48 protein-coding genes and 4 tRNA genes (1 of these 52 running past the window's edge) are annotated in these 57,671 nt (G+C 32.8%); 38 read left to right on the top strand and 14 right to left on the bottom strand.

The features are described from left to right. The 7 genes from NZD85_RS07665 to NZD85_RS07635 all read left to right on the top strand — a co-directional run. A protein-coding gene (locus NZD85_RS07665) for an alpha-ketoacid dehydrogenase subunit alpha/beta (protein ID WP_260541209.1) crosses the window boundary here: on the top strand, positions 1-2,310 show its 3' portion. Its footprint begins 105 nt before the window's first position; only the last 2,310 of its 2,415 coding nucleotides appear in the window; its start codon lies off the left edge, out of view; it ends in the stop codon at positions 2,308-2,310. 82 nt (positions 2,311-2,392) lie between these two features. Beyond that, entirely contained in the window at positions 2,393-3,649 is a 1,257-nt protein-coding gene (locus NZD85_RS07660; RefSeq protein WP_171622832.1) for a type IX secretion system plug protein, read from the top strand. A gap of 214 nt (positions 3,650-3,863) precedes the next feature. Beyond that, positions 3,864-4,730, top strand: a complete 867-nt coding sequence (locus tag NZD85_RS07655; protein WP_260541208.1) for a hypothetical protein — start codon at positions 3,864-3,866, stop codon at positions 4,728-4,730. Beyond that, a complete protein-coding gene (locus tag NZD85_RS07650) occupies positions 4,727-7,291 on the top strand; it encodes a hypothetical protein (RefSeq protein WP_260541207.1) in 2,565 nt (854 codons plus the stop codon). The genes NZD85_RS07655 and NZD85_RS07650 overlap by 4 nt, the downstream gene beginning before the upstream one ends. Positions 7,292-7,357: 66 nt before the next feature. Continuing rightward, positions 7,358-8,077 (top strand): DUF1003 domain-containing protein, encoded by a 720-nt coding sequence (locus tag NZD85_RS07645; protein WP_260541206.1) that lies wholly within the window; start codon positions 7,358-7,360, stop codon positions 8,075-8,077. A gap of 98 nt (positions 8,078-8,175) precedes the next feature. Further along, complete coding sequence (pruA, locus tag NZD85_RS07640; RefSeq protein ID WP_260541205.1) at positions 8,176-9,804, top strand: L-glutamate gamma-semialdehyde dehydrogenase; 1,629 nt, start codon at positions 8,176-8,178, stop codon at positions 9,802-9,804. Positions 9,805-9,862: 58 nt separating this feature from the next. After that, a complete protein-coding gene (locus NZD85_RS07635; RefSeq protein ID WP_260541204.1) occupies positions 9,863-10,792 on the top strand; it encodes a cation diffusion facilitator family transporter in 930 nt (309 codons plus the stop codon). Between the two features lie 85 nt (positions 10,793-10,877). On the opposite strand, the gene NZD85_RS07630 is transcribed toward NZD85_RS07635, so the two are convergent. Then, positions 10,878-11,522, bottom strand: coding sequence for an OmpW/AlkL family protein (locus NZD85_RS07630; RefSeq protein WP_260541202.1), 645 nt, complete (start codon positions 11,520-11,522; stop codon positions 10,878-10,880). A 241-nt stretch (positions 11,523-11,763) separates the two neighbouring features. Between NZD85_RS07630 and NZD85_RS07625 the strand changes: the two genes are divergently transcribed. The 22 genes from NZD85_RS07625 (at position 11,764) to NZD85_RS07520 (ending at position 34,046) form a co-directional block, all read left to right on the top strand. Then, positions 11,764-12,906 (top strand): acyl-CoA dehydrogenase family protein, encoded by a 1,143-nt coding sequence (locus NZD85_RS07625; protein WP_171622826.1) that lies wholly within the window; start codon positions 11,764-11,766, stop codon positions 12,904-12,906. A 68-nt stretch (positions 12,907-12,974) separates the two neighbouring features. Further along, positions 12,975-13,169 (top strand): 30S ribosomal protein S21, encoded by a 195-nt coding sequence (rpsU, locus tag NZD85_RS07620; protein WP_171622825.1) that lies wholly within the window; start codon positions 12,975-12,977, stop codon positions 13,167-13,169. Between the two features lie 81 nt (positions 13,170-13,250). Then, positions 13,251-14,150, top strand: coding sequence for a tyrosine-type recombinase/integrase (locus tag NZD85_RS07615; RefSeq protein WP_260541199.1), 900 nt, complete (start codon positions 13,251-13,253; stop codon positions 14,148-14,150). 2 nt (positions 14,151-14,152) lie between these two features. Beyond that, the gene (gene hpf / locus NZD85_RS07610) at positions 14,153-14,452 is read left to right on the top strand and encodes a ribosome hibernation-promoting factor, HPF/YfiA family (RefSeq protein ID WP_171622823.1); all 300 of its coding nucleotides are present in this window, start codon (positions 14,153-14,155) and stop codon (positions 14,450-14,452) included. A gap of 132 nt (positions 14,453-14,584) precedes the next feature. After that, positions 14,585-14,658, top strand: a tRNA-Thr gene (locus tag NZD85_RS07605). A 32-nt stretch (positions 14,659-14,690) separates the two neighbouring features. After that, positions 14,691-14,772 (top strand) — tRNA-Tyr (locus NZD85_RS07600). Between the two features lie 72 nt (positions 14,773-14,844). Next, positions 14,845-14,917 (top strand) — tRNA-Gly (locus tag NZD85_RS07595). Positions 14,918-15,101: 184 nt separating this feature from the next. Continuing rightward, a complete protein-coding gene (gene tuf, locus NZD85_RS07590; protein WP_171622822.1) occupies positions 15,102-16,289 on the top strand; it encodes an elongation factor Tu in 1,188 nt (395 codons plus the stop codon). Between the two features lie 63 nt (positions 16,290-16,352). Then, positions 16,353-16,423: transfer RNA gene (locus NZD85_RS07585), tRNA-Trp, on the top strand. A 15-nt stretch (positions 16,424-16,438) separates the two neighbouring features. Next, positions 16,439-16,627 (top strand): preprotein translocase subunit SecE, encoded by a 189-nt coding sequence (secE, locus tag NZD85_RS07580; RefSeq protein ID WP_171622821.1) that lies wholly within the window; start codon positions 16,439-16,441, stop codon positions 16,625-16,627. Positions 16,628-16,659: 32 nt separating this feature from the next. Then, on the top strand, positions 16,660-17,208 hold the full coding sequence (gene nusG, locus NZD85_RS07575) for a transcription termination/antitermination protein NusG (RefSeq protein ID WP_171622820.1): 549 nt from the start codon (positions 16,660-16,662) through the stop codon (positions 17,206-17,208). Positions 17,209-17,278: 70 nt separating this feature from the next. Then, positions 17,279-17,719, top strand: coding sequence for a 50S ribosomal protein L11 (rplK, locus tag NZD85_RS07570; RefSeq protein ID WP_019974310.1), 441 nt, complete (start codon positions 17,279-17,281; stop codon positions 17,717-17,719). Positions 17,720-17,736: 17 nt separating this feature from the next. Then, complete coding sequence (rplA, locus tag NZD85_RS07565) at positions 17,737-18,432, top strand: 50S ribosomal protein L1 (protein WP_171622818.1); 696 nt, start codon at positions 17,737-17,739, stop codon at positions 18,430-18,432. A gap of 18 nt (positions 18,433-18,450) precedes the next feature. Next, a complete protein-coding gene (gene rplJ / locus NZD85_RS07560; RefSeq protein ID WP_171622862.1) occupies positions 18,451-18,963 on the top strand; it encodes a 50S ribosomal protein L10 in 513 nt (170 codons plus the stop codon). Between the two features lie 45 nt (positions 18,964-19,008). Next, on the top strand, positions 19,009-19,374 hold the full coding sequence (gene rplL / locus NZD85_RS07555) for a 50S ribosomal protein L7/L12 (RefSeq protein WP_188319587.1): 366 nt from the start codon (positions 19,009-19,011) through the stop codon (positions 19,372-19,374). 102 nt (positions 19,375-19,476) lie between these two features. Further along, positions 19,477-23,319 carry a DNA-directed RNA polymerase subunit beta gene (rpoB, locus tag NZD85_RS07550; protein WP_171622816.1) on the top strand — a complete coding sequence of 1,281 codons (3,843 nt, stop codon included), beginning with the start codon at positions 19,477-19,479 and terminating at the stop codon, positions 23,317-23,319. 62 nt (positions 23,320-23,381) lie between these two features. Then, entirely contained in the window at positions 23,382-27,659 is a 4,278-nt protein-coding gene (gene rpoC / locus NZD85_RS07545; RefSeq protein WP_260541188.1) for a DNA-directed RNA polymerase subunit beta', read from the top strand. Next, positions 27,659-27,952, top strand: coding sequence for a DUF3467 domain-containing protein (locus NZD85_RS07540; RefSeq protein WP_171622814.1), 294 nt, complete (start codon positions 27,659-27,661; stop codon positions 27,950-27,952). The genes rpoC and NZD85_RS07540 overlap by 1 nt, the downstream gene beginning before the upstream one ends. A gap of 234 nt (positions 27,953-28,186) precedes the next feature. Next, positions 28,187-29,494 carry a dihydrolipoamide acetyltransferase family protein gene (locus NZD85_RS07535; RefSeq protein WP_171622813.1) on the top strand — a complete coding sequence of 436 codons (1,308 nt, stop codon included), beginning with the start codon at positions 28,187-28,189 and terminating at the stop codon, positions 29,492-29,494. A 123-nt stretch (positions 29,495-29,617) separates the two neighbouring features. Then, complete coding sequence (locus NZD85_RS07530) at positions 29,618-30,793, top strand: helix-turn-helix domain-containing protein (RefSeq protein WP_260541183.1); 1,176 nt, start codon at positions 29,618-29,620, stop codon at positions 30,791-30,793. Continuing rightward, positions 30,783-31,862 (top strand): tetratricopeptide repeat protein, encoded by a 1,080-nt coding sequence (locus NZD85_RS07525; protein ID WP_260541181.1) that lies wholly within the window; start codon positions 30,783-30,785, stop codon positions 31,860-31,862. Before NZD85_RS07530 ends, NZD85_RS07525 begins: the two co-directional genes overlap by 11 nt. A gap of 150 nt (positions 31,863-32,012) precedes the next feature. Continuing rightward, on the top strand, positions 32,013-34,046 hold the full coding sequence (locus NZD85_RS07520) for a T9SS type A sorting domain-containing protein (protein WP_260541179.1): 2,034 nt from the start codon (positions 32,013-32,015) through the stop codon (positions 34,044-34,046). Positions 34,047-34,085: 39 nt separating this feature from the next. On the opposite strand, the gene NZD85_RS07515 is transcribed toward NZD85_RS07520, so the two are convergent. Beyond that, complete coding sequence (locus NZD85_RS07515) at positions 34,086-34,463, bottom strand: DUF3575 domain-containing protein (RefSeq protein ID WP_260541177.1); 378 nt, start codon at positions 34,461-34,463, stop codon at positions 34,086-34,088. 298 nt (positions 34,464-34,761) lie between these two features. On the opposite strand from NZD85_RS07515, the gene NZD85_RS07510 reads away from it, so the two are divergent. Further along, complete coding sequence (locus NZD85_RS07510; RefSeq protein WP_188319593.1) at positions 34,762-35,277, top strand: hypothetical protein; 516 nt, start codon at positions 34,762-34,764, stop codon at positions 35,275-35,277. On the opposite strand, the gene NZD85_RS07505 is transcribed toward NZD85_RS07510, so the two are convergent. Then, entirely contained in the window at positions 35,249-35,731 is a 483-nt protein-coding gene (locus NZD85_RS07505; RefSeq protein WP_260541174.1) for a hypothetical protein, read from the bottom strand. The two genes, NZD85_RS07510 and NZD85_RS07505, sit on opposite strands and share 29 nt — an antisense overlap. Positions 35,732-35,857: 126 nt before the next feature. Beyond that, entirely contained in the window at positions 35,858-37,375 is a 1,518-nt protein-coding gene (locus NZD85_RS07500; protein WP_260541171.1) for a Do family serine endopeptidase, read from the bottom strand. Between the two features lie 163 nt (positions 37,376-37,538). On the opposite strand from NZD85_RS07500, the gene dapF reads away from it, so the two are divergent. Both dapF and mltG read left to right on the top strand, forming a co-directional pair. Beyond that, positions 37,539-38,315: a diaminopimelate epimerase gene (gene dapF, locus NZD85_RS07495; protein ID WP_260541168.1), complete on the top strand. Its 777-nt coding sequence runs from the start codon at positions 37,539-37,541 to the stop codon at positions 38,313-38,315. A gap of 9 nt (positions 38,316-38,324) precedes the next feature. Further along, positions 38,325-39,347 carry an endolytic transglycosylase MltG gene (mltG, locus tag NZD85_RS07490; RefSeq protein WP_225538948.1) on the top strand — a complete coding sequence of 341 codons (1,023 nt, stop codon included), beginning with the start codon at positions 38,325-38,327 and terminating at the stop codon, positions 39,345-39,347. A gap of 112 nt (positions 39,348-39,459) precedes the next feature. Here the strand turns inward: mltG and NZD85_RS07485 are convergent, their stop codons facing one another. From NZD85_RS07485 to panB, 10 genes are all read right to left on the bottom strand, one after another. Next, positions 39,460-42,147: a TonB-dependent receptor gene (locus NZD85_RS07485; RefSeq protein WP_260541164.1), complete on the bottom strand. Its 2,688-nt coding sequence runs from the start codon at positions 42,145-42,147 to the stop codon at positions 39,460-39,462. Positions 42,148-42,252: 105 nt separating this feature from the next. After that, complete coding sequence (locus NZD85_RS07480) at positions 42,253-43,029, bottom strand: GLPGLI family protein (protein WP_260541162.1); 777 nt, start codon at positions 43,027-43,029, stop codon at positions 42,253-42,255. Positions 43,030-43,172: 143 nt separating this feature from the next. Next, positions 43,173-43,775 (bottom strand): bifunctional nicotinamidase/pyrazinamidase, encoded by a 603-nt coding sequence (pncA, locus tag NZD85_RS07475; protein ID WP_171623865.1) that lies wholly within the window; start codon positions 43,773-43,775, stop codon positions 43,173-43,175. 78 nt (positions 43,776-43,853) lie between these two features. Beyond that, positions 43,854-44,630, bottom strand: a complete 777-nt coding sequence (locus NZD85_RS07470) for a GLPGLI family protein (protein ID WP_225538951.1) — start codon at positions 44,628-44,630, stop codon at positions 43,854-43,856. A gap of 74 nt (positions 44,631-44,704) precedes the next feature. Then, positions 44,705-45,490 (bottom strand): GLPGLI family protein, encoded by a 786-nt coding sequence (locus NZD85_RS07465; protein WP_260541158.1) that lies wholly within the window; start codon positions 45,488-45,490, stop codon positions 44,705-44,707. 95 nt (positions 45,491-45,585) lie between these two features. Then, on the bottom strand, positions 45,586-46,578 hold the full coding sequence (locus NZD85_RS07460; RefSeq protein ID WP_260541156.1) for a glycosyltransferase family 2 protein: 993 nt from the start codon (positions 46,576-46,578) through the stop codon (positions 45,586-45,588). Positions 46,579-46,590: 12 nt separating this feature from the next. Continuing rightward, positions 46,591-47,451, bottom strand: coding sequence for a lysophospholipid acyltransferase family protein (locus NZD85_RS07455; protein WP_260541152.1), 861 nt, complete (start codon positions 47,449-47,451; stop codon positions 46,591-46,593). Positions 47,452-47,482: 31 nt separating this feature from the next. After that, positions 47,483-48,160 carry an RluA family pseudouridine synthase gene (locus NZD85_RS07450; RefSeq protein ID WP_260541150.1) on the bottom strand — a complete coding sequence of 226 codons (678 nt, stop codon included), beginning with the start codon at positions 48,158-48,160 and terminating at the stop codon, positions 47,483-47,485. A gap of 125 nt (positions 48,161-48,285) precedes the next feature. Continuing rightward, positions 48,286-48,645 carry a four helix bundle protein gene (locus NZD85_RS07445; protein WP_260541149.1) on the bottom strand — a complete coding sequence of 120 codons (360 nt, stop codon included), beginning with the start codon at positions 48,643-48,645 and terminating at the stop codon, positions 48,286-48,288. Positions 48,646-48,740: 95 nt separating this feature from the next. Further along, on the bottom strand, positions 48,741-49,556 hold the full coding sequence (panB, locus tag NZD85_RS07440; RefSeq protein ID WP_260541147.1) for a 3-methyl-2-oxobutanoate hydroxymethyltransferase: 816 nt from the start codon (positions 49,554-49,556) through the stop codon (positions 48,741-48,743). A 1,876-nt stretch (positions 49,557-51,432) separates the two neighbouring features. Between panB and NZD85_RS07435 the strand changes: the two genes are divergently transcribed. From NZD85_RS07435 to NZD85_RS07410, 6 genes are all read left to right on the top strand, one after another. Beyond that, entirely contained in the window at positions 51,433-52,599 is a 1,167-nt protein-coding gene (locus NZD85_RS07435; protein ID WP_260541145.1) for a nucleotide sugar dehydrogenase, read from the top strand. A gap of 17 nt (positions 52,600-52,616) precedes the next feature. Beyond that, complete coding sequence (gene rfbB, locus NZD85_RS07430) at positions 52,617-53,663, top strand: dTDP-glucose 4,6-dehydratase (RefSeq protein WP_260541143.1); 1,047 nt, start codon at positions 52,617-52,619, stop codon at positions 53,661-53,663. A 120-nt stretch (positions 53,664-53,783) separates the two neighbouring features. Further along, positions 53,784-54,557, top strand: a complete 774-nt coding sequence (locus tag NZD85_RS07425; protein WP_260541141.1) for an ABC transporter permease — start codon at positions 53,784-53,786, stop codon at positions 54,555-54,557. 10 nt (positions 54,558-54,567) lie between these two features. Further along, positions 54,568-55,812, top strand: a complete 1,245-nt coding sequence (locus NZD85_RS07420; RefSeq protein WP_260541139.1) for an ABC transporter ATP-binding protein — start codon at positions 54,568-54,570, stop codon at positions 55,810-55,812. A 5-nt stretch (positions 55,813-55,817) separates the two neighbouring features. Further along, complete coding sequence (locus NZD85_RS07415; protein ID WP_260541137.1) at positions 55,818-56,528, top strand: glycosyltransferase family 2 protein; 711 nt, start codon at positions 55,818-55,820, stop codon at positions 56,526-56,528. Continuing rightward, the gene (locus NZD85_RS07410; RefSeq protein WP_260541135.1) at positions 56,518-57,447 is read left to right on the top strand and encodes a glycosyltransferase; all 930 of its coding nucleotides are present in this window, start codon (positions 56,518-56,520) and stop codon (positions 57,445-57,447) included. The genes NZD85_RS07415 and NZD85_RS07410 overlap by 11 nt, the downstream gene beginning before the upstream one ends. The last annotated feature ends 224 nt before the right edge of the window (positions 57,448-57,671 follow it).

Raw genomic sequence — 57,671 nt, 5'->3', positions numbered from 1 at the left:
AGAAGAGAAGTACTTACAGGGAAAGCAAAATTTGGAATTTTTGGTGATGGAAAAGAGTTACCACAAATTGCAATGGCAAAGGTATTCAAAGATGGAGATTTCCGTTCGGGGTATTACCGCGATCAGACATTTATGTTCGCTATTGGTCAACTAACAGTTGAACAATTTTTCGCACAATTATACGCTTTAACTGATTTAGAAAAAGAACCTTCATCTGGAGGTCGTCAAATGACTTCTCACTTCGGAACAAGATCTTTAAACGAAGATGGTTCTTGGAAAAAACTAACAGCGCAAAAAAATTCGAGTGCAGATATTTCTCCTACAGCGGGACAAATGCCACGTTTATTAGGATTAGCACAAGCATCAAAATATTTTAGAAATGTACCACAAGCCGATGAAGAGCAACAATTTTCTGTAAGTGGAAATGAAATTGCATTCGGTACAATTGGTGATGCAAGTACATCTGAAGGACATTTTTGGGAAACGATAAATGCGGGTGGAGTTCTTCAAGTGCCAATGGTGGTTTCTATTTGGGACGATGGCTATGGAATTTCCGTTCCAGCTAAATTTCAACGTACAAAATCGAATCTTTCTGAACTATTATCAGGTTTTGGAAGAACAGAAAACGAAAGAGGTTACGAAATTATTACTGTAAAAGCTTGGGATTATCCAGCGTTGATCGAAGCATATACTCGTGCAGAAAGATTTGCGCGTGAGCATCATATTCCTTGTATTGTACACGTGCAAGAATGTACACAGCCACAAGGTCACTCTACGTCTGGTTCACACGAACGTTACAAATCAGAAGAGCGTTTAGCTTGGGAAAAAGAATACGATGGAATAGCAAAATTCCGCGAATATATTTTAGCATTTGCAGATCATTCGGATGCAATTATTACAGCAGAAGAGTTGGATAAATTAGAAGCAGAAGTAAAAGCAGAAGTAAAAAAATCTCAAAAACAATGTTGGGATGATTATTTGAATCCAATTTTAGAGTTGAAAAATCAAGCATTAGATTTATTAATGAAAGTTGGTTCAGAAAGTGTAAATTCAGCATTTATCAATATTGAAATTAATAATTTAAAATCGAAGAAAAGCCCATTTAAACGTGATGTTTATGGTGCAGTTCGTAAAATAATTCGTTTAACTCGTTCTGAGAATTTAAGTTCAAAAACTGAATTAATTTCTTGGTTGGATACGAAAATGAAACGTGAAGAAGAAATTTATTCGACGAAATTAGTTTCAGGTACAGCAACTCAAGTTCCGCAAGTGAAACCTGAGTTTGGTGATAATCCAGTATTAGAAGATGGTCGTGTAATAGTTCGTGATAACTTTGATAAACTTTTCGAAAAGTATCCAAAAGCATTAGTTTTCGGAGAAGATGCTGGAAATATTGGTGATGTAAACCAAGGTTTAGAAGGTCTTCAAGCGAAATATGGAATCGATCGGATTTCAGATACAGGAATTCGTGAAGCAACAATTCTTGGTCAAGGAATTGGGTTAGCAATGCGTGGTTTACGCCCTATTGCAGAAATTCAATACTTAGATTATATTCTTTATTGTTTACAAGGAATTTCAGATGATTTAGCAACTGTACTTTATCGTACAAATGGTGGTCAGAAAGCACCGGTAATAATCAGAACGCGTGGGCACCGATTAGAAGGTGTTTGGCATTCTGGTTCTCCAATGGGAGGAATATTGAATTTGGTTCGTGGTGTGAATGTTTTAGTTCCTCGCGATCTAACTAAAGCGGCAGGTTTTTACAATACATTAATGCAAGCAGATGAACCAGCAATTGTGGTTGAAAGTCTGAACGGTTACCGTCTGAAAGAACCTGCACCAACAAATATTGGAGAATTTACAACGCCAATTGGTGAAGTTGAAATCACAAAAGAAGGACAAGATGTAACGTTGTTAACTTATGGTTCTACTTGGAGAATTGTAATGGAGGCAGCAAAAGAATTAGAACAATTAGGAATTTCGGTTGAGGTAATTGATGCACAATCATTATTACCATTCGATATTAATGCAGATGTTGCAAAAAGTTTATCAAAAACCAATCGTTTAGTAATTGTTGACGAAGATGTTCCTGGTGGAGCAAGTGCATTTTTGTTACAAGAAATTGTCGAAAAACAAGGTGGATATTTTACATTAGATAGCGCGCCATTGACGATTACAGCGAAAGCTCACCGTCCTGCTTATGCGACAGATGGAGATTATTTTTCAAAACCTTCTGTAGATGATATTACTGAAAAGGTTTATGAATTGATGCGTGAAGCAAAACCAAATGAGTTTCCTGCTTTGTACTAAAAAATAAAATTTAAAGTTATATAAGCGTGTGTCTTTGTAAAAAGACACACGCTTTTTTGTATTTTTATCAATCAAAATAGTAATGAAAATGAAATTCTATTCGATTATCCTGTGTTTATTAACGACAATTGTTTTAGGACAATATCAAGAAGTTAATCCACCAAAAAATATTAAAACTATTCAAGTTTTTAATCCACAAACAAACGACAATACACCAATTATCAAGTTAGGTTCAGAGGAAAGTTTATTTTTTCTTTTTGATGATATTAATGCAGGATATAGACGTTACCAATATTCTATCGAGCATCGAAATGCAGATTGGACAGAATCAAATATTTTTCAATCCGAATTTCTAAATGGTGTAAATGCAGATTATGCACGTACATATAAAAACTCGTTCAATACTTATCAAAAATACACCAATTATCAAATTCAATTTCCGAACGAACAAATGAATATTAAATTACCAGGAAATTACATTTTGAAAGTATATTTGGATACGGATGACAACCCTATTTTTACGAAAAGATTTGCCGTTTATCAACCAATTACAGATGTTGGCGTGATGGTTTCTCGTTTTAATAATCCAACTGTTAAAGAATTGAATCAGCGCTTACAAATTCAGGTTTCAAGTGGAACTCAAAATTTGACGGAAGTTCCAGATGGAGCAAAGTTATTTTTGATGAAAAATAACAATTGGAACGAAGGTTATTTTGTTAATCGACCATCATTTTCTCGTCCAAATCAATTAACATACAACGATACCAATACACTTTTTGAAGGAGGAGCTGAATACAATTGGTTTGATAATAAAAATTTGGAGGTTCCGAGTATGACAACCGAAAAAACATTCAGAAAAGATAGTGTATACCATACTGTTTTACGCGTAGATTTTCCGAAATACAATTTACCATATGATGATTACCCAGATATTGATGGTAATTTTTATATCCGAAATAACCGTTATGGAAATGAATATGCAGCGAATTCTGAAGCGGATTATTCGTGGGTTTATTTTGCGTTAGATGCGTTCGAAGATCAAAACGGATTGTATGAACCTTACGTCGTGGGAGCTTTTAATAATTGGAATATTGATGAAAATTCGAGATTAGAGAAAGATGATTCAGGACTTTGGGTAACCGAATTATTTTTGAAACAAGGCTATTACAATTACCAATACGTTGTAAAAAACACCAAAACAGGAAAAATAGATCCAAGTTATGTGAGTGGAAGTTTTTGGCAAACCGAAAACCAATACCAAGCTTTATTTTACTATAGACCTTGGGGACAACGTTACGATATTTTGATGGGGTACGGATCAGGAAATTCGAGGAGATAAATTACTTCAAATGAATTTTTCTAAATTTTAGATTTAAAAATTTCACTATAATTAACGATAGAATTCACTATAATTCTATTTAAATTTGGACATGAACTTTATATTCAGATTTTTATCACTCACTATATTGTTTTTTTTGGTTGGATGTACTTCCGAAACCAAAAAATCTCCCGTAGATTTTTATTATTGGCGAAGTAATTTTTCGATCAATGAAATGGAGAAAAATACAGTCGATTACCTAAAGGTAGAGAATGTTTACATTCGTTTTTTTGATGTAGATAAAAAAGCAAATAAAATTTCACCAATTGGGATTATTCAGAATTTTGATGCAACAAAACTTAACGTTAATTATATTCCGACCATTTTTATTACCAATCAAACTTTTCTAAATATATCCAAAGATCAAGTAAAAATTTTGGCTAAAGATGTGTTTAATTTTTTGAACGAAACAGCTGAAAGAGGAAGCTTAAAAAGCTTTGATGAAATTCAAATTGATTGCGATTGGACAAAATCGACACGAGAAAATTATTTTACATTTTTGTCTGAATTGAAACATATTTCGGGCAAACAAATTTCTGCCACTTTACGTTTGCATCAAGTGAAATTTAAAGAGCAAGAAGGTGTTCCACCATTGGATAAAATGGTTTTGATGTGTTATGCTACCGAAAATCCGACCGATCAAACTGAAAACAATTCAATTTTAGATTTGAAAATAGCCAAAGATTATTTACAAAATTTAGAAGATTATCCAATCAAATTAGACGTGGCTTTGCCAATTTATTCATGGGCGATTTTAACAAATCATCTTGGAAAAATAAAGTTAATCAATTCTTTTTCGGAGCAAGATTTGATAGGGAAACCTGTGAAAAAAGTTCGTGAAGGTTTTTACGAAGTTGAAGATAATTTCTTCGTTCGAAATTTTTATGTGAGCAAAGGTTTTACTATTAAAGTAGAAACAATATCACCTCAATTATTAGTTGAAACAAAGTCGTTTATCGATACAAAATTAAAAGACAATTACCGTTTGATCTATTATCATTTAGATTCAAAATTTTTAAATACAATTCCTAAAGATCTATGAAAAAAATAGTACTATCATTAAGTTTAATCTTTGGACTAACTCAAGCATTTGCTTGCGCTGATGGAGGAGGAGAAGATTACTATTATTACAATCTTTTTTCTCAAACATTAAGTGAAGCGCCACAATATCAACCTTTTTTGATGACATTGGATAATCCATATTATTCGATTGATGAAAATCAAAAAAATGAGAATATTTTAGATTGGCAAAAAACATTAGGAATCACATATCAACAAGCTTACGAATTGGTTTTTAAAGCATCAAAACAAGAAGTTGATTCGATGATTAAAACTGGAAAATCAACCAATTCAACAACCAATTTTGCGACAACAGATTGGATAAAAAAGAATAAACAACAATTGCTTTATTTATCATATGCCAAATATTTAGAGCCTTACATGGCATTTTATTACATTGATAATGGTGAGTGGTCGTATGTCGATCGTCCAGAAAAAAATGTTAATAATCTAAATTATAAAAAAGTTCTTGAGGTTCTAAAGAAGAGTTGGAATGCGGAAACAGATAAAGAATTGAAAACGCGTTATGGTTATCAATTGGTTCGTTTTGCACATTATTTCCATGAATACAGAGATGCTATTAACTATTTTAACATGTATGTAGCTTCTCAGGGACTAAAAAATTCGATGTATTATTATGCGTTAGATCAAAAAGGTGGTGCCGAACGTGCACTCGGAAATTATGTACAAGCGAATTATGATTTTTTCGAAGTTTTTTCACATTCTAATGACCGTAAATTAAGTGCTTATCAGTCGATGAACGTGACACAAGATTTAAATTATGAGAAGCTTTTGGCAAATGCAAAAACTACACAAGAGAAAAATGATTTGTATCTATTGATTGGTTACAATGACTTTTCTAATCCGTTAGCACCCGCGAAAAAAATTATTGCAAATGATGTGAATGCGCCACAAGCTCGAATTTTATTTGCACGTTCTATCAATTTAATCGAGCGTCAATATTTGCAACAAAATCCTGAAGATTATTATTGGAATTCGACACAAGGACGAAAAAAATACACGGATTTGTATTTGCCTGTAAAATTGAATAATGAATATTATGGAAGTTCGGTTGATAATTCGAAAGAAGAAATTCAAATTAATGAGTTGATTGCCTTAGCAAAATTACAAGCTACAAAAGCCGATAACAAAGAATTTTGGAATTTATCGGTTGCTTATTTGAATTTATTGAATAAAAATTTTACCGAAACGAAGACGTATTTAGCAAAAGTAAATTCGACCTCGAAAGAATTTCAACAACAAAAAAATGTAATTCAAGTTTTATTAGAAATTTTCGAACAAAAGAAAATTACGGATAGTTTTGAGAATCAATTGATGCAAAAATATGCGTCAATCCTTCATTACGAATACCCAAAATTACCAGAAAATGAATACGAATATCCTATTAGTGAGAATCAAAAAATGAATCTAAAAAATGTCATTTTAGACGTTTTGGCAAATCGATATTTTTTGCAAGGCGATAAAGGAAAAGCGTTTTTGATTCATAACGAAATTACACAATTAGGTTCAAATCCGAATTGGGCGATTATCAACGATTTGGATAAATTGGATAAGAAACCAAATAAAACAGCTTTCGAAAAATATTTAATCAATACAAAAGTAAAATCGAGTTCATGGGATTGGAGAACCGAAAAATCAACGGATATTCAATATAAATTAGCTGATTATTTAGCTGATTTCAAAGGGACTATTTATTTGGGCGAAATGAAATTTGATTTAGCAAAGAAGGAATTCGAAAAAATAGATCCAACATTTCATACTTCCGAAAGTTCATATTTTGTGTATGATTACAATTATTCGACAAAAAAAGAAACAAAAACTTGGGTAGAAAACCAATTTGATGGCTTTCATAATATTCCAAGTAAGATTTTTGGGTACAATAAAATTGAATGTTTTAACTGTGATGAAAATCAGGTAATTGAAACGCCTTATTTGAATGAGTTCAAATTTATCAAATCTAAAATGTCAAAATTAGAATTGACGAATGCAATGATTGAATTGAATAAAATCGGGAAAAAAAATTCTGAAGAAGGTGCGAAAGCAAATTATTTATTAGGAAATTTTTATTACAACACAACAACTTTAGGGTATTATCGCTATTTGTTGACATTTGATCGAAACAACGAGAATGGACCAAAATATCATAATTATGATTCGGAATATGAAGCAACAACAAATTTCTTTTATAAAAGTTTTGGTTGGGGTGGATATTATGTTGATAATTTTACACCTTCAGAAAATTATTTGAAAAAAGCGTTTGATGCAACTAAGGATAAAGAGATGAAAGCGCAACTATTGTTTGCATTATCAAAGAATGAACAAGGTCGTTTTTACAATGCAAAAGATCCAGTTTTGAAACGTTTGTATGAAGATCAATATTCGAATGAAAATAAAATATTGGCATATAAAGTGGCAAATTATCGTTCTAATTTCAAGAGTTTAAAACAATATTCAGATACGAAAGCGTATCAAGAAATCAAATCAAATTGTAAATATTTCGATTATTACACGAATAACTTTTAATCCAGTAAACGCTTCTAATTTTAGGAGCGTTTTTTGTTAGAAAATTTTTGACTCAAATAGACTATTATGAAATGTTTTGTAACACAAAAACCAATTCATCGCTATGAAGCTGTGAAAGGTAAAGAGATTCAACAAGAAATTTTTAAATTAATTCAACAAGATTATCCAGATATATCCGAAGAAGAAAATGTTTCAATTAAAGTTCTAAATAAATATCGTCGTTTATTTTTTGCTAATTTGATTTCGCAAGAAAAAGGTGAAATGGAAAAATTGGATCAAGATGTTATAGAAGCAATTCGAAATAATTCGATTCTTTCAGAAAATATCAAAGAAGAAACAGTAAAAACATTAACAATTGGTGAAAAAATAGCTGATAATGTGGCTACTTTTGGAGGAAGTTGGACGTTTATTGTTGCGTTTTTTGTGTTTTTATTAGCGTGGATGTTACTTAACTTCTGGATGTTACATAACAAAGGATTTGACCCTTATCCGTTTATTTTATTGAATTTAATTCTTTCTTGTTTAGTGGCGATTCAAGCACCGATTATCATGATGAGCCAAAATCGACAAGAAGATAAAGACAGGGATAGAGCTGAACACGATTATAAAATCAATTTGAAAGCTGAATTGGAGATAAAATTATTAAGTGAAAAAATAGATCATTTATTGGTTCATCAAAACAAAAAATTATTAGAAATTCAGGAAATGCAAATTCAGTATTTAGAGAATATCGAAAAACAAGTGATTCAATCTAAAGATAAGAATGATAGGGACCTAAAAGATTAATTTATGAGGCAATTTAGTTAATTATTCAAACTGAAAATTTTCATTTATTTTTCATAAATTTGGACTTTGAATAAGTATAAACAAACAAAATAATAAGAATGTCAAAATCATTTGCTCAAATTCCTCAAGCTGTTAACGAAGAGGTGAAATCGTATGCTCCTGGTACGCCAGAGCGCGCGCAATTATTAGACGCATACAAAAAAATGTTTAACGAGGTGACAGAGGTTCCGCAATACATTGGTTCTGAAGAGATTTTTTCAGGAAATAAAAAAGAAATTCGTCCTCCACACGATCACCAAAAAGTGGTTGGTTATTTCCACGAAGGAACTCAAGACGATGTAAGAAAAGCGATAGATACAGCGTTAGCTGCAAAAGAAGCTTGGGTTGCAATGCCTTGGGAAGATAGAGCGGCAATTTTCTTAAAAGCTGCAGATTTAATTGCTGGTCCTTACCGTGCAAAAATAAATGCTGCAACGATGATTGGACAATCTAAAAATGCGATGCAAGCAGAAATTGATTCAGCTTGTGAGTTAATCGACTTTTTACGTTTCAATGTACAGTATATGACAGAAATTTATGCAGATCAACCAGTCTCTTCTCCGGGAGTATGGAATCGCGTAGATTATCGTCCATTAGAAGGATTTACATTCGCTATCACTCCTTTCAACTTTACTGCAATTGCTGGTAACTTACCTTCTTGTATGGCTTTGATGGGGAATGTTGTTGTTTGGAAACCTTCAGATAAACAAACTTTAGCTGCTAAAGTGACTATGGAAGTGTTCAAAAAAGCTGGTTTACCAGATGGTGTAATCAATATGATTTTAACTGATGGAGCAGAAACTGCAAAAACAGTTTTAGAGCACAAAGATTTTGCTGGATTACACTTCACAGGTTCAACAAAAGTTTTCAATACTTTATGGAAACAAATTGGTGATAATATTAATAATTATAGAACTTACCCTCGTATTGTAGGAGAAACAGGAGGAAAAGATTTCGTTATGGTTCACAAATCTGCTTGTGCAACAGAAGTTGCTGTAGCTTTAGTTCGTGGAGCATTCGAATACCAAGGACAAAAATGTTCTGCAGCTTCTCGTGCTTACATCCCTTCTAATTTATGGAACGAGGTAGAAAAACAAATGAAAGAAATGTTAGCAACTGTGACATTAGGTTCTCCTGAAGATTTCTCTAATTTCATGACTGCTGTTATTGATAAAAATTCTTTCGAAAAATCAAAAGCATATATTGATCGTGCACATGCATCTTCTGAAGCTGAAGTTGTAATTGGTGGTACGTATGACGATTCTGTAGGATACTTTGTTCAACCAACAGTAATCAAAGTAACAAATCCTCAATACGAATCAATGGTAGAAGAAATCTTCGGACCTGTATTGTCTGTTTATGTATATGATGAAAATGAATTTGAAGCAACTTTAAAATTAGTAGACGAAACTTCTGCTTATGCTTTAACAGGTTCTATCTTCTCGAAAGATCGTGCTGCTGTGGGAATCGCATCTAATGCATTGAAAAATGCTTGTGGAAACTTCTACATCAACGACAAACCAACAGGAGCTGTAGTTGGGCAACAACCATTTGGTGGAGCACGTGCTTCTGGTACAAATGATAAAGCTGGATCTGCAATGAACTTGTTACGTTGGACTTCTGTTCAAACAATTAAAGAAACATTTGTTCCTGCAAAAGATTACAAATACCCATTCTTAGAAAAATAATATTTTCGAGATATAAAATTAGAATAAGCCTTACATTTGTAGGGCTTATTTTTTTGGTATGAATGATAATTCGGAAAAAGCAATCAAAGCTTCGATTTTTAGTATTGTAGGAAATGCTTCTTTGGCTGGAATTAAGTTTTTGGCTGGTTATTTTGGAAATTCATACGCGCTTATTGCAGATGCTATCGAATCTTCGGCAGATGTTTTTTCATCAATATTTGTATTCTTTGGGCTGAAGTATTCAGCTAAACCAGCAGATGAAAATCATCCGTATGGACACGGAAAAGCTGAAGCGTTAATTACATTCTTAGTGGTTACTTTTCTGATTGTTTCTGCGATTATTATTGCGAAGGAGAGTATTACAAATATTATTACACCACATCATCAACCCAAACCTTTTACGTTATTAGTTCTTGGAGGAATTATACTGTTTAAAGAATTATCGTTTCAATATGTGATGCGAAAAAGTGTCGAGACCAATAGTTCTTCTTTAAAAGCGGATGCTTGGCACCATCGATCAGATGCGATAACTTCGCTAATGGCATTTATCGGAATCTCGATTTCTTTGGTGATGGGACCAGGTTGGGAAGCTGCAGACGATGTAGCAGCACTTTTTGCATCAACGTTCATTTTATATAATGCATATAAAATTCTTCGTCCTGCTTTGGGCGAAATTATGGATGAACAATTGTATGAAGATGAAATTGAACAAATTCGTGAAATAGCCTTAAATGTACCAGGTGTTATGGCGACCGAAAAATGTAATGTTCGTAAGAACGGAATGAATTATTATGTGGATTTACATGCGATTGTAGATGGCTCTATTTCAGTTGTAGAAGGACATAAAATTAGCCATGATCTAAAAGATGCTGTTCAAGCAAAAATGCCTCAAGTAAAAGATGTGTTGGTGCATATAGAACCTACTTTTGTTTCGGTTCGAGAATATTTTCGAATCAATCAAATAGAAGATAAAAGGGTAGAGAGATAATTTAAATAAAAAAAGAGAAGCAATTGCTTCTCTTTTTGATTTTTCTTTATTTTTAAAAAATCATAATATATATAAAAGGTCGATTTTAGAATAATTTGAACCCAATACCAGTACTGATTAACCAAGGATTAAGATCTACATCTGCTGGCACATAAACTTGTTGATCCAAAGCAGCTCCAACTGTTACATCTGTGTTTAAATATAATTTTTTAACATCCACGTTCCAATATAATTTATCATTGATTTTATAATCAAATCCTAATTGAAATCCGAAGCCTACTTTATTTTCATAATCAACACTTGTTACAGCTGCATTTCTACCTTTTCCTGCACCTTCGTCGTAGAAAATTGTATAGTTAATTCCAGCTCCAATATAAGGTTTTAAATTTTTTGTAGGATACATATGGTATTGCACATTTACAGTAGGAGGAAGTAACATTACACGACCTAAATCTAAATTTCCTAATGCCGTATTTACAGCAACAACTTCATGTTTAGACGTTCCTAATATTAATTCGGCTGCAAGATTTTTCGTAATATAATACGTAAAGTCAATTTCAGGAATAACATTATTCGTAACAGCTACATTTCCACCTATAGCTTCAATTTTAGCATTTTCTACAGGAACTACACCTGTTGCTCTAACACGCATATGCAACTCTCCTGCTTCTTGACCAAATGAAATTGCTGAAGTTAAGATTGCTCCCAATAGTATAAGTCCTTTTTTCATAATCATTGTTTTTAATTTCTGACAACAAATCTCGGATTAATCTATCCGAATTAAAATGTTTAAAATCATTTTTTAAAATGACTTTAAACATTTGTAGTTAATTCAGTTTTTTTTAAATTAAAACCGCTGAGAGTCAATTATTTTTAATGAATAAAAATAATCGTAAAAGAAAAACTTTTCACTTAATAGAAATTTATTACTTTTGAAGCTAAGTCATAAAAAAATAATAAAACTCAAAAAAATGGATTTCTTAGAAAATGAAAATTTATCATTAATCGCACAGTCTGCAAGAGATTTTGCAAAACAATACATTCAGCCTAATATTATGGAATGGGATGAAGCTCAAACTTTTCCTGTAGAAGTTTTTAAAGAACTTGGAAAAATGGGATTCATGGGAATTGTTGTTCCAGAAGAATACGGAGGAAGCGGATTGTCTTATGATGAATATGTATCGATTGTAGATGAAATCTCACAAGTCGACCCTTCTATTGGATTGTCTGTAGCTGCGCACAACTCACTTTGTACAAATCATATTTTAGAATTCGGAAACGAAGAACAAAAACAACGATGGTTACCAAAATTAGCAACAGCAGAATGGATTGGAGCTTGGGGATTAACAGAGCACAATACAGGATCTGATGCAGGAGGAATGTCAACAACAGCTGTTAAAGATGGTGATGAATGGGTAATCAATGGTGCAAAAAACTTTATTACACACGCCATTTCTGGAGATGTAGCAGTTGTGATGACACGTACAGGAGAAAAAGGAGCTAAAAATAATGCAACAGCTTTTGTTATCGAAAAAGGAACACCAGGTTTTACTTCAGGTAAAAAAGAAAATAAATTAGGCATGCGTGCTTCTGAAACAGCAGAATTAATCTTTGATAACGTACGTGTTTCTGATGCTAATCGTTTAGGAAATGTAGGAGATGGTTTCAAACAAGCATTGAAAATTTTAGATGGTGGTCGAATTTCTATCGCGGCTTTATCCTTAGGTATTGCAAAAGGAGCGTATAAAGCTGCTTTAAAATATGCACAAGAGCGTCACCAATTTGGAACTGCAATTGCCAATTTCCAAGCAATTAATTTCAAATTAGCTGAAATGGTAACTGAAATTGAAGCTTCTGAATTATTAATTCGCAAAGCTTCTTATCTAAAAAATCATAAAAAACCAATGACAACAGAAGGTGCTATGGCAAAATATTATGCATCGGAAGCTTGTGTTAAAATATCGAACGAAGCGGTACAAATATTTGGAGGATACGGCTATACAAAAGATTTTCCAGTAGAAAAATTTTACCGAGATTCTAAGTTATGTACAATTGGAGAAGGAACAACTGAAATCCAAAAATTAGTTATTGGAAGAAATATTTTGAAAGATTAATGCAAAAGGATTTGTTTAATTACTAAAGAGTTGTATATTTGCCATCTCAAAAAGAAATAGATAAAATTATGTTGATTATACCAGTAAAAGACGGAGAGTCAATCGAAAGAGCTCTAAAAAAATACAAAAGAAAATTTGATAAAACAGGTGTTGTACGTCAGCTAAGAGCACGTCAACAATTTACAAAACCTTCTGTTTCAAACAGAATTAAGATGAGTAGAGCAATCTACAAACAATCTTTATTGGCACAAGAAGAAGCGTAAATAGCTGTTTTAAACAATATAAAGAATTAATTTCTATTGACCTATTTATTAAAGTTGTAACTTTGATGAATAGGTTTTTTTATGGAATTAATTCAACTATTCTTAGATTATTTAGCGCTCGAGAAAAACTATTCTACGCTAACAATTACAAGTTACAAAAGAGATTTAGATGATTTTGTTGAGTTTTATCAACAAGAAGAAGATTCATCTGAAATTCAACACGCAACCAAAAATCATATTCGTGCATTTGTAATGTACTTATCCGAATTACAGAAGTCGGAGAAAACAGTAAATCGAAAATTAAGCGCGCTGCGCACGTTTTATAAATATTTAATCAAGGAAAGTCATTTAACGATTAACCCAATTGAACAAATACATTCTCTCAAGCAAAATAAACAAGTGCTGGTTCCATTTACACAGACAGAATTAAATGATTTGTTGAATAATGATGAATTCTTTCCTGATACGTTTGAAGGAGCAAGAGATCGTTTGATGATTGATGTGATGTATCAAACAGGTATTCGACGTGCCGAATTGATAGGTTTGAAAGAAAATGACATTGATCCAGCTACGCTCTCTATTAAAGTTTTAGGAAAAAGAAACAAAGAACGTATAATTCCGATTTCAACTTTTTTGTTAGAAGATTTAGCAATTTACAATACACGAAAACATAACGAAATTACCCTACAATGTACGAATGTTTTTGTAACAGAAAAAGGAAAACCTTTGTATGATAATCTTGTTTATTCCAAAGTTAAATATTACCTTAGTCTTATAAGTGTAAAACATAAAAAAAGTCCTCATATGTTGAGGCATTCATTTGCGACCCATATGTTAGATTCTGGAGCAGATTTGAATGCAGTGAAAGATATTTTAGGGCATTCAAGTTTGTCATCGACTCAAATTTATACACATGGAAGTATAGAAAATTTAAAAAAAGTGTTTAACAAAGCTCACCCACGTGAGAACAAAAAAGAGTAATTATGACAATTAACTTTCAAGCAGTAAACTTCAATACTAAACCAGGTTTAGAGGAGTATTTAGAAAAAAAATTAGAAAAATTAGAAACTTTGTCAGACAAAATCATTGCAGCAAACGTTTCTTTTAAATTAGAGAATACTGCAGAAAAAAACAACAAGACAGTTGATATCAAATTAGAAGTACCCGGAGATGATATCGTTGTGAGTAAAACTGGACAGTCTTTTGAGGAATGTATTGATTTGTCGGTAGATACATTGAAAAAATTAATTATCAGAAAAAAGGAAAAAATTAGCGATCGATAAAAATTGAAGAATTAGCTAAAAAAAAATCATAAAAATTTGGTTAATTCAAAAAACAGCGTAAATTTGCAGTCCGTTAAACAAACAATTTTAACGGACTGTTCTTTTAAAATAAGTCTTTTATAAATAAATAATGCCGATGTAGCTCAGCTGGCTAGAGCAGCTGATTTGTAATCAGCAGGTCGTGGGTTCGAGTCCCTCTATCGGCTCTAAGTTTTTTTATAAGAACAAAAGGTAAGGCGGGGAGATACTCAAGCGGCCAACGAGGACGGACTGTAAATCCGTTGGTTTCACCTTCGCAGGTTCGAATCCTGCTCTCCCCACAAACTTAATTTTTAAAAGTTTTGTGGTTTAGGATTTAATCTTTAAATTTGCAAAGCTTTTTAGAAGTGAATGCGGGAATAGCTCAATTGGTAGAGCGTCAGCCTTCCAAGCTGAATGTTGCGAGTTCGAGTCTCGTTTCCCGCTCAAATTCTAGTTCGCTAGTGTAGTTAATCTTTGTAAGTAGTTGTTGAAACTTATTTAATCTAAGGTTGGCGAATCAAAAATAAATACCTTTATATAAATTAAAAAGTGTATTTTTGCACTTGAAATAATTAAAAGTTATTTTTTTTAAATTTAAGTATAACAATAGAAATTAATAAAAAGTAAAATGGCAAAGGAAACTTTCAACCGTAATAAGCCGCACTTAAATATTGGTACTATTGGTCACGTTGACCACGGTAAAACCACTACAACTGCAGCAATTACTAAAGTATTAGCTGATGCTGGTTTTTCAGAAGCAAAAGCTTTCGATCAAATCGATAATGCTCCAGAGGAGAAAGAGCGTGGTATTACAATTAATACATCTCACGTAGAGTATGAAACTGCTAACCGTCACTACGCGCACGTTGACTGTCCAGGTCACGCGGATTACGTAAAGAACATGGTTACAGGAGCTGCTCAAATGGATGGTGGTATCTTGGTAGTTGCTGCTACTGATGGGCCAATGCCTCAAACTCGTGAGCACATCTTATTATGTCGCCAAGTAAACGTTCCTCGTATCGTTGTTTTCTTAAACAAAGTAGATATGGTTGACGATGCTGAGTTATTAGAATTAGTAGAGATGGAAGTAAGAGATTTATTGTCTTCTTACGAGTACGATGGAGATAACACTCCAGTTGTTCAAGGATCTGCTTTAGGTGCATTAAACGGAGAACAAAAATGGGTTGATGCTTTATTGCATTTAATGGAAGAAGTTGATAACTGGATTGAAGAACCAGTACGTGACTCTGACAAACCATTCTTAATGCCAGTAGAGGATGTATTCTCTATTACAGGTCGTGGTACTGTTGCAACAGGACGTATCGAGGCTGGTGTTATTAACTCTGGTGATCCAGTTGATATCGTAGGTATGGGAGAAGAAAAATTAACTTCTACTGTAACTGGGGTTGAAATGTTCCGTAAAATCTTAGATAGAGGTGAAGCTGGTGATAATGTAGGTTTATTATTACGTGGTGTTGAGAAAACAGAAATCCGTCGTGGTATGGTTATTTGTAAACAAGGATCTGTTAAACCACACAAAAAATTCAAAGCTGAGGTTTATATCTTAACTAAAGAAGAAGGTGGTCGTCACACTCCATTCCACAACCGTTACCGTCCACAGTTCTACGTACGTACAACTGACGTAACAGGGGAAATCAACTTACCAGAAGGTGTTGAGATGGTTTTACCAGGAGATAACTTAACTATTACAGTTGAATTATTACAACCAATTGCATTAAACGAAGGTTTACGTTTCGCAATCCGTGAAGGTGGACGTACAGTTGGTGCAGGTCAGGTAACTGAAATTTTAGACTAATTATAGTCAATCAATAATATAGAAGATGTGGTAATCTTCAATGATTACCACTCTTTTTATTCTACGGGCATAGTTCAATGGTAGAATAGCGGTCTCCAAAACCGTTGATCAGGGTTCGAATCCTTGTGCCCGTGCTAAATGAAAACGATATGAAAATCGTACAATATGTAAAAGAATCCTTTGTAGAGTTTAAAGAACATGTAACATGGCCATCTTTTTCTGATTTACAAAGAGACACTATTATTGTTGCAATAGCTACAGTTCTGTTAGCTATATTTTTATATGCGGTAGATACATTATTCACACAAGTGCTTAACTTTATCTACGGCGCTTTTTAGTTTATATAATATCCCGTTTAGTAATTAGAATCATGAGTGAAAAGAAATGGTATGTAATCAAGACTGTAGCTGGACAAGAGCTGAAAGTTAAAGATTATATTGAAAGAGAAATTCAGTACCAAAATTTGAATGATTATGTAGGACAAATTGTTGTTCCTATGGAAAAAGTGATTCAAATCCGCAACGGTAAAAAATATCAAAAGGAAAAAGTACATTTTCCTGGCTACATCATGATAGAAGCTGAGCTTGTGGGAGAAATACCTCACATGGTAAAGAATACATCTGGTGTAATTAGCTTTTTGAGTGCAACCAAAGGAGGTGATCCTGTACCAATGAGACAATCGGAAGTTAACCGAATGTTAGGTAAAGTTGACGAATTAGCAGAAAATGTTGATACAAATCTTGGAGTAACTTACATTGTAGGTGAAAATGTAAAAGTAATCGACGGACCATTCAATGGCTTCAACGGAACGGTTGAGAAAATCATTGAAGACAAACGCAAACTTGAAGTGATGGTTTTAATCTTCGGACGTAAAACCCCACTTGAGTTAAGTTTTAACCAAGTTGAAAAGATTGCATGATCAATCAACAAATTAAAAGTAGAAAATTTAGGCTGCTTCCACATAACGCTTAATTTTAAGAATTAAAAAAATGGCAAAAAAAATTGAAAAAGTTGTAAAACTTCAAGTTAAAGGAGGACAAGCAAATCCTTCGCCACCAGTAGGGCCGGCTTTAGGTGCTGCAGGTGTTAACATCATGGAGTTTTGTAAACAATTTAATGGACGTACACAAGAAAAACAAGGTGCAGTGTTACCAGTTGTTATTACGGTGTATCAAGACAAATCATTTGATTTCGTAATTAAAACTCCACCAGCTGCTGTTCAGTTAATGGAAGCTGCGAAATTGAAAAAAGCATCAGGTGTGCCAAACCGTCAAAAAGTTGGTACTGTTACTTGGGATCAAGTGAGAGCTATTGCTGAAGACAAGTTAGCGGACATGAACTGTTTTACTGTTGAATCTGCTATGAAAATGGTTGCTGGAACTGCACGTTCTATGGGTATAACTGTAAAAGGTGGGCAAGCTCCAGAATAATTAAAACATTTTAGGAAATGGCAAAGTTAACAAAAAAACAAAAAGAGGTATTAGCTAAAGTAGAAAAAAACAAACTTTACTCTATTGATGAAGCATCATCATTAGTAAAGGAAGTAAACTACGCAAAGTTTGATGCTTCTGTAGATATAGCAGTTCGTTTAGGTGTAGACCCTAAGAAAGCTAACCAAATGGTTCGTGGTGTAGTTTCATTACCACACGGAACAGGTAAAGATGTAAAAGTATTAGCATTAGTTACTCCAGATAAAGAAGCAGAAGCTAAAGCAGCAGGTGCTGATTATGTAGGATTAGATGAATACTTACAAAAAATTAAAGATGGTTGGACAGATGTAGACGTGATCGTTACTATGCCAGCTGTTATGGGTAAATTAGGACCATTAGGACGTGTTTTAGGACCTCGTGGATTAATGCCTAACCCAAAGTCAGGTACTGTAACTTTAGAAGTTGGTAAAGCCGTTTCTGAAGTAAAAGCAGGTAAAATCGACTTCAAAGTAGACCGTTACGGAATCATCCACGCTGCAGTTGGTAAAGTATCTTTTGATGCTGATAAAATTAAAGACAATGCGAATGAATTAATTCAAACTTTAATTAAATTAAAACCAACAGCTGCTAAAGGAGTATATGTAAGAAGCATCACGCTTTCTACAACTCAATCTGTAGGTGTATCAGTAGATCCAAAAAGTGTAAACGCTTAAAATTAGTAGATTATGGCAATGACAAAACAAGATAAAGCAAATATGATAGATGAATTGCAAGCTGTATTAGCAGAAGCAAAAATCATCTACTTAGCAGATATCGACGGATTAAACGCTGTTAATACTACTGAATTAAGAAGAGCTTGCTTCAAAAGCAATGTATCTTTACGCGTAGTAAAAAACACTTTATTAAAGAAAGCGATGGAGAACATCGAAGACAAAAACTTCGAAGAACTTTACGGATCTTTAAAAGGAAATACAGCATTAATGACTGCTGAAGTTGGTAATGCACCAGCTAAAGTAATTGATGTTTTCAGAAAAAAATCTGAAAAGCCTATTTTAAAAGGAGCTTGGATTGAAGATAATACTTGGGTTGGTGATGACAAATTACCACAATTAGTAGCATTGAAATCTCGCGAAGAATTAATCGCAGATATCGTTATGTTACTTCAATCTCCTATCAAAACTGTTGTTTCTCAATTAGAGAACAAAGAAGCTGCGAAAGCAGAAGAAGGAGCTTCAGAAGAATAAGACACACTCATATTAAATAAAGTTTAAAAAACAAAAAGCATTAAAATGGCAGATTTAAAAAAATTAGCTGAAGAGTTAGTAAACTTAACAGTATTAGAAGTTAACGAATTATCTACAATCTTAAAAGACGAGTACGGAATTGAACCAGCTGCTGCTGCAGTTGTTGTTGCTGCTGGTGGAGCTGAAGCTGCAGATGAGCAAACAGAATTCGACGTAATCTTAAAAGAAGCAGGTGCATCTAAATTAGCAGTTGTTAAATTAGTTAAAGAATTAACTGGAAAAGGATTAAAAGAAGCTAAAGATTTAGTAGATTCAACTCCAGCTACAGTTAAAGAAGCAGTTTCTAAAGATGAAGCTGAAGCTTTAAAGAAACAGCTAGAAGAAGCTGGTGCAGTAGTAGAATTGAAGTAATTTTTATTACTAAAAAATATAGGTTTGGACCTAACACAGGACGTGTTAGGTCTAAACCTTTTTACGCATAAAGTCATTATATAAACCAAAATTCATTCGAAATTGGCCACTAAAGCAACATTAAGCAACTCGACTGAGAAAAAAGAAAGATTGAACTTCTCTTCTGCAAAAGCAGTCGCTCAGTTCCCAGATTTCCTTGACATTCAGATCAAATCGTTTGAAGATTTTTTCCAGTTGGAAACAAGACCTGACCAACGAAAAAATGAAGGTCTTTACCGAACATTTGCTGAGAATTTTCCAATTACGGATACTCGCAATCAGTTTGTTTTAGAATTCTTAGATTATTTCGTAGATCCACCACGTTACACAATTGATGAGTGTATCGAAAGAGGGTTAACGTACAGTGTACCTTTGAAAGCTCGTCTTAAATTGTACTGTACGGACGAAGAACACGAAGATTTCGAAACTGTTGTGCAAGACGTTTATTTAGGAACAATTCCTTATATGTCACCTTCAGGATCATTCATTATCAATGGTGCAGAACGTGTTATTGTATCTCAATTACACCGTTCTCCTGGGGTATTCTTTGGACAATCTTTCCATGCGAATGGTACAAAATTGTACTCATCTCGTATTATTCCTTTCAAAGGATCTTGGATTGAGTTCGCAACAGACATCAACAGCGTAATGTACGCTTACATCGATCGTAAGAAAAAGTTACCATTAACTACTTTATTACGTGCAATCGGATACGAAAGAGATAAAGATATCTTAGAAATTTTCGACTTAGCAGAAGAAGTAAAAGTTAATAAAGCTAATTTAAAGAAAGTTGTAGGTCGTAAACTTGCTGCACGTGTATTAAACACATGGCACGAGGATTTCGTAGATGAAGATACAGGAGAAGTTGTATCTATCGAGCGTAATGAAATTATCTTAGACCGTGAAACAATCTTAGAAAAAGATCACATCGATCAAATCGTAGATTCTGGTGTTAAGACAATCTTATTACACAAAGAAGATATAAATTCTGCTGATTATGGAATTATCCATAATACTTTACAAAAAGACCCTACGAATACTGAAAAAGAAGCCGTAGAGTATATCTATAGACAATTACGTAACGCTGAGCCACCAGATGAGGAGACAGCAAGAGGAATTATTGATAAATTATTCTTCTCTGATCAACGTTATTCATTAGGTGAAGTAGGTCGTTACAGATTAAATAAAAAATTAGGTTTAGCTATTAGCGAGGATATACAAGTATTGACTCGTGAAGATATCATTTCGATTATTAAATACTTAATCGAATTAATCAACTCTAAAGCAGAGGTGGATGATATTGACCACTTATCTAACCGTCGTGTAAGAACGGTTGGTGAGCAAATGGCAAGCCAATTCGGAGTAGGTTTAGCTCGTATGGCTAGAACTATCCGTGAAAGAATGAATGTTCGTGACAACGAGGTGTTTACACCTATCGACTTGATTAATGCTAAAACATTATCATCTGTTATCAACTCATTCTTCGGAACGAATCAGTTATCTCAGTTCATGGACCAAACAAATCCATTATCAGAGATTACACACAAACGTCGTTTATCAGCATTAGGACCTGGAGGTTTATCAAGAGAAAGAGCGGGATTCGAGGTACGTGACGTACACCACACTCATTACGGACGTTTATGTCCAATTGAAACTCCTGAGGGACCAAACATTGGTTTGATTTCGTCATTATGTGTATTCGCTAAAGTTAATAACTTAGGATTCATCGAAACACCGTACAGAAAGGTAGAAGAAGGAAAAGTGGACGTCGAATCAGCACCTATCTACTTAACTGCGGAAGAGGAAGAATCTAAAGTAATTGCTCAAGCCAATATCGACATGGCAGACGATGGTACTATTGCTACTGAACGTGTAACAGCTCGTGAAGACGGAGATTTCCCTGTGGTAACTCCATCAGAAGTAGACTTAATCGACGTTGCACCTAACCAGATTGCTTCTATCTCAGCATCATTAATTCCTTTCTTGGAGCATGATGACGCCAACCGTGCGTTAATGGGATCGAACATGATGCGTCAGGCAGTTCCATTATTAAAACCTCAAGCACCAATTGTAGGTACTGGATTAGAAAAACAAGTTGCAAAAGATTCTAGAATCTTAGTTAATGCAGAACGTGAAGGTACAGTAACTTATGTTGATGCTGACATTATAACAATTAAATATGATCGCTCAGAAGACGAAGAATTAGTAAGCTTCGATACCGCTGAGAAAACATATAATTTAACAAAATTCAGAAAAACCAATCAAGGAACTACAATTACGTTGAAACCAATTGTAAAAGTTGGTGATCGTGTAGAGAAAGGACAAGTTTTATCTGAAGGTTATGCAACAGAAGGAGGAGAATTAGCAATTGGTCGAAACATGGTTGTTGCCTTTATGCCTTGGCAAGGGTACAACTTCGAGGATGCTATTGTAATTTCTGAGAAAGCTGTTCGTGAAGACTGGTTTACATCTATCCACATCGATGAGTATTCATTAGATGTACGTGATACTAAATTAGGTATGGAAGAATTAACTTCTGATATTCCTAACGTTTCGGAAGAGGCTACAAAAGACTTAGACGAAAACGGTATGATCCGTATTGGAGCAGAAGTAAAACCTGGTGATATCTTGATTGGTAAGATTACTCCAAAAGGAGAATCTGATCCAACTCCAGAAGAAAAACTATTACGTGCAATTTTTGGTGACAAAGCTGGTGATGTAAAAGATGCTTCTCTTAAAGCTTCTCCATCATTACGTGGTGTTGTAATCAATAAAAAATTATTCTCACGTAGTATTAAGGATAAACGTAAACGTTCTCAAGACAAGGCTATCATTGATAGTGTAGAAGCTGAGTACGATGTTAAATTCAATGAATTAAGAGAGATTTTATTAGAGAAATTATACGTTTTATTAAACGGAAAAACATCTCAAGGTATTTACAACGACTTGAACGAAGAAGTGATCAAGAAAGGTGTAAAATACACACAAAAAATCTTATCTAACGTTGAAGATTTCTTAAATTTAACTGGATTAGAATCTCTTTGGACAACAGACGAGGATAAGAACGAATTAGTAAAAGAGTTGATACATAATTATAAAATTAAGTACAACGACTTACAAGGAGCGCTTAACCGTGAAAGATTTACAATCTCAGTTGGAGATGAGTTACCTGCAGGTATCGTAAAATTAGCGAAAATCTATATTGCGAAAAAACGTAAACTAAGAGTAGGGGATAAAATGGCTGGACGCCACGGTAACAAAGGTATTGTTGCACGTATCGTTCGCGACGAAGATATGCCTTTCTTAGAAGACGGAACACCAGTAAATATCGTACTTAATCCACTTGGGGTACCATCTCGTATGAATATCGGTCAGATTTATGAAACGGTATTAGGATGGGCTGGATTAAAAATGGGACAAAAATTTGCAACTCCTATTTTCGACGGTGCTGAAATTGATGACATCGATCGTATTACAGAAGAAGCAGGTATTCCTAAACACGGTACAACTTATTTATATGATGGTAATACTGGAGAGCGTTTTGATCAAAAAGCTACTGTAGGGGTGATTTACATGTTGAAATTAGGACATATGGTTGACGACAAAATGCACGCGCGTTCTATCGGACCATACTCTTTAATTACTCAACAACCATTAGGAGGTAAAGCACAATTCGGTGGACAACGTTTCGGAGAGATGGAGGTTTGGGCATTAGAAGCATTCGGTGCATCTAATATCTTACGCGAAATCTTAACAGTTAAGTCGGATGACGTAATTGGACGTGCGAAAACTTACGAAGCAATCGTAAAAGGAGAGCCAATGCCAGAACCTGGTATTCCAGAATCATTTAACGTATTGTTACATGAATTACAAGGTCTTGGATTAGACATAAACTTGGAAGAATAATAGGGCAACCTATTATTCTACCTTTTTCGTTATAATAATATAATTGTTAGATACATTTCTATATGTCAACAAAAAATAAAACAAGTCAATTCTCAAAAATCCGTATCGGGTTAGCTTCTCCAGAATCGATTCTACAAGAATCTAAAGGTGAAGTTTTAAAACCTGAAACGATTAACTATAGAACGCACAAACCAGAGCGTGACGGGTTATTCTGTGAGCGTATCTTTGGACCTGTAAAAGATTACGAATGTGCCTGCGGAAAATATAAAAGAATCCGTTATAAAGGTATCGTTTGTGACCGTTGTGGGGTTGAAGTTACTGAAAAGAAAGTTCGTCGTGAGCGTATTGGACACATCAACCTTGTTGTGCCAATTGCACATATTTGGTATTTCCGTTCATTACCAAACAAAATTGGTTACATCTTAGGATTACCATCTAAGAAATTAGATATGGTAATTTACTACGAAAGATATGTCGTAATTCAACCAGGTATCGCAAAAGGACCAGAAGGGGAAGAATTAAATAGATTAGATTTCTTATCAGAAGAAGAGTATTTAGATATTTTAGAAACTCTTCCAATCGAGAATCAATATTTAGAAGATTCAGATCCTAATAAATTCGTTGCGAAAATGGGTGCTGAAGCATTAGAAGACCTATTATCTCGTATCAATTTAGATGAATTATCTTACGAATTAAGACACAAAGCACATAACGAAACATCTAAACAACGTCGTACAGAAGCGTTAAAACGTTTACAAGTTGTTGAGGCGTTACGTGAGTCAAATATGCACCACGTCAATCGTCCTGAATGGATGGTAATGCGCGTTATTCCGGTTATTCCACCAGAATTACGTCCATTAGTTCCATTAGATGGTGGTCGTTTTGCAACATCAGATTTAAATGATTTATACCGTCGTGTAATTATCCGTAACAATCGTTTGAAACGATTAATGGAGATTAAAGCGCCAGAAGTAATTTTACGTAACGAAAAACGTATGTTACAAGAAGCGGTTGATTCATTATTCGATAATACGCGTAAAGCATCTGCTGTTAAAGCTGATGGTAACCGTCCATTAAAATCATTATCTGATTCATTAAAAGGTAAACAAGGTCGTTTCCGTCAAAACTTATTAGGTAAACGTGTGGATTATTCTGCTCGTTCTGTAATTGTTGTTGGACCAACACTAAAATTACACGAATGTGGTTTACCAAAAGATATGGCTGCTGAATTATACAAACCATTCGTAGTTCGTAAATTAATCGAACGTGGTATTGTAAAAACAGTTAAATCGGCTAAGAAAATTATCGATAGAAAAGAGCCAGTTGTTTGGGATATTTTAGAAAATGTAATCAAAGGACACCCAGTTTTATTAAACCGTGCCCCTACGTTACACCGTTTAGGTATCCAAGCATTCCAACCGAAATTAATTGAGGGTAAAGCAATTCGTTTACACCCATTAGTGTGTACTGCCTTCAATGCCGATTTCGATGGTGACCAGATGGCCGTTCACTTACCATTAGGACCAGAAGCTGTTTTAGAAGCACAATTATTAATGTTGGCTTCTCAAAATATCTTGAATCCTGCAAATGGATCTCCAATTACTGTTCCTTCTCAGGATATGGTATTGGGTCTGTACTATATGACGAAAATTCGTCGTACTGACCACCAATTTACAGTAAAAGGTGAAGGATTAACTTTCTATTCAGACGAAGAAGTTCAAATTGCATACAACGAAGGAGCTGTTGACTTAAACGCGCCAATTCGTGTAAAAGGAACTATTCGTGTAGGAGAGGAGTTAGTAGAAAATCAATTAATCGAAACTTCAGTAGGACGTGTGTTATTTAACCAAATCGTTCCAAAACAAGTAGGATTTGTAAATGAAGTATTAACGAAAAAATCGTTACGTACAATCATTAACAAAATCATCAAGATTACAGATTTCCCTACAACAGCTGCATTCTTAGATGATATGAAAGCATTAGGATACCGCAATGCCTTCGAGGGTGGTTTATCATTCTCTTTAGGTGATATCTTAATTCCAGAACAAAAGAAAGACCTTATCTCTGGTGCGATCAACCAAGTTGAGAACATTAAGATGAACTATAACATGGGTCTTATTACAAATAACGAACGTTACAACCAAGTTATTGATGTTTGGACAACAACAAACGCAACGTTAACTGAAATTGTAATGAAACGTATGACAGAAGATCAACAAGGATTTAACTCTGTATTCATGATGCTTGATTCTGGAGCACGTGGATCGAAAGAGCAAATTCGTCAGTTATCAGGTATGCGTGGATTGATGGCTAAACCTCAAAAAGCTGGTTCTACTGGTGGGGATATCATCGAAAACCCAATTATCTCTAACTTCCGTGAAGGTCTGTCTATCTTAGAGTACTTTATTTCTTCGCACGGTGCGCGTAAAGGTCTTGCCGATACTGCCTTAAAAACTGCCGATGCTGGATACTTGACTCGTCGTTTGGTTGACGTTGCACAAGACGTTATCGTCATGCACGAAGACTGTGGTACATTAAGAGGTTTAGAAATTTCAGCACTTAAGAAAAAAGAAGAAATTATCGAAAGTCTTTCTTCTCGTGTATTAGGTCGTACTTCGTTAAATGATATTTATAACCCAAATAACGGTGAGTTAATCATTGCTGCTGGTCAAATTATCACAGAAGATATCGGTGAAGTTTTAGAAGCTGCTGGTATCGAAAACGTAGAAGTTCGTTCTCCATTAACATGTGAAGCGAAAACTGGAATTTGTGCGAAATGTTACGGACGTAACTTAGCAACAGGTAAAGGAGTTCAAAAAGGTGAATCTGTAGGTGTAGTTGCTGCACAATCTATTGGTGAACCTGGTACACAGTTAACATTACGTACATTCCACGTTGGGGGTACTGCTGGTAACGTTTCTGAACAAAATACAATTAATGCAAAAGTTGATGGTACTGTTGAGTTTGATGACTTACGTTTAGTGCAATCTACTGATGATGCAGGAAACCTTGTAGATACAGTTGTTTCTCGTTCTACAGAGATGAAAGTAATCGACGATTTAGGAAACATTCGTCAACAAACTAACATCGCTTACGGTACAGTTTTATCAGTGAAAAATGGAGCTAAAGTTCAAAAAGGTCAAGAGATTGCAAGCTGGGACCCTTATAACGGGGTAATCATCGCAGAATCTACTGGTAAAATCGAGTATGAACAATTAGAACAAGGGGTAACCTTCCAAATTGAAATCGATGAGCAAACTGGATTCCAAGAAAAAGTTATTTCTGAATCACGTAATAAAAAATTAGTTCCAGCGTTAAGAGTTATCACAATTGATGGTGAAGAAAAAACATACAACTTACCAGTAGGTGCACACTTAATGGTAAATGATGGAGAAAAAATTAATGCAGGTAAAATCTTAGTTAAGATCCCTCGTAAGTCGGCTAAATCTGGCGATATTACAGGAGGTTTACCTCGTATTACAGAGTTGTTAGAAGCTCGTAACCCATCTAACCCATCAGTTGTTTGTGAAATGGATGGAGTTGTATCTTTCGGTAAAATTAAACGTGGTAACCGCGAAATCATCGTTGAATCTAAAAATGGTGAAATCCGTCGTTACTTAGTTAAATTATCTGCTCAAATCTTAGTTCAAGAAAATGACTTCGTACGTGCAGGTGAGCCTTTATCAGATGGAGCAATTACACCAGAAGATATTTTAAGAATCTTAGGACCAACAGCGGTTCAAGAATACTTAGTAAACGAGATTCAAGATGTATACCGTTTACAAGGGGTGAAAATTGATGACAAACACTTCGAGATTATCGTACGCCAAATGTTACGTAAAGTTCGTATTGTTGATTCAGGAGACACAAGATTCTTAGAAGATAGTTTAGAGCATAAAGACGATTTCATGGAAGAAAACGATCGCTTATTTGGAATGAAAGTCGTAGAAGATGCAGGAGATTCTGATACATTAAAACCAGGTCAAATCATCTCAGTTCGTGATCTACGTGATGAAAACTCTAAATTAAAACGTGAAGATAAAAACTTAGTAATAGCACGTGAAGCTTTACCTGCAACAGCAGAAGCAGTTTTACAAGGTATTACAAGAGCATCTTTACAAACTAAATCTTTCATGTCTGCGGCATCGTTCCAGGAAACAACAAAAGTTCTTAACGAAGCAGCTGTAGCTGGTAAAGTAGACGGTTTAGTAGGATTGAAAGAAAACGTTATCGTTGGACACTTAATTCCTGCAGGAACTGGATTAAAAGAGTATCAAAACATTATCGTAGGATCTAACCGTGAATACGAGGAATTAATAAACGCAAAACAAGAATTATAATGTCAGAAAATCAACAAAACGAAGGATTAAACATTGAGTTAAACGAATTAGTAGCTCAAGGTGTTTATGCTACAGGAGCAATCATCAACCACTCACCATCTGAGTTCGTTGTAGATTTTGTTCAGTTTTTACCAGGTGCTAGACCATCAGTAAAATCAAGAATTATCTTGTCTCCATTACAAGCAAAACAATTATCTCAATCGTTAGCAGAAAACGTTTCAAACTTTGAGAAAAACTTTGGTGAAATCAAAGAACCTCAAGTAAACAACGGTACTGCAACTTACGAAGCTTAAGAATTATTCTTAATATTTCAAAAATCCCTCAATCGTAGATTGGGGGATTTTTTTGTTTAATCAAAACTATCAGATTGATAATATTAACTTCATTAATTCTTTCAGATTTATTAAATTAATAATATTTATAAATATATTTACGAATAATCTAAAACAGATAGGGGTTAAAGTTTTTTTCTCTATTTTTTAAAATCGAAAAAATGTTTAGATTTGTAAGAAGCAAATACACAAAGCATGTCTGACTATAAATTAATTCTACCTTCGATGGGAGAAGGTGTAATGGAAGCTACTGTTACCAATTGGATCAAAAATATTGGTGATGCAATTGCCGAAGATGAATCGGTTGTAGAAATTGCAACTGACAAAGTAGATTCTGATGTTCCTTCACCAGTTGCAGGAGTTTTAAAAGAAATCTTGGTTCCAGTAGATGGAATTGCAAAAGTAGGTGAGCCAATCGCAATTTTATCTGTAGATGGAGTTGTAGAGCAAACCGAAGAAGCAGAAGAAGTTGATACAAACAGTGATCAAGAAATTGCAGATACTGCAAAAACAATCGAAGCTGAAGTTGCAACAATTAAATCTGAAACGATTATTACATCGTCTGATGATAAATTTTATTCACCTTTAGTAAAGTCTATTGCAAAAGAAGAAGGAGTTTCTCAAACAGAATTGGATCAAATTTTAGGTTCAGGAAAAGATGGACGTGTAACGAAAGATGATATTTTAAATTTCGTTAAAAATAGAGGAACTCAATCAGTAAATACTACTGTCACTGCTCCAGTTACTCAGCCTCAAGCACCACAAATACAAGCTGCACCAATTTCTGTTGGTGAAGGTGATGAGATCATCGAAATGGATAGAATGCGTAAGATTATTGCGCAAAATATGCTACAAGCAAAACAAATCGCACCTCATGTAACATCTTTCGTTGAAGTTGATATGACGAATATCGTTTTATGGAGAGATAAAAATAAGAATGAGTTTCAAAAGAAACATGGTGAGAAAATTACGTTCATGCCAATTTTTATCGAAGCTGTAGCAAAAGCTATTCAAGATTTCCCAATGATTAATGTATCTGTAGATGGAGATAAAATCATCAAAAAGAAAAATATTAACATTGGTATGGCAGCTGCTTTACCAAGCGGAAATTTAATTGTACCTGTGATCAAAAATGCAGATCAATTTAATTTAGCAGGATTAGCTTCTCAAGTAAATGATTTAGCAAACCGTGCACGTACGAATAAATTGAAACCAGTCGAAATTCAAGGAGGAACTTATACAATCACCAATATCGGTTCTTTTGGAAATACGTTAGGAACACCAATTATTCCTCAACCACAAGTCGCTATTCTTGCTGTTGGAGCAATTGTGAAGAAACCTGCAGTTATTGAAACTCCACAAGGAGATATGATTGCCATTCGTCACAAAATGTATCTATCCCATGCTTACGATCACCGTGTAGTGGATGGCGCATTAGGCGGTATGTTTGTAAAACGTGTAGCCGAATATCTTGAAGCTTTTGATATGAATACACTTGTATAAATATTCATTTGTTAAAATATCAATTATATATCGTAAAAAACTCTGATAACATCAGAGTTTTTTTATTTTTACAATTAGGTTTAATATATAATGAGGTATAGGTTTCTTTTTTTGATTGTATCGATGTTGTCAGTGTTTGTTTTTTCACAAAATACTGAAGAAAACAATACTTTTTACCAAGAAGCAATTCAACAAATAAAAAAGGATAATGGAAAAAGTATCAAGATTTATGAATATTTAATCAATAATGCAACAAATCCAGAACATAAAATTAATTATCAATTAGATTTAATTAAACTAAAAATCTATGTTTCGAAAGATGTAGAAGCAATTGATATCTTTTTTGCCATTCAAGATGAAATCGAAAGCTTAAAGAATCGAGAAATAGAAGATAAATACAATATTATTGGGGCAGATTTGGCACAATATTTAGGATTTAATCAATATTCTCAAAAACTTCTTAAAAAGGTAAAATCAAAAGATAAAGAGTGGATTGATAGCATTCATCACAAGTTTTTAGATCTACGAACAGATTTAGCTGTGAACTCATTTCCCACTTCTCCTATTCAGTCCGAAATAGATGCTCATACAACTATTGATAGTTTAAACAATACGATTAATGAGGTTGAAAAATTTATCTTTTTAAAGAAACTTAAAAATTATTATCTTAAAAAAAACTCACTCGAAAAATACGCTATATACAATACACAATTAACAAAACTTAATGAGCAATTAAAAGTTGAGAAAAAAGGAACAAAAAATCATCTTGTCAACAAACTATTGGAACAGAATAGAATCCGATTAGCAAAAGAAAATCGAAATATTAAGAACTTATCTTACGTTTTTAGTGCAGTTTTAGTAGGTTTAATTTTATTTGTAATTTTTTATAAAAAGAAGGAGAAAGTTGAAGAAACAATTACGAAACCAAATTTAATTTCGGACAAAGTTGAAAACGAAATATTAATCAAATTAGATCATTTTGAACATAATAAAGGCTATCTAAATCCTCATATTACGATTGTACTTTTGGCTAAAGAACTGGATACAAATGTCAAATATTTATCCTCGATTCTGAACAATAGTAAACAGAAAAGTTTTAATAATTACATCAACGAATTGCGAATTGAATATATTGTGAAATGTCTACAAGAAGACCATAAATTTCGTTTGTACAAAGTGAGTCATCTTGCCACTCTAAGCGGGTTTGCTTCACAAAGTAGTTTCACAACTTTTTTTAAATTGGTGACAGGAACCACTCCATCTGTATTTATCAAAAATTTGACTGACAATGAAGATTAACATATTCTATATATTTTTTGTTTCTTTTGCTTCTGTTTTATGCGCTCAAAAAGTAGATAGCATTCGAATTGCGTATGATTACGTTTATTTTGATCCTCAAAAAGCGATTGAAATGGCAGATCAAATTATTAAAAATTCAAATGATAAGAACGATCAAATCACAGCGCGATTAATCAAGACAAATGCGTATACATCTTTAGATGACAGTTACAATTCGTTGAAATATGCCTTCGAAACATACGATTATATCAAGAAAGAAAAAGATATTTTTAACGAAGCGCGTATTTTAGGTCGATTAGGAGAACTTTTTCAGGGATATGGATTCAATACGCAATCAAGAGAATACCTGGATGAATCAGTCAATTTGATTTCTTCTAATGCCTTTCCATCAGAAAAAAAAGCCATGTATTTTGGAAATATTTATGGTATAAAAGGGAATGGATACAAAGATGATTTGGATTGTGATTTTGCGATTAAATACTATGATAAAGCAATAAAAGCATATAAAAATTCGGAAAGTAATCAGTCTATTTTAAATAATTTAGCGCTTGTTTACATCGAAAAATCCAATTGTTTAATTGATCAACATCAGGTAGATTCTGCTAAAATTTATTTGAATGAAGCAATGGAAGTTGTTCAGAAAAATAATTTAGAAGAATATGACCAATCGGCAAAAATTAGTCTTGCAAAGATTTATCAGTACGAGAAAGATTATCATAAATCAAACTCATTATTGATAAATGTTTTAAATGATATACAATCTTCTCGACCTTTGCAAGTTAGTAGTGAAATATATAAATTATTGGCTCAGAATTCATTTGAATTGAAGGATTTCGAGGCTTATAAAAAGTATGTAGACTTAGGTAATAAAGCGAATTTTACTTTAGAAAAAACCTTTTTAGCAACTCAAGAGAAAAGTTTAAACTATTTATTACATAAAGATGATACTATTATTGCGAGATTATTAAAATTTTGGCTTCCTATTTCATTAATTCTTATTTTATCAGTTTTAATATTTCGGAAAATTTACATCATTAATAGAATTAATAATAAAAATACAATTTCTTAAATAATAAAGGTTAACTATATTTAAATCAATGTTTTGCATTATTTTTATCCGTAATGAATTTAAGTAAACTTCATTTTTATTGTGTTAGAAAGGATTTCTTATTCGGAAAATATTTTTTTCATTTGAAAAAATTAAATAACACATTGAATTATGAAGAAGACTTTTATTCTATTGGCAACAATTTTTGGGTTATGCTCAACTACTTATGCGCAAACAATTTTCGAAAAATCGAATACTACAGTTTTTGAAAGAATAAAGAAGGATAAGAAAGAGACGTTAAAAAGAAATTTTGACTGGACAACTTATAATAGAGGAAAAGATATTAATTCTTTTGGAGAATTTTCTCAAGTTAATAGTTCAGTGAAAAGTAGAGCGACTGAGAAGAATGATATAAAACCTTTTGGAAATATAAATGCGCAACGTTGGGCATATGGAAAAAATGTAGATAATAATGAAACGATTTTGTTTTCTATTGATTCTAAATATGGACCAAATGCAACATTTACATTAAAAACATATACGGATGATTTAAAAGTAGATAAACAATTTACAATTAGTATTCCAGAAACAACAACAAGAGCAGAAGCAATCGCAGATTTTTCAGCAAAAATATTAGACAATAATGATAAATTAATTGTTGGGGTTTATGTGCATTTTACAGATGGAGGACAAGGTCCAGAATCTGTAAAAGATCAAATTTGGTTTGTAAATGAAGCAGGAGAAGTTTTATATAAAGAGGATACTACTTCTGCAGAGTTTTTAACAGATTCGAAAGGAAAACAACAAGCGTATACTTATAAAACGAATGATGATTTTGTAACAATTAAGAAAATTAATTTAACTGATACATCGAAAAATTTAGAATATAAAATTCCATTTAGTCTTGCTAATTTTTATGTAGGAATGCCAATAGTACATAAAAATTTGAATGGAAAAGATTATGTAGTTTTAGCGCGTTATACTGAACAATTAGTTGATAATTCAACATTAGAATTTAATACAAATGCAAAATTTGCTTTAGATTTCATTGATGCAGAAACGTTTGTTTTAGATAAAACATATATTTTACCAGTAATCGGATTTGATGAAGAAAATCCGTACACAATTCCGATGGCTACTTTTGGATTGTTCTATAATACTGATAAATACGATATTTCATCTAATATTTATAATACGGATAGTAAATTAGAGTTTACTTATGGTTCATATATTTATGATTTGATGGCTGATAAAGAGTCGTATAATTATTTTGTTGTGAATGAAGATGGTACTATTTTAAAATCACTTACCGAAGATGTCGTAGCTGGTGGTATAGAAACTGGGATCGAATTAATAGAGATACCAAATCAAAAAGATCAAGTAGCAATGTTAGTTGACCAAAATGGTGAAGGAGGATCTAATGTTAAAATATATAATTTACCAGATTTCGAGTTAGCACAAGATTTTCCAGTATTATATAATGATGATATTTTGTCTCTTAATATGAATAGAATTCCAAGCGATAATTCTTTTAATTATGTAGTTGGTTTAAACGCAGGTGAAATGGATGGAGATAAAGCATTTGGTCTTGTAAAACATTATGATGCGAAAGGTGTAGAAGTGAAAAAAGTCAGATTACCAATTACTCTTGAAACAGAATTATTTGCTCCGTTTTTAAATGCATTAACGTTAAATCCAACTATTGTTAATGATGATGATAAGATAGAATATGTGTATGCTTATCAAGATAGAGAAAACGGTGTTGCAGCGAATACATATGGTATTGCGCAAGATGAGAATAATGTTTTAGCAATGTTCTCAGGAAGAACAGAAAGAGGAAACATAACGACAATAGGTTATGGTATGAATAAAAAAGGAGAATTTGATCGTTTATATGCTTATTATGGAAGCGATTATTCTGCTACATCATTTATAACAGATTTCTATAAATTCCCTTTCGAAAGTTTAGCAGTTAATGATATTCAAAAAAATACACAATCAATAAAATATTTGAGTAACGTAAAAGAAATCCGAGTTGATTATGATTATGCTACATATCAAGTATTTAATATGAGTGGAAACTTAATTTCTTCAGGAAATTCTTCTAAAACAATTTTCACAAACGGATGGAATAAAGGAGTTTATGTCATCAAAACAATAGACAAACAAGGTAAAGCTAATACAGCAAAAATCTTAGTTTTCTAATTCTAATTAACACTAATTATGAAAGGAATCCAACTAATTTTAGTTGGATTTTTTTCGTTTAAATTTATAAGTAAGCATTACACCGCCTTTGTAAAGCATCCACTCCCCACTTTTATTAAATGATTGCGCAGAATCATATCGTCCGAAATTAGGAGAATCTTCTTTATAATAACCTTTGTAATTTCCTTGAGAGTGTCCTCCACCAACAAAAACATCTAATCCCCAATGTTCGTTAATTTTTACTTGATAACCTATTGTAGCTCCTGTTAAAATTGCAAAACCACGTTGGTATTTATCGGTGTTCCAATAATTCCATTTTTGAATATCAAAGAAACCAACTCCTATGTTTGGACCTATATAAAATTTACTAAAAGATTTATCAAAGTAATATCTACCTTCACCAAAAACCATATACATTTGTAAATGATTTCCTACAAATGATTTCCAAGGAGAGATAAAACGTCAGCTTGTAAAGTTATTCTATCTGTGATTGCATGTTCTACACCAAGATTTACCATTGCAAGAGGAAGGGTTAGAACATTTGCTTTGAGCTGTGTTTCAGTTTTTTTGAGCAAATAATGTGGCAGGAAATAATATGCAAAAAAGTTTTTTCATCATCAAAATTGAATTCATTAGCTTGCAAAGGTAAAAAAAGTGATTTATTAAGAGGTTAATTCAAGCTTTTTTATAACTTTACTTAACATTAAATAACACTATGGCAGCGTTTATATCAATCTTAATCATTTTTTTAATTTTCGGAATTTTTGTTTCGATATTTTTTGTTATTGCCGTTTCTGATGCAAAAGTTAGAGAAAAGAACGAGTTGCATACGTTGAAAAGCTTACCCGAAGATATAGAACTGAAAGCGGTTGTGCGATATAACATTGGGCGTCCACAAGGGAGATTTCTTAAAATGAAATCCTTTCAAGGAAGTGGGGTGCTATATGTTCAAGGTGAGCAATTAATTTTTAAAGATATTTTAGGAAACGAAGATCATGTATATGATTTAAATACATGTAAATTATCTTGGGTTGAAAACAAAATTAACGGAATTACAAATGCGTTCAAGGTTGCAGATCACGAAGCGATTATATTCTTTTATATCGATAAAGGAGTTTCGATTTTTAGTACGATAGAAGAAAATGCTTCGACATCAGATTTGTATATTCGTCTGAAAGAGTTGCGCAAAAGCATTCGAAATGCTAAAAAAGTTGAGTCGGCAAATGAATAGTTAAGCCGGCTCTAAATCCGCTCATATCTTTAAAATCTTTATTCTCTCTAAACTCAAAAGAATAACCCGCATTTAATTCCACAATACTTAATACAGCAATCCCCGCTTTGGGTGTAATTGTCCACGGAGAAACTTCGGCTCGAATCACATAAAAAGCTGAACTGAAGTTTGAGCTATACGGATCAACTTGGTTGTTGCGAAAATTAAACATATATCCCGCACCAATCTCTGGTATCACACGAAATTTATCTTTCATATACCCCAAATTTGCATTTGCATTAAAGGTCAAAATATTGTTATTGTCTTGGACTAAAAATAAATCTGTTCCAACTTTTCCGTAATTTCCGTTCCAATATTCATAACCAAGATTAATTGTAAAATAATCGGTTAAATTTTGTTGTGCTTTCGCTTGAAAACTAATGATAAAAACAAAGATTGCGATGAACTTTTTCATGTGATAAAATTAATGAATAATTATTTTATAGGAAGAATATTAATCTTATAAAAAATAAATAGCTACAACAAAATATGTTGTAGCTATTTAGATTGATTTATTAAAATTTAAAATCGACTCGAAATTTTAATCCATCGTAAATCCTTTCGTATAAATACGTCCGTAATAATCTGCAAATTTAATTGAAACGCGTCCTTTATAGTTTTTCAGGATTTTTTCTATGTCTTCTTGCGAACTTACATTTTTTTCATTGATAGAAAGAATAATAAATTCATTCTGAACACCAGCTGCAGCTAATTTCCCTCCTGATTCTAAATCTTTCACCATTACACCATAATTGATTCCAAAATTATCTTTTTGACGTTCTGTTAATGGTTCAAATTGTGCTCCCAAAAGTTCAGTTGGTGTTAAGTCAGCTTTGCTTCTTACTTTTGTACTTCCTTTCGCATCTTTCAACGTAATTGTGTATGTTTTTTGTGCATTTCCACGTTTTACAGTCAATGTTACTTTATCACCAGGGCGTTTGCTACCTACGATAAAAGATAATGTAGAGAAAGATGTAATTGGTTTTCCGTCTACAGCTGTAATGATATCACCTTCTTCAATTCCAGAATCGATTGCAGATCCTTTCGAAACCAATTCAGTAACCATTACACCTTTATCAGTTTTTACATTTTTCTTAAATTCTCTGTTGTATTGTTTTACAGCGTCTTCATTTGATAAATCAAAGCCTTTGATACCTAAATACCCACGCTGAACCATTCCATAAGATTTAATATCCTCCACAACTTTTTTTACCAAGTTTGCAGGAACAGCAAATCCATAACCAGAGTATGCACCTGTTGGCGAAGAAATAGCAGTGTTAATACCAATCAAATCTCCATTTGCATTCACTAAAGCTCCACCAGAGTTACCTGGGTTAATCGCGGCATCTGTTTGAATAAATGACTCGATTGGTGATTCAGAATTTTTACCTAAAATATTAATGCTACGTCCTTTTGCTGATACAATACCAGCGGTAACAGTAGAGGTTAAACCAAACGGATTTCCTACAGCTAATACCCAATCACCAACATTAATAGCATCAGAATCTACAAACTTAGTAAATGGTAAACCTTTCTCTGTAATTTTAAGTAACGCAATATCTGTACTTGGATCTGTACCAACTAATTCTGCTGTATAGCTTTTTTGGTTATTTAGGGTTACTTCAATTTTAGATGCACCCTGAATCACGTGATTATTAGTAACAATATATCCATCTTGCGAAATAATTACACCAGACCCCATTCCAGATGGTTGATCTTGATCAGGTTGTTGTTGCTGTCTTCCTCTTTGTTGTGGTGAAGGTTGTCCAAAAAAGAAATCAAAAGGATCAAAGAATTGCTGTTGTTGTTGCTGTCTTCGATTCGAATAATTTTTAATACTTACAACGGTGTGCACAGCTTTATTAGAAGCTTCTACAAAATTAGGCGCATCGTAGCCGTAATTTCCTTTATAATCAACTAATTCGAAATCTCCATTTTTTTGTTCGTTGGCATTGGTAATAAATGGATTGTTTGTATTATCATTCATCAAATAAAAACCTCCCATAGTTGTCATAGAACTAACTAAACCAACTAATAAGTAGCCTGTATATTTTTTCATTTCTTTTTTATATAAGTTTTTAATGTTTTTGATTAAATCAAATTTAAGACCAAAATTTTAACATTTCAAACCGTTTAACGGTTGTTAACACTATATTATAAATCTTTTATAACATTAGTTAAGAGTGATAAAAATGTATTTACTTTGTTTAAAATTTAAGAAGTTGAAATTAAAATTTTATAAATACCAAGGAGCTGGGAATGATTTTGTCATGATTGATGATAGAGAAAAAACATTTCCTATTTCGACAGAACTGATTAATAGGCTGTGTGACCGTAACTTTGGGATTGGAGCTGATGGATTAATTTTGTTACAGAATGACGATCATTCAGATTTCAAAATGGTGTATTTTAATTCTGATGGAAACGAAAGCACGATGTGTGGAAATGGTGGACGTTGTATTATTCGATTTGCCAATGATTTGAACGTTGCCAATGACAAAATGACATTTAATGCAATCGATGGTTTGCATCATGGTGTAGTAGATCACGATGTTATTCGGATACAGATGATTGATGTGAATGAAGTTGAAGACCACGATGGTTATTTGTTTATGAATACAGGTTCGCCACATCACGTAGAATTTGTAAATAATGTAAAAGACATTAACGTGTACAAAAAAGGAAAATCTATTCGCAATGGAGCTCCTTATTTTGAGCAAGGTTCTAACGTAAATTTTGTAGAAGTCATGCCAGATCATTCGCTGAGAATTAGAACGTACGAGCGAGGTGTAGAAGACGAAACCTTGGCTTGTGGTACTGGAATTACCGCTGCTGCAATTGCTGCTTATGTGAAAAATTTAGTAGACAAAAACGACATCAAAGTAAAGGCAATGGGTGGTGATTTATCGGTGAATTTTGAAGAAAATAATCATAACTTTGTCAATGTTTGGTTGAACGGACCAGCCGTAAAAGTTTTTGAAGGTGAAATTGAAATTTAATTCGATCCTATGAAAAAAATAAATTTTGTATTACTATTATTCTGTTCATTTGTACTGATAGGATGTACATTTATAGATGGTTTCAAGGGAAATGCAACAAAAGATGGTTACATCTATATTTCTCGCGGAGCTAATTTTGATCAAGTCTTAGATTCTTTAAAACCATTTTTAAAGAACGAAAAGTTGTTCAAACAATATGCTGAAGATGCAGATTATCCAGCAACCATTAAATCTGGAAAATATAAAATTTCAAGCACAGATACTAACCGTGATATTATCGATCGTTTGCAAGGTGGAGAACAAGAAGAAGTGAAACTTCGTATCAAGAATGAACCTACAATTTATCATTTGGCAAGTTCTGTTTCGAAGCAAGTTGATATGGATTCGGTTCAAGTTTTAACAGCGATTCGAGATTTTGTAAAAGAGAAAAATGATACCACGTTAAATGACGAAACGGTAAAACAATATTTTATTCCAGAAACGTATTTTGTGTATTGGGGAATTACACCAGAAAAATTTGTAGAAAAAATGGTGGCTCAACATGATAAGGTATGGAACGAAGAGCGTCTTGCAAAAGCAAAAACACTTAAGCTATCACCTTTAGAAGTGACAACTTTGGCTTCAATAGTTCAGTTAGAATCATCTGATAATATGGAAGAACAACAAAAAGTGGCGCGTGCTTATATGAATCGTTTAGCGAAAGATATGCGTTTGGAAGCGGATCCAACTTCTATTTATGCTTACAAAATGGAAAATGGTTGGAACCAAAAAGTACAACGCGTGTACAAAAAATGGACATGGTCGTCGAATGCTTACAATACCTATCGCAACAAAGGTTTGCCTCCTGCGCCCATTTGTTTGCCGAATTTAGGAGCAATAGACGCGGTTTTATCACCAGCTAATCACGATTTTATTTTCTTTGCAGCTGACCCGAAAAAACCAGGTTATCATATTTTTACTGCCGATTATCAAGAACATTTGAAAAATGCAGATGTTTACCGAAAATGGTTAAAAGAGAATAATATTAAATAGTATTTAGCTAAACTTAATTTAGTTATCAACAACAAAATAAGATCAATAGAAAATCCCTCAACAGCTTTAAAATAAGTGTTGAGGGATTTTTAATTCGTTATTATTTGATTTTTTAGAACTTATATCGAAGACTCACGATAAAATATCTGCCCAAAACATTGCGTGTTGTAGTCGATATGTAGTTATCTGTAAAGCCATTTGAAACGATGATATTGTTTCCTAATAGATTTCCACCCGTTAAAGTTAGGTACGTTTTCTTCGCAATTTTATAACGCGCAGAAGCATTCCATTCTTTTGCATCATTTAAACGTTCTCCATTACGGTATTGTAAACGATAGGAAAAATCGGACTGAATTAATAAATTATCCGTCACCGACCAAGCGGCATCTCCATAAGGACGCCAAGTTTCAAATTTTTGTTCGAACAAAGATTTGAAATTACTTAAGCTTAAATTTAATCCAGCTTTTAATTCGAATTTCTTATTGAATACAAACGAATTTTCTAAATTATACGTCTGATTAAAAGACGTATTATTAACCACTCGTTCTGTATCGTCGATTTTACTTCCTGTGTAAGTGTAATAGTCAGAATAATTTAAATTAGCTGTTCCACGCACATTGTACCATTTAGCAAAACGTTTGTAAATCATAAAATAACCTGAATACGTATCATTGTCATAATCCGAATTCAATAAGGTGTTAATCTGTGTTTGATTTTCTTGATTTAGGACAGAAGTTGTAACGATACTTTTTTCACGTTTCGAATAGGATACATTTCCAAAAATATTGAAAAATGAAAAGGAATTAAAATGATTGAAACTTAACGAAGCAGTATGTGTTAGTGCTTGTCTTAAATCACGATTTCCTTGAAAAATACTGAAGTAACTTTGCAAAACATACGAATCGGTCAAATCTTTTGCATGCGGTAAATCGTAGGCTTGTTTATAATTTGCCGTTATAGAAGTCGCATTGTTAAACTTATAATTCAAGCGTGCGTGTGGTAAAACCTTCGTTTCATTAATCTTCTCGTTTGTCCCATCTGTGAACTTTGCATTTTCTGAAAAGAAAATCAATCCAGCACCAAGATCAGCTTGAAAATTCCCTATTTTTTTTGTCAATGTTACATCTCCAAAGGTTTCATTGTAATCAAAATTCGTATCACTTATGGTATTGAATGAAGTGATCAAGTTTTGGTAATCATACAATGAATTTTCAAAACGTTGAAAACTGAAATTTGTTCCAACCTTAAATTTAAGGTTCGCTGTATTGGTTAATAAATGATTATAAACGGTATAAAACTGAAACGTATTGACATTATATCGTTGGTCTTGATTCAAATTATATTGATCGTTAATTTTTGATAAATTCCCAAAAATAGTAAATGGTTGATTCGATGAATACAAGTTGAAATCTGGTGTTTCATTTTGGAATTGATGACGAAGATAAAAACCAATGTTATGATCACGACCAATCTTTTTGATGTACGATAAATTTTGACTTAATCTGAAATTTTCGCGATCTGTAAAGTTATTTCTAAAACCTGTTTTTTGCCCATCAAGAAAATTATCAACCGATTGTTCGTCTTCATTTTTCATGTAGTTAAAGTTCAGGTTATATTTAATCTGTCCTTTATCATTCGGATTATAGTCAAGTTTTATACGAGCCATTCCCATCAACGTATTGTTTTTGTTTCGTTGCTCATCTATGGTTGTATAAGGATTTTCTACCGTATTATAAAAACGTTCTACCGTAGAATTGTACTTGATGTTGTTCGTGTTAACTAATCCAAAACCAGAAACTTTAAGCCTTTTATTAGGCTCTACACCGTAATGTAAAGCGCCGTTATACGTACTCATTTCTGGAGCATCAGATTCTGTAGGAAACGATAAACTTGCATTTCCTCCTCGAATGGACAGTTGACTACCGTCTTCCGTAAAATTAGACATTCCACCAAAAAATGTCATGTAATCATCAAAGTCAAAAACCTTTTTTCCAAACGTATTGAAATCATGGATGGTTGTAGCATCACTTTTTTCAGAGAAATAGAAAATTTTAGCTTGCACATCAGCGTGTTTGTCGGCATCTCCTCCAATTGTAACATTTCCAAAAGCGATACGTTTCATATCTTCTTTTAGTTCGATGTTTAACGCAAATTGTTCGTCATCTTCTTGTAAGGAAGAAGCAAAAGGATTGGATTTAAACTTTGTATCCAACTGAATTTTAGAAACAGCATCAGAAGGTAAATTTTTATTCAATAACTTTTCGTTACCACCCAATACTTCGCGACCGCCAACGGTAACTTGAGACATCGGTTTCCCTTTGTACATCACTTTTCCATTTACGACTTCGATTCCTGGTAATTTTTTTAGAATATCTTCTAACGTTTCTTCGTTTCCAACCTTGAAAGAATCCGCATCAAACTCGATTGTATCACCTTTTACTTTGATGGCTTGCTGCGCCTTTACAATGGTTTCTTGCAAAGAAATTTGATTTCCTTTTTTTAGCTTTAATTTTTTGTTGACGTTTTCTGTTAAGTCAACATTTTCTATGTAAGTCTCAAAACCAGCCTGTTCAATTTCAATATCATATTTTTGACCACAAGGTAATTTGAATTCAAATTCTCCAACATTACTTGTAAAAACAAAACCTTTACCTTCGTTATTTTGATCAAAAATAGAAACTGATGCATCGGTAACAGGAATACCATTTTCGTCTGCAACAGAACCTTTTAGTTTACATTCTTGTGCAAATGTAAATTGAGCTGCCCCAACGAGTAAGAGTGGGTAGAGTATTTTCTTCATAGAAATATAGTGTTATTGTATACTAATTTTTGTAGAGGTTTTGAGTAGAATTCAATCAGTTCAACTTAAGTGGAACTGATTGAATTAATATTTTATAAGAATAGCTTATTTGGTGTCTACACCGCCGCCCATCAATTCTTGTGCTTTTTTCTGGATTTCCAATACGACTTTCATAAATTCGTCTTGTGTAACAACTTCTCCTTTAGTCGGTAAGGCAATTTTTAAATCTTTATCCGAAATTTTCAAATCTTTTAAGGTATAAATCATTTTAGCACCATTCATTTCAAATTCTGCTTTGATAATTAATCCTGGTAAACCAGCTAAAGAAGTAGGTCCGTCTTTGATTGGAATTGCTGGTGCATACCAAGCGGTAACTGGAATAGAGTCCATCATCACACCTTCTGCTTTTGTTGCTTGGTATCCTGCGATATCCGTTTTTTCGCGTGAGATTTTCCATTTATAATCTGGAATCTGATCTTTGATTAAATATTGTTTAACCCCCATATCCACTTCTTTGTAGTATAAATGAGGTGTAACCGTAAAATCTTTATACGTTGGTTTATTGTCCATTGCAGCCATTTGTTGCGCAATAATTCCTAAACCACCTTGACCATTGTTTACTTTTTCTTCTAATGTAAATGTTGAATTTTTAGAATTACTTTTGAAGAAATAAGTCATAAAAATTCCACCATCAATTTCAGCTTTTAACATAGGGCCAAATTGTGCTCTGTATGCTTCTGGAATAGTTTTCATGGTTTGATCATAATCCATTTTAACTTCCATGACATAAGTGGCGTCAATATTTTGTGCTTTATTGTCTTGTGCGATAGAAACTGTTGTTGTAAGAATTCCTAAGGCAAATGTAAAGATTGCTTTTTTCATAATTGTTGTATTTTGTATAGTTAGTCTACTTAGTAGGTTGAATGTTACAGAAAAATATTTCATTGTTTAGTCAACATAAACTGTCATTCAAAAAAAAAGAAAGGTTTCCAAGTGACATTTTTTACGTTTTATTTATTGTTTGATTATAATAAATAAGTCGAAATATGACCACCTTTCTTTGCAAACTCTTTTTTCAATTCATCAAATGAATCTTGGTTAATCGCTTTTGTCGAACCTTCTAAAATATAAGTTGTATACCCAAGCGATAAAGCGTCTTTTGCTGTGTAGTACACACAAAAATCGCCTGCTAAACCACAAACATATACACTCGAAATATTGTGATCTTTTAGATAACCATTTAACCCTGTCGGATTTTTTTTATTCACATCAAAAAAAGCACTATATGAATCTATATTCGGATTCATTCCTTTTCGGATAACCGCACTAATCTTTTTTTGATTGATATCTTTATGCAATTCAGCTCCTTTTGTTCCTTGTACGCAATGATCTGGCCATAGAACTTGTTGTGTTCCATTTAAATCAATCACATCAAAAGGATTTTTTTCTGGATGTTGAGAAGCAAAACTCTTATGATCTGCTGGATGCCAATCTTGTGTAGCGACCACCAAATCAAATTTTTCTTGTAATTTATTGATGCGTTCGATAATTTGATCTCCTTCATTAACAGCTAATGCTCCTCCTGGCAAAAAATCGTATTGCATATCCACGATGATTAAAGCTTTCATAGTATTTTATTTCTTAAGATTAATATGGTATTAAATATAAGTTTTTAAATACGAAAACAGCTTAATTTTCAAGGAAATTTAATCCCGTTTGTTCACGCCAGAATTTCGCATCTCTTCAAAACGTTTCCGTTGATCGTTCATTAACTTGTTGTATTCCTTTTGTGAAATTGCATTTTTATCTTTTGGCTTTTCGATTGATTTAGTATTTGTTGCAGTCGAAATATTCGTTAAAGATATGATACGCTTACCACTTATGGGACCTCTGTTGATCTCTGTTTCTACCTCTGCAATTAAACCAGGTAGACCCCAATAATTTTCAGGACCAGTTTTGTATTTTAAAGTCGGAATGTACCAAGCTGTTGTTTGAATACTATCAATAATAGCTGTTGCTTTTTTGGCTTCGTTACCTAAAATTGTTTTAGTTTCTCGCGTTAATTTCCACTCATAATTTTGCAAAGTGTCTTGTATAGTATAACTTTTCATCATCATGTTTTGTTCTTTCAACAACTGTTGTGTAGACGTATTTTTGTAAATGTTATCTCCATTCATCAACATCATTCTACCACCACGCAAACCTCTCATTCCTTGTTCTTGCGAATTAGAAATTTTCTCCACCAATTTATAAAGTGATTCTTCGCCTAATATGGTCAAGGTAAAATCTTGGGGTTCTTGTAACGATTTCACCATTTGTTCTTGTATATCTTTTGGCATTTGTCTACTTCCACCTCCTGGAGGTTGAAATTTAAAATCGTCGGGTAGAATAATTCGAGAAGTATAACTAACTTCTAACTTTTCTTGTTGCGCAAAAGAAACAATACTTATAAGTAAAATAAAAACTGAAATTATCTTTTTCATTTGTGTGATTTTGTCATTAGACAATTAAAAGGTGAAAATGTTTAATCGACTCAAAAAATATTTATTCTCAAAGTCTAATCTTTATCTACACCTTCTGAACGCATTTTTTTAAATCGTTCCATTTGTTTTTTAGACATTGTTTCAAACTCTTTTTCAGAGATTACGTTTTTTTCTTTTGGTTTTTCGATAGGTTTCATATCTGCAACTTCTTTTACTTCTGTTGCTTTTATCGTTACATTTCCAAAACCTTTATTACTCGTATTTTTAGTACTAATAATTTCTAATTCCAAAATCAAACCTGGTAATCCATTGTACATCGCAGGCCCGTCTTTGATTGCAATACTTGGAGCGTACCATGCCACTACAGATTTTGTACTGTCAATAATTGCAGTCGCTTTTTTGACATCAAAACCAATTATTTTTTTCGTTTTTCTGCTTAATTGCCATTTGTACTCGGTCAGCTTATCTTTTATTAAATAAGGTTTATCCATGAGATTAACACTTTTTGCAAATTCTTTTGTCGATAGATTTTTGTAAAGTCCATTTCCTCCCCCAGACATGCTCATTGAAACAGAAAAACCATTATTACCTTGATTATTACTTATCTTTTCAACTTTTTTATAAGTTGATTCGTTATCATTGATTACTAAAGTAAAATCTTTTGGTTCAGAAAGACTCTTGAAAACATTGTCATAAAAATCACTTGGTAAATTTACTGAACCAGAAGTTTCGACTTTCATGTTCTTTTTAAATTCATCTTTGTCTATATTTATAGTTTCTTGGTAAGTTACTTCCAGTTTCTGTGCAAAAGCGATTGTTGCCAATAATGAGAATGTAAATAGAGTTAATATTTTCTTCATTGTATGTGTTTATAAAACAATATTATGAAGAATAAATTTAATTTCTATAAATGTAGAGTATTAAATAAATGTTAAACCTTTATTGAAAATAAAAATTATTTTAAGTCGTTGAAGTACTGACGTTTTTGAATGAAGTATTGAAAAGGTAATAACCCAATGTCAGAATATTTTTTTGATTGATGTTTTTGACGTTTTCTGTACATCTTAAAGAAACCTCCATAAAAATGCATATGTGATAAGAAAACTGCCCAAACATGTGGAAAACCTTGGGTTGGTAAAAACGCAACAGCAGCAACTCCGTCCATTGAAAGACGTGTAAAAAGCATTGGGAATAATTTGTTTGCAGGTAGATTTTTTAACATCATCCATAAACTATTTCGATAATTTAAATACCATTTTTTAGGATTTGATTTATCTAATGTTGCGCCACCTAAATGATAAACCGTCGATCCCCCGCAGTAGTAAATTTTTCGACCCGAATTATTTAATCGCCAGCATAAATCAATTTCTTCCATGTGCGCAAAATAATCTTCATCAAAACCATTTTGTTCAAAGAAATCTTTTTTTCTGATGAATAAACTTGCACCCGTTGCCCAGAAAATTTGTGTTGTGTCGTCGTATTGACCGTTGTCTTTTTCTAATGTAGAAAAAACTCGTCCACGACAAAATGGGTATCCAAATTTATCAATGAAACCACCTCCAGCACCGGCGTATTCAAAATATTCTTTGTTTTTGTAGTCTACTATTTTGGGTTGAATAGCCGCAATATCTTGGTTGCTGTTGAATAATTTTTCAATTGGATCAATCCAATTTTCAGTAACTTCAACATCCGAGTTTAGTAAACAGAAATACTCTGCTTCAATATGTTTTAAGCCTTCATTATAACCTTGTGCAAAACCATAATTTCCTTTGTTTTGAATGATTTTCACTTCAGGAAATTGAGTTTTCAACAATTCAATAGAATTGTCAGTCGACGCATTGTCAATGACATAAATCGATGCGTTTTTAGAATGGTTAATAACTGAAGGTAAAAATTGAGGAAGTAATTTTGCTCCATTCCAATTTAAGATGGCAATTGCTGTTTTCATGAATATTTAAAATTACAAATCGGCATATTTCCAACGTTTGTGGCTCCAAAGCCAATTAGCTGGATGTTGTTGAATAGTTTTTTCTAAATGATCGAAAAATTGATGAACGATTTCATTTTCGACAAATTCCTCTTGTTGAGGTTGCAAACGAATGAAAGTTGTATGATAATGACCACGTTTTATTTTTTCGGTTTGACAAAAAACGACACCCATATCTTTACGGCGTGCAATTTTATCAAAACCATTAAAAACAGGTGTTCTCTGATTTAGAAAGTTAATGAAATAATGGACAGCTGATTTTTTTGGACTTTGATCGGCGACAAATAAATACGTTAATTCTCCATCATTTGGTGCTTTCATCATAAAACGTAGGACCTCCTTCATATCGATTGCTTTTGTTCCAAAACGCGCGCGCATTCCGTTGATTTTATCGTTCCAAAATGGATTTCGAATTTTGTGGTAAACGGCAGCAGTCTCTTTTGTTGGAAGGTATTTTACAGTTCCAATAAACCATTCCCAGTTAAAAATATGCCCACACATTAACATGGTGTTGCGGTTTTCGGCTTTTATTTCATCAAAAACCTCGAGATTAGAATAGGTAAATCGTTTGTCTAATTCTTCTTGTGAAATCGAAAAGCTTTTTAAGGTTTCAACCAAATAATCACAAAAATTTGCATAAAACTTTCGGTGAATAGCTTTGATTTCTTCGTGGGATTTTTCTGGAAAAGATTGCTCTAAATTTGTTCTTATGACGCGTCTTCTGTAACCAATAACAGTGTATAACAGAAAAAACAAAAAGTCCGAAAATCTGTACAAAACCGAAAGCGGTAAGCGCGAAATCTGATAAATAATAAAATAAAAAATGCTGTTCATTCGACAAACAAATAAGCGACAAATTTACGAATTAAAATTTGGTTGTCGCTTGCCAAATCGCATCTTTCGGAACTGGAGCAATAACCGTCATTTCTTCCTTTTTAACGGGATGTTCGAACGTTATTTTATAGGCATGCAAGCAAATACTTCCATCTGGATTAGATCGTTTTGCACCGTATTTTAAATCACCTTTAATAGGGCAACCAACAGCAGAAAGCTGTGAACGAATTTGGTGTGAACGACCTGTGAAAAGTTTCACCTCTACACAATGAAAAGTATCTAAAGCACCTAAATAGGTGTATTCTAAAATCGCTTTTTTCGCATCAGGTGTTGGTTTAGAATAAACCGTTGTTTTATTGTTCTTTGGATTTTTCTTTAAATAATGCTCCAAACGTTCAAAATCTTTTGGAGGTTTACTTTGTACAATGGCACGGTAAACTTTGTCAATATTTCGTTTCTGAAACATTTCGTTCATACGTGTCAAGGCTTTTGAAGTTTTAGCAAAAATTAAAACGCCAGAAGTTGGTCGATCCAAACGATGCACTAAACCTAAAAAAACATTTCCTGGTTTATTGTCGCGTTGTTTTATATAGTCCTTTAGACTATCGATAAGTGGAATATCTCCCGTTTCGTCTCCTTGCGCTAATTCGCCTGCTTTTTTGTTAATGATTAACAAATGGTTGTCTTCGAATACTATTTCTGGATTCATGATTTTTTGAGATTGAGATTGAGGTTGAGGTTGAGGTTGAGACTGAGATTTAGGTTGAGGTTGAGGCTTTCTTAACCTTAACCTTATCCTTTATCTTTACTTTATCCTCAACTTTTAGAATTATTTTAATTTTTTAAAACTTTTTTGAGTTTATTTATCTCAAAAATTGTAGCATTTAATTCCTCAAGAAGTGGATTAATGGAATCTTCTTTGAAATATCCAACTTTCTGCCCATAGAATAAATGAGATTTTGTTTCAAAAGCAGAACCTTTTGCAATTTCATAAAATCTAACTTTATCATTTATACTCGACTTACCAAAACCTTCGGCAATATTTGCTGAAATACTTTCTGCAGAACGTCGAATTTGTGATGTTAAACCATAATCTTCCGTTCGTGGTAAATTTGAAGTTAATTCAAAAAATTGAACTGCAATATTCATGGCTTTTATCCAAATTGGCATTTCTGTGAAATCGTGATAAGGCATAATTTGAGACTGAGATTAAGTTTAAGAAAATAGACAGAGATTAAGGTTAAGGTTAAGATTGAGTTTTGTCTTTATCTCAACCTCAACCTCAATCTTTAATATTGTTCATTAACATTTGGGAAATCGCCCGATTTTACATCAGCAACATATTGTCCAACTGCTTGGTGAATTTGATCTTCTAAGTTTAAATATTTACGAACAAATTTTGGCTTAAATTCATTATTCAACCCTAACATATCATGTACCACTAAAACTTGTCCATCGCATCCAGATCCAGCACCAATTCCGATTGTAGGAATGTTAATTGATGCAGTAACTTTTGCAGCTAAATCAGCAGGTATTTTTTCCATAACCAATGAAAAACAACCCAATTCTTCTAATAATTTAGCATCATTAATTAATTTATCTGCTTCGTCATTTTCTTTTGCACGAACTTTATACGAACCAAATTGGTAAATAGATTGTGGTGTAAGTCCCAAATGTCCCATAACAGGAATACCAGCATTTACAATACGGCGAATAGATTCTTCAATTTCTTTTCCACCTTCTAATTTGATGGCATGTGCACCAGATTCTTTCATGATTCGAACTGAAGATTCTAATGCTTTCTGCGGATCAGATTGATACGTTCCGAAAGGTAAATCAACAACCACTAAAGCACGTTTTGCACCGCGAACAACACATTGAGCATGATAAATCATTTGATCTAATGTGATTGGTAAAGTAGTTTCGTGACCAGCCATTACATTTGCAGCAGAATCACCAACCAAAATAACTTCCGTACCAGCTGCATCTACAAGAGAAGCAATGGTAAAATCGTATGCCGTTAACATCGAAATTTTCTCTCCAGTAAATTTCATGTTACGAACAGTTTCGGTTGTAATACGTTTGATTTCTTTATTTACAGACATTACGTTTAATATTTATAACTTCTGTAAAGTTAAATTGAATATTAAAACAGAACTAATTTTGTTGAAATTATTTCATTTTATATGAAAGAGATTTCTCAATACCTCGAAATGATATACTATATGGGATTCTTCGACAAGTTCAGAATTATAACGAATTTGAATATTGAAAAAGGCTGAAAAAAGTGTCATATAATTTGGAGACGAGTGTCAAAAAGTTGAAAGTCATGGTTAAAAATGTTATACTGTTTGCGTAGCAAATGATTTAAAACATTGAATGACTGAAACTAATTTTGACCGTTGAAAATCAAAGACAAGTCTTTTTTCGTTAGTTTTTTTGACTGTTCCTCGAAGGGCATATGAATACCGATAAGTAAAATAGATATGTAATGAATAAAAAAGTGACAGAAAGTATTTTACATTCATTTTTTCCTTGATGAAAAAACGAACCAAAAAAATCAAGTCTATGCTTACAAGTCGTTCAATAATGGCTATTCGCTAAATGCTTTAAATCATTCGCATATAAAATGCGAAAAGTAAATCATTTTTAACGCTCTTTACGCCGAATTGACGCTTGACTCTTCAGCAAGGACGGTTTATAAATTAGTTGTTATAAACGAATTCGAATGTTTAAATAGGAATTAAAAAAATCCGACGATTTAGAATCGAAATGTAATTCAACTCTAAATTATTGAAATTAAAAAGTTGGAGTGTTTGAGTGGAGCGAGTTGCCAACTTTAAGAAAATAATTTAGTTAGTTGAATCATTGAGAGACTACTGTCGGCATCTTTTTTTGTTTCGTTTTTTTGGATGAGCAAAAAAATGAAAGGAAGAAATGAAAATAAAGAAAAGGAATACCTGAGCCATACCATGGCTCCTCCTTTTAATTTCAAATTTTTAATTTCAAATTTTTTTTTGGATGAGCTTCCCCGAAGGGCATATGAATACCGATAATTAAAATAGATAAGTAATGAATAAAAAAGTGACAGAAAGATTCTTCAAGAAATTTTAATATTCATTTTCATTCCTGATTTTTTACATTTACTTTAATAGATTGAAGCTCGTCTGCAAATCGTATGTCGACTCTAAAATTGGTTGTTAAAAGTGATTGAAGATGAGATTGAGATCAGGTTGAGATTCTTCGAAAAGTTCATAAAGACAACGAATTTAAGTATTGAAAAAGGTTGAAGAAAGTGTCATATGATTTGGAGACGAGTGTCAAAAAGTTGAAAGTCATGGTTAAAATGTTTTACTGTTTGCGTAGCAAATGATTTAAAACATTGAATGACTGAAACTAATTTTGACCGTTGAAAATCAAAGACAAGAGTTTTTTGGTTACTTTTTTGCTCTTTTCCCCGAAGGGCATATGAATACCGATAATTAAAATAGATAAGTAATGAATAAAAAAGTGACAGAAAGATTCTTCAATAAGTTTTAATAGGAGAAGCTCTGGTTGAGCTTAGGTATATATGTTCATTTTTGTCTTGACACAAAAACGAACCAAAAAGGTCAAGACTTCGATTTTCGCCGTTCAATCATCATTTTACTCACTAAAAAGATTAAATGATTCGCATAGGCTCACTAATCTTTTTTACGTTCGTTTCAATGGATTGAAGCTCGTCTGCAAATCGTATGTCGGCTCTAAAATTGGTTGTTAAAATTGGATGAGGTTGAGATTCTTCAAGAATTATTAATATTCATTTTCATTCCTGATTTATTGTAAAGCGTTTAAAATTACTTTTAAAACACTCACGCATAATATTACGGCAATAAAAGCCTTGGAATTCAGCTTCTATTTACTCATTTTTAGTGAATTGGTGTTTATATTTAGAGATTTTGACTAAATTTGTTCTCTTAAACTAATTATAAATCACCATCAATGAAAATAGCAATAGTAGGAACAGGCTACGTTGGCCTATCTAATGCCATTTTATTAGCTCAACACAATGAGGTAGTAGCGTTAGATGTTGTTCCAGAAAAGATTGCACTGCTTAATGCTAAAAAATCTCCGATTGAAGATGCTGAAATCATAGATTTTTTACAACACAAAGACCTTAATTTTCTTGCAACTTTAGACAAAGAGGAAGCGTATAAAAATGCTGAATATGTAATTGTTGCAACACCTACTGATTACGATCCGAAAACAAACTATTTTAACACATCAAGTGTAGAGTCGGTTGTACAGGATGTAAAACAATATAATCCGAATGCTGTAATTGTAATTAAATCGACTGTTCCAGTTGGTTTTGTAGAGGATTTAAAATCAAGATTAGATTATCAGAATATTATTTTTTCTCCCGAATTTTTGAGAGAAGGAAAGGCATTGTATGATAATTTATATCCCTCTCGAATTATTATTGGTGAACAAAGTGAAAGAGCGGAAGTTTTTGCTAATCTTTTGAAAGAAGGAGCGATTAAAAAAGATATACCGACCTTATTTACACATTCAACAGAAGCCGAAGCAATCAAGCTTTTTTCGAATACTTACTTGGCGATGCGTGTTGCTTATTTCAATGAATTGGATAGTTATGCGCAAATTTATAAGTTAGATAGCAAACAAATTATTGAAGGTGTTGGTTTAGATCCTCGTATTGGCTCGCATTACAACAACCCATCATTTGGGTATGGCGGATATTGCTTACCAAAAGACACCAAACAATTGTTAGCGAATTACGATGCAGTTCCAAATAATATCATACAAGCCATTGTCGATGCAAATAGAACGAGAAAAGATTTCATTGCCGATTCTATTATTGCAAAAAATCCTAAGAAAGTTGGGGTTTATCGCTTGATTATGAAATCTGGTTCTGATAACTTTAGAGCTTCAGCTATTCAAGGTGTGATGAAACGCATCAAAGCAAAAGGAATAGAGGTTGTTGTTTACGAACCAGTTCTGAAAGAAGATACGTTCTACGGATCGAAAGTAACGAAAGATTTAGAAACTTTTAAGGCAGCATGCGATGTAATTATCTCGAATAGAAATGCGCCTGAATTGGCCGATGTACAAGAGAAAATTTATACACGCGATTTGTTTGGAAACGATTAAATAACAACTAAAATACTATGAAAACAATATTAATTACAGGTGGAGCTGGTTTTATCGGTTCGCATGTTGTAAGAGAATTTGTCTTAAAATACCCAGAAACAAAAATTATCAATCTTGATGCGTTGACATATGCTGGGAATTTGGAGAATTTGAAAGATATCGAATCGTATCCAAATTACGAGTTTGTAAAAGCGGACATTGTTGATGCAAAACATATTTTAGAAATTTTTGAACACTATCAACCCGATGGTGTCATTCATTTAGCTGCCGAATCGCATGTGGATCGTTCGATTACGAATCCATTAGAATTTGTGATGACCAATGTGATTGGAACAGTTAATTTATTGAATGCCGCAAAACATATTTGGAAAGATAATTTTGAAGGGAAACGTTTTCATCATGTTTCGACAGATGAGGTGTTTGGTGCTTTGGGAGACGAAGGTTTTTTTACAGAAGAAACATCGTATGATCCGCATTCGCCTTATTCGGCATCCAAAGCGTCTTCAGATCATTTTGTAAGAGCTTACCATGATACATATGGATTACCAATTGTGATGACGAATTGCTCAAACAATTATGGGCCAAATCATTTTCCAGAAAAATTGATTCCATTGTGTATTCACAACATCTTAAACGGAAATCCACTTCCAATATACGGTGATGGAAAATATACGCGCGATTGGTTGTTTGTGATTGATCATGCGAAAGCGATTGATTTGGTTTTCCACGAAGGTAAAAATGGAGAATCTTACAATGTAGGAGGTTTCAATGAGTGGCAAAACATCGACTTGGTGAAAGAATTATGTAAGCAAATGGATGAAAAATTAGGGAAAGAAGCAGGAACTTCGGAGCAATTAATCACCTTTGTAAAAGACCGTCCAGGACATGATTTACGTTATGCCATTGATGCCACAAAAATCAACGAAGAGTTAGGATGGAAACCAAGTGTGACTTTTGAGCAAGGTTTGAGTCTAACTATCGATTGGTTTTTAGAGAACCAAGAATGGTTGGATAATGTAACCTCTGGCGATTACCAGAATTATTACGAAAAACAATATAATTAATCTGTTTTATGTTGATTCTAATCAACTTAAAACCTAACAACCTAAATTTATTTTATGAGTTTGAAGATTACAACGTACTCTTCCAAAAGAAAAACGGGTTTTGTTTCAGAAATCAAATCAATGATTAGTGATCTTTTTGCCTCAAGAGAGTTGGCAAAAAGATTATTTATCCGAGATAGAAAAGCAGAATATAGACAATCCGTTTTAGGAATACTTTGGGCGTTTATTACGCCTTTAATCAATGCAATGGTTTGGATATTCTTGAGTATGTCTGGAGCAGTACAGATCGAAACAGATCAGTTGCCTTATCCTTTGTTTGTATTTGTCGGATCAATGCTTTGGAGTATTTTCTCCGAGAGTATCAATTCACCTTTAGTTTCAACAAACGGTGCAAAGGCGTTAATTTCAAAAATTAATTTTCCAAAAGAAGCAATTTTATTATCTGGCTTTTATAAAGTTGTTTTTAATACGCTTATAAAACTTGTAATAATTGGAATAGCACTTGTTGCGTTCAAGATAAATCCAGGAATCGAAGTATTGCTTGGATTGGGAATGGTTTTATTTTTAATCTTTGTGGGTAACGCCATAGGCTTATTAATCACACCCATTGGAATGTTGTATAAAGATGTAGGACGAGGAATTCCATTATTTTTATCTTTTGCGATGTACACGACACCAGTTGTTTATCAAGAAATGAAAAATCCTTTTTTAGCCAAACTGGTTAATATTAATCCCTTAACACCTATTATCAATTCTACCCGAAATTTATTAACAGGTTATGGATGGGATCAACCGATGTATTTGCTGTTAATATTTGTAGTTAGTGTAATTGCCTTACTTATTGGATGGATTTTTTATCGTGTATCTATTCCAATTATTGTAGAACGTATGTAATTGATCAATAATGGAAAATGAAGTTTTAATAAAAGTAGAAAACGTTTCGAAGAAGTTTTGTAAAGACCTTAATTTAGGATTATTGTACGGCTTACAAGATTTAGGAAGTGGTTTTTTTGGAAACAATAAAGTAAGAGATTTACGTAAAAAAGAATTCTGGGCTGTTGACGATATTAGTTTTGAGGTAAGACGTGGCGAATGCCTTGGTTTATTGGGGCATAATGGTGCTGGGAAAAGTACTTTATTAAAAGTATTAACTGGTTTAATAGCACCTGATCGTGGTCAAATTACCATGAAAGGACGTGTGAATGCGTTGATTGAGTTAACAGCGGGTTTCAATCCTATTTTGACAGGTCGAGAAAATATATACAACAACGGTGCTGTTCTTGGTTTAACGGAAAAAGAAATCGATGCCAAGTATGACGAAATTGTAGCGTTTTCAGAATTAGAAGAATTTATCGATACACCGGTTCAATATTATTCTTCAGGGATGAAAGTACGTTTAGGGTTCTCTGTAGCTGCCTTTACAGAACCAGATGTTTTAATTTTAGATGAAGTCTTAGCCGTAGGAGATGTAGGATTTAGAATTAAATCCTTTAATAAGACTTTAGAAATTATGCAAAATGCGGCTGTAATTTTTGTAAGTCATTCGATGCCAGATGTAACGCGAACGTGTAACCAGGTTTTATTTATGCGTCACGGTAAATCTTATTATCACGGAACGAATATTCATAAAGGCATCGATCTTTATCTTAATGAATTTAATAATGATAAATTAGGGTTAATAGAAATGCAAGATGGTGCAGAATTATCCAATTTCAAAATTAATAACGAGCCTGTAATATTCCAAAATAATAATAGTTTAAATAAACCTATTCCCATCCCATTTGGAAAGGATATTGTAGTGGAATTTGATGTAGACTTAAAGAAAGAGTTAGCAGAGTATTTTGCTATAATTAGGATTAGTGATAAAGATATGAAAGTAATCGGTTCTGTATATACTAATCGTTTTAATGGTTATTTTAAAGGTGAAAAAAAATCAACGATAAAAATAGATCTAAAAGATATTCGATTAATTGATGGAGAATATTCTATCACCTATATGTTAGCGGTAAATACGGATAATAACTCAGATAAAATAAAAGAATGGTTATGTATTTATAGAGATTATGTCAAGTTTAAAGTGGAAGGTTTAGAATTGGCGGATTATGCACCTATATTTTTTGAATCTGAAGTAAAACAAACATTAACCTAAATTATATGGAAAATAAATCAGTAACAGTTGTAATAGCTTCATATAAATATGGACATTTAGCTGCACATTGTATAGAATCAATTTTATCTCAAACAGTAATGCCAGATAAAATATTTTTTGTTGATGATGGAATTGGAGATTGTAAACATTTAGTTAAATTATATCCTCAAGTTGAATTTATTCTACGTAAAAAAAATTTGGGTACCGTCGCTAATTTCCAGGATATGTTAAACAGAGTCACTACAGACTTTTGTATGTTTATTGGAGCAGATAATTGGCTAAGATCTGATGCGGTTGAATTATTAAAAAGCAAGAATGCGGATGTAGTAACATACGATATTATCGTGACAGGTGAATTGAAAGATGAAATGTTAGAAGGTTGGTCTAATAAATTAAATTTATATAAAGGAGATTTTTATTGGAATAGAGAAGGAAATCATCACGGTTCAATTTTTTATAATGTAAAACTTGCTAAAAAAGTAGGATATAAAAAATATAAAGAAGGACATAGATATACTACTGAAGATTTACGTTTATGGAATGGACTAATCAACCAAGGTGCTAATATTGAATATATTAATGAAGGGTTATTATATTATAGGCGACATAAAGAAAATTTTAACAAGTATGGTAAATATTATCGTCCGAAAATTGAATATACTTTTTCTCAAAAACTTAATCGTATTTTAAAAAAATATTTAAAAATTGATTTTTAGTATAATAGTCATCTACAACGGAATGCGTAATAATTGGATTCAGAAATGTTTCGATTCAATTATTAACTCTAGTATACCATGTCAAATTGTAGCCATTGATAATAATTCTAGCGATGAATCAGTAGAGTATATTAAAAAGACCTATCCTAATGTTCATTTAATTATAAACGAAGAAAATAAAGGCTTTGGAGGTGCAAATAATCAAGGAATTTTGTATGCTTTAGAACAAGGGGCAGAGTGTTTTTTTCTACTAAATCAAGACGCTTGGGTAGATCAGAATACAATAGAAGATTTAATTAAAATATCTTATAATAACCCAGAATTTGGAGTCATAAGTCCAATTCATTTAAATGGAAAAGGTGATGCATTAGATTATAATTTTTCGAATTATATTGTACCAAGTAGTTGTAAAGAATTATATTCAGACTTTGTGTTAAATCAAACTAAACCTAAAATTTACGAATCAGGTTTTATTTGTGCTGCTGCATGGTTGTTAACAAAAAAGTGTGTTGAAAAAGTAGGAGGTTTTAGTCCAACATTTTTTCATTATGCAGAGGACGATAATTATATACATCGATTAAAATACAAAGGGCTTAAAATTGGAGTTTATCCAAAAGTTTTTATTTATCATGACCGCGAAGGAAGGGATAATTCTATATATTTTAACCCTAGTATTTCAAATGAAAGGAAGTTGTTGTTAGAATTTTCTAATCCAAATCATTCACTTAATCACAAAAAAGAATTAAATATTATTCGAAATAAAATTATAAAGAATACATTATTATTTAATTTTAAAGAAGTCGATCGTTTAAAAAAACAAAAAGATTTAATAAGTAAAACCTTTCAACAATCTATTCATAATTTGACTTTATCAAAAGAAGATAAATCTTACATTTTTTTAGATTTCAATATTTTATAATTCTGAATCTATAATTTTCTTATTTATGTTACCATTTTCAATAAACATTCGAAAAAGGTATTATTATATAAAATGATTAATATTATAAGTGTCGAATTGAATTTATAATATCAGAAAGGAAAATTGCAACCCCAAACAAATTGCACAACAGCATTTAGATTTATACAGAAGTATTTTAAAGCTAAACTAAACTAAACTATAACCTAAGTAGGTGCCTTTATCTA

The organism is Empedobacter stercoris (assembly GCF_025244765.1).
GTDB lineage: Bacteria > Bacteroidota > Bacteroidia > Flavobacteriales > Weeksellaceae > Empedobacter > Empedobacter stercoris.
This window is presented reverse-complemented; position numbering and strand designations above follow the sequence as displayed.

What these genes read in the sequence shown, in the direction of transcription:
- NZD85_RS07480 (WP_260541162.1), bottom strand. Translation starts at nt 43,029, where the DNA reads ATGAAAAAAGCAATCTTTACATTTGCCTTAGGAATTCTTACAACAACA.
- NZD85_RS07635 (WP_260541204.1), top strand. Translation starts at nt 9,863, where the DNA reads ATGAATGATAATTCGGAAAAAGCAATCAAAGCTTCGATTTTTAGTATT.
- NZD85_RS07425 (WP_260541141.1), top strand. Translation starts at nt 53,784, where the DNA reads ATGATTAGTGATCTTTTTGCCTCAAGAGAGTTGGCAAAAAGATTATTT.
- rpsU (WP_171622825.1), top strand. Translation starts at nt 12,975, where the DNA reads ATGTTGATTATACCAGTAAAAGACGGAGAGTCAATCGAAAGAGCTCTA.
- mltG (WP_225538948.1), top strand. Translation starts at nt 38,325, where the DNA reads ATGAAAAAAATAAATTTTGTATTACTATTATTCTGTTCATTTGTACTG.
- NZD85_RS07460 (WP_260541156.1), bottom strand. Translation starts at nt 46,578, where the DNA reads ATGAAAACAGCAATTGCCATCTTAAATTGGAATGGAGCAAAATTACTT.
- secE (WP_171622821.1), top strand. Translation starts at nt 16,439, where the DNA reads ATGAAAATCGTACAATATGTAAAAGAATCCTTTGTAGAGTTTAAAGAA.
- NZD85_RS07650 (WP_260541207.1), top strand. Translation starts at nt 4,727, where the DNA reads ATGAAAAAAATAGTACTATCATTAAGTTTAATCTTTGGACTAACTCAA.
- NZD85_RS07455 (WP_260541152.1), bottom strand. Translation starts at nt 47,451, where the DNA reads ATGAACAGCATTTTTTATTTTATTATTTATCAGATTTCGCGCTTACCG.
- rplA (WP_171622818.1), top strand. Translation starts at nt 17,737, where the DNA reads ATGGCAAAGTTAACAAAAAAACAAAAAGAGGTATTAGCTAAAGTAGAA.
- NZD85_RS07450 (WP_260541150.1), bottom strand. Translation starts at nt 48,160, where the DNA reads ATGAATCCAGAAATAGTATTCGAAGACAACCATTTGTTAATCATTAAC.
- panB (WP_260541147.1), bottom strand. Translation starts at nt 49,556, where the DNA reads ATGTCTGTAAATAAAGAAATCAAACGTATTACAACCGAAACTGTTCGT.
- rplJ (WP_171622862.1), top strand. Translation starts at nt 18,451, where the DNA reads ATGACAAAACAAGATAAAGCAAATATGATAGATGAATTGCAAGCTGTA.
- NZD85_RS07515 (WP_260541177.1), bottom strand. Translation starts at nt 34,463, where the DNA reads ATGTATATGGTTTTTGGTGAAGGTAGATATTACTTTGATAAATCTTTT.
- NZD85_RS07530 (WP_260541183.1), top strand. Translation starts at nt 29,618, where the DNA reads ATGTTGTCAGTGTTTGTTTTTTCACAAAATACTGAAGAAAACAATACT.
- NZD85_RS07520 (WP_260541179.1), top strand. Translation starts at nt 32,013, where the DNA reads ATGAAGAAGACTTTTATTCTATTGGCAACAATTTTTGGGTTATGCTCA.
- NZD85_RS07525 (WP_260541181.1), top strand. Translation starts at nt 30,783, where the DNA reads ATGAAGATTAACATATTCTATATATTTTTTGTTTCTTTTGCTTCTGTT.
- NZD85_RS07615 (WP_260541199.1), top strand. Translation starts at nt 13,251, where the DNA reads ATGGAATTAATTCAACTATTCTTAGATTATTTAGCGCTCGAGAAAAAC.
- hpf (WP_171622823.1), top strand. Translation starts at nt 14,153, where the DNA reads ATGACAATTAACTTTCAAGCAGTAAACTTCAATACTAAACCAGGTTTA.
- NZD85_RS07500 (WP_260541171.1), bottom strand. Translation starts at nt 37,375, where the DNA reads ATGAAAAAATATACAGGCTACTTATTAGTTGGTTTAGTTAGTTCTATG.
- NZD85_RS07510 (WP_188319593.1), top strand. Translation starts at nt 34,762, where the DNA reads ATGGCAGCGTTTATATCAATCTTAATCATTTTTTTAATTTTCGGAATT.
- NZD85_RS07445 (WP_260541149.1), bottom strand. Translation starts at nt 48,645, where the DNA reads ATGCCTTATCACGATTTCACAGAAATGCCAATTTGGATAAAAGCCATG.
- rpoC (WP_260541188.1), top strand. Translation starts at nt 23,382, where the DNA reads ATGTCAACAAAAAATAAAACAAGTCAATTCTCAAAAATCCGTATCGGG.
- rfbB (WP_260541143.1), top strand. Translation starts at nt 52,617, where the DNA reads ATGAAAACAATATTAATTACAGGTGGAGCTGGTTTTATCGGTTCGCAT.
- NZD85_RS07655 (WP_260541208.1), top strand. Translation starts at nt 3,864, where the DNA reads ATGGAGAAAAATACAGTCGATTACCTAAAGGTAGAGAATGTTTACATT.
- NZD85_RS07465 (WP_260541158.1), bottom strand. Translation starts at nt 45,490, where the DNA reads ATGAAGAAAATATTAACTCTATTTACATTCTCATTATTGGCAACAATC.
- rplL (WP_188319587.1), top strand. Translation starts at nt 19,009, where the DNA reads ATGGCAGATTTAAAAAAATTAGCTGAAGAGTTAGTAAACTTAACAGTA.
- NZD85_RS07535 (WP_171622813.1), top strand. Translation starts at nt 28,187, where the DNA reads ATGTCTGACTATAAATTAATTCTACCTTCGATGGGAGAAGGTGTAATG.
- nusG (WP_171622820.1), top strand. Translation starts at nt 16,660, where the DNA reads ATGAGTGAAAAGAAATGGTATGTAATCAAGACTGTAGCTGGACAAGAG.
- rplK (WP_019974310.1), top strand. Translation starts at nt 17,279, where the DNA reads ATGGCAAAAAAAATTGAAAAAGTTGTAAAACTTCAAGTTAAAGGAGGA.
- NZD85_RS07415 (WP_260541137.1), top strand. Translation starts at nt 55,818, where the DNA reads ATGGAAAATAAATCAGTAACAGTTGTAATAGCTTCATATAAATATGGA.
- NZD85_RS07645 (WP_260541206.1), top strand. Translation starts at nt 7,358, where the DNA reads ATGAAATGTTTTGTAACACAAAAACCAATTCATCGCTATGAAGCTGTG.
- NZD85_RS07485 (WP_260541164.1), bottom strand. Translation starts at nt 42,147, where the DNA reads ATGAAGAAAATACTCTACCCACTCTTACTCGTTGGGGCAGCTCAATTT.
- NZD85_RS07505 (WP_260541174.1), bottom strand. Translation starts at nt 35,731, where the DNA reads ATGAAAAAGTTCATCGCAATCTTTGTTTTTATCATTAGTTTTCAAGCG.
- NZD85_RS07660 (WP_171622832.1), top strand. Translation starts at nt 2,393, where the DNA reads ATGAAAATGAAATTCTATTCGATTATCCTGTGTTTATTAACGACAATT.
- NZD85_RS07625 (WP_171622826.1), top strand. Translation starts at nt 11,764, where the DNA reads ATGGATTTCTTAGAAAATGAAAATTTATCATTAATCGCACAGTCTGCA.
- pncA (WP_171623865.1), bottom strand. Translation starts at nt 43,775, where the DNA reads ATGAAAGCTTTAATCATCGTGGATATGCAATACGATTTTTTGCCAGGA.
- NZD85_RS07435 (WP_260541145.1), top strand. Translation starts at nt 51,433, where the DNA reads ATGAAAATAGCAATAGTAGGAACAGGCTACGTTGGCCTATCTAATGCC.
- NZD85_RS07470 (WP_225538951.1), bottom strand. Translation starts at nt 44,630, where the DNA reads ATGAAAAAGATAATTTCAGTTTTTATTTTACTTATAAGTATTGTTTCT.
- pruA (WP_260541205.1), top strand. Translation starts at nt 8,176, where the DNA reads ATGTCAAAATCATTTGCTCAAATTCCTCAAGCTGTTAACGAAGAGGTG.
- NZD85_RS07630 (WP_260541202.1), bottom strand. Translation starts at nt 11,522, where the DNA reads ATGAAAAAAGGACTTATACTATTGGGAGCAATCTTAACTTCAGCAATT.
- NZD85_RS07540 (WP_171622814.1), top strand. Translation starts at nt 27,659, where the DNA reads ATGTCAGAAAATCAACAAAACGAAGGATTAAACATTGAGTTAAACGAA.
- tuf (WP_171622822.1), top strand. Translation starts at nt 15,102, where the DNA reads ATGGCAAAGGAAACTTTCAACCGTAATAAGCCGCACTTAAATATTGGT.
- NZD85_RS07420 (WP_260541139.1), top strand. Translation starts at nt 54,568, where the DNA reads ATGGAAAATGAAGTTTTAATAAAAGTAGAAAACGTTTCGAAGAAGTTT.